General features: G+C 72.0%; 50 protein-coding genes and 1 tRNA gene (1 of these 51 only partly in view). 18 read left to right on the forward strand and 33 right to left on the reverse strand.

Features of this window, described 5'->3' with window-relative positions:
- Window positions 1-97: 97 nt before the first annotated feature.
- The 3 genes from ACZ61C_RS40420 to ACZ61C_RS40430 all read right to left on the reverse strand — a co-directional run bounded on the left by ACZ61C_RS40420 (window position 98) and on the right by ACZ61C_RS40430 (window position 3,368).
- Complete coding sequence (locus tag ACZ61C_RS40420) at window positions 98-1,669, reverse strand: carbohydrate-binding protein (RefSeq protein ID WP_465313225.1); 1,572 nt, start codon at window positions 1,667-1,669, stop codon at window positions 98-100.
- Window positions 1,670-2,037: 368 nt separating this feature from the next.
- Complete coding sequence (locus ACZ61C_RS40425; protein ID WP_465313226.1) at window positions 2,038-2,487, reverse strand: nuclear transport factor 2 family protein; 450 nt, start codon at window positions 2,485-2,487, stop codon at window positions 2,038-2,040.
- Between the two features lie 5 nt (window positions 2,488-2,492).
- Window positions 2,493-3,368 carry an LLM class F420-dependent oxidoreductase gene (locus tag ACZ61C_RS40430; protein WP_465313227.1) on the reverse strand — a complete coding sequence of 292 codons (876 nt, stop codon included), beginning with the start codon at window positions 3,366-3,368 and terminating at the stop codon, window positions 2,493-2,495.
- A gap of 148 nt (window positions 3,369-3,516) precedes the next feature.
- Between ACZ61C_RS40430 and ACZ61C_RS40435 the strand changes: the two genes are divergently transcribed.
- Window positions 3,517-4,335 (forward strand): hypothetical protein, encoded by an 819-nt coding sequence (locus ACZ61C_RS40435; protein ID WP_465313228.1) that lies wholly within the window; start codon window positions 3,517-3,519, stop codon window positions 4,333-4,335.
- 277 nt (window positions 4,336-4,612) lie between these two features.
- Here the strand turns inward: ACZ61C_RS40435 and ACZ61C_RS40440 are convergent, their stop codons facing one another.
- Both ACZ61C_RS40440 and ACZ61C_RS40445 read right to left on the reverse strand, forming a co-directional pair.
- Window positions 4,613-5,419 (reverse strand): Fpg/Nei family DNA glycosylase, encoded by an 807-nt coding sequence (locus tag ACZ61C_RS40440; protein WP_465313229.1) that lies wholly within the window; start codon window positions 5,417-5,419, stop codon window positions 4,613-4,615.
- Window positions 5,419-5,892, reverse strand: a complete 474-nt coding sequence (locus tag ACZ61C_RS40445) for a ribose-5-phosphate isomerase (protein WP_465313230.1) — start codon at window positions 5,890-5,892, stop codon at window positions 5,419-5,421. The genes ACZ61C_RS40440 and ACZ61C_RS40445 overlap by 1 nt, the downstream gene beginning before the upstream one ends.
- Before the next feature lie 45 nt (window positions 5,893-5,937).
- Between ACZ61C_RS40445 and ACZ61C_RS40450 the strand changes: the two genes are divergently transcribed.
- A complete protein-coding gene (locus tag ACZ61C_RS40450; protein WP_465313231.1) occupies window positions 5,938-6,660 on the forward strand; it encodes a 2-phosphosulfolactate phosphatase in 723 nt (240 codons plus the stop codon).
- Window positions 6,657-7,466, forward strand: a complete 810-nt coding sequence (locus ACZ61C_RS40455) for an MBL fold metallo-hydrolase (RefSeq protein ID WP_465313232.1) — start codon at window positions 6,657-6,659, stop codon at window positions 7,464-7,466. The genes ACZ61C_RS40450 and ACZ61C_RS40455 overlap by 4 nt, the downstream gene beginning before the upstream one ends.
- 7 nt (window positions 7,467-7,473) lie before the next feature.
- Here the strand turns inward: ACZ61C_RS40455 and ACZ61C_RS40460 are convergent, their stop codons facing one another.
- A complete protein-coding gene (locus ACZ61C_RS40460) occupies window positions 7,474-8,094 on the reverse strand; it encodes a mycothiol-dependent nitroreductase Rv2466c family protein (protein ID WP_465313233.1) in 621 nt (206 codons plus the stop codon).
- 160 nt (window positions 8,095-8,254) lie between these two features.
- Here ACZ61C_RS40460 and pepN point away from each other — a divergent pair, with 160 nt between their 5' ends.
- Window positions 8,255-10,822, forward strand: a complete 2,568-nt coding sequence (gene pepN, locus ACZ61C_RS40465; RefSeq protein WP_465313234.1) for an aminopeptidase N — start codon at window positions 8,255-8,257, stop codon at window positions 10,820-10,822.
- Between the two features lie 156 nt (window positions 10,823-10,978).
- On the opposite strand, the gene ACZ61C_RS40470 is transcribed toward pepN, so the two are convergent.
- Window positions 10,979-11,467, reverse strand: a complete 489-nt coding sequence (locus ACZ61C_RS40470) for a DUF5130 family protein (protein ID WP_465313235.1) — start codon at window positions 11,465-11,467, stop codon at window positions 10,979-10,981.
- Window positions 11,454-11,708 carry an aa3-type cytochrome oxidase subunit CtaJ gene (gene ctaJ, locus ACZ61C_RS40475; protein WP_465313236.1) on the reverse strand — a complete coding sequence of 85 codons (255 nt, stop codon included), beginning with the start codon at window positions 11,706-11,708 and terminating at the stop codon, window positions 11,454-11,456. The genes ACZ61C_RS40470 and ctaJ overlap by 14 nt, the downstream gene beginning before the upstream one ends.
- Before the next feature lie 278 nt (window positions 11,709-11,986).
- On the opposite strand from ctaJ, the gene ACZ61C_RS40480 reads away from it, so the two are divergent.
- Window positions 11,987-12,358, forward strand: a complete 372-nt coding sequence (locus tag ACZ61C_RS40480) for a hypothetical protein (protein ID WP_465313237.1) — start codon at window positions 11,987-11,989, stop codon at window positions 12,356-12,358.
- Window positions 12,359-12,522: 164 nt separating this feature from the next.
- On the opposite strand, the gene ACZ61C_RS40485 is transcribed toward ACZ61C_RS40480, so the two are convergent.
- Entirely contained in the window at window positions 12,523-13,020 is a 498-nt protein-coding gene (locus tag ACZ61C_RS40485; protein ID WP_395926704.1) for an HNH endonuclease, read from the reverse strand.
- Window positions 13,021-13,379: 359 nt separating this feature from the next.
- Between ACZ61C_RS40485 and ACZ61C_RS40490 the strand changes: the two genes are divergently transcribed.
- Entirely contained in the window at window positions 13,380-14,372 is a 993-nt protein-coding gene (locus ACZ61C_RS40490; RefSeq protein ID WP_465313238.1) for a mechanosensitive ion channel family protein, read from the forward strand.
- 2 nt (window positions 14,373-14,374) lie between these two features.
- Here the strand turns inward: ACZ61C_RS40490 and ACZ61C_RS40495 are convergent, their stop codons facing one another.
- Window positions 14,375-14,887 (reverse strand): hypothetical protein, encoded by a 513-nt coding sequence (locus ACZ61C_RS40495; RefSeq protein ID WP_465313239.1) that lies wholly within the window; start codon window positions 14,885-14,887, stop codon window positions 14,375-14,377.
- A gap of 120 nt (window positions 14,888-15,007) precedes the next feature.
- On the opposite strand from ACZ61C_RS40495, the gene ACZ61C_RS40500 reads away from it, so the two are divergent.
- A complete protein-coding gene (locus tag ACZ61C_RS40500) occupies window positions 15,008-15,391 on the forward strand; it encodes a globin (RefSeq protein WP_326960134.1) in 384 nt (127 codons plus the stop codon).
- Window positions 15,391-16,953: a glycoside hydrolase family 13 protein gene (locus ACZ61C_RS40505; protein WP_465313240.1), complete on the forward strand. Its 1,563-nt coding sequence runs from the start codon at window positions 15,391-15,393 to the stop codon at window positions 16,951-16,953. The genes ACZ61C_RS40500 and ACZ61C_RS40505 overlap by 1 nt, the downstream gene beginning before the upstream one ends.
- On the opposite strand, the gene ACZ61C_RS40510 is transcribed toward ACZ61C_RS40505, so the two are convergent.
- The 8 genes from ACZ61C_RS40510 to ACZ61C_RS40545 form a co-directional block, all read right to left on the reverse strand.
- Window positions 16,950-17,387 (reverse strand): hypothetical protein, encoded by a 438-nt coding sequence (locus tag ACZ61C_RS40510; protein WP_465313241.1) that lies wholly within the window; start codon window positions 17,385-17,387, stop codon window positions 16,950-16,952. The two genes, ACZ61C_RS40505 and ACZ61C_RS40510, sit on opposite strands and share 4 nt — an antisense overlap.
- Window positions 17,388-17,441: 54 nt before the next feature.
- Window positions 17,442-17,696 (reverse strand): hypothetical protein, encoded by a 255-nt coding sequence (locus ACZ61C_RS40515; protein ID WP_465313242.1) that lies wholly within the window; start codon window positions 17,694-17,696, stop codon window positions 17,442-17,444.
- Between the two features lie 55 nt (window positions 17,697-17,751).
- Window positions 17,752-18,387 carry a DUF8010 domain-containing protein gene (locus ACZ61C_RS40520; protein ID WP_465313243.1) on the reverse strand — a complete coding sequence of 212 codons (636 nt, stop codon included), beginning with the start codon at window positions 18,385-18,387 and terminating at the stop codon, window positions 17,752-17,754.
- Window positions 18,380-18,799 (reverse strand): acyl-CoA thioesterase, encoded by a 420-nt coding sequence (locus tag ACZ61C_RS40525; protein WP_465313244.1) that lies wholly within the window; start codon window positions 18,797-18,799, stop codon window positions 18,380-18,382. The genes ACZ61C_RS40520 and ACZ61C_RS40525 overlap by 8 nt, the downstream gene beginning before the upstream one ends.
- Window positions 18,796-23,781 (reverse strand): NAD-glutamate dehydrogenase, encoded by a 4,986-nt coding sequence (locus tag ACZ61C_RS40530; RefSeq protein ID WP_465313245.1) that lies wholly within the window; start codon window positions 23,779-23,781, stop codon window positions 18,796-18,798. Before ACZ61C_RS40530 ends, ACZ61C_RS40525 begins: the two co-directional genes overlap by 4 nt.
- Before the next feature lie 528 nt (window positions 23,782-24,309).
- Window positions 24,310-26,856: a hypothetical protein gene (locus ACZ61C_RS40535; protein ID WP_465313246.1), complete on the reverse strand. Its 2,547-nt coding sequence runs from the start codon at window positions 26,854-26,856 to the stop codon at window positions 24,310-24,312.
- A gap of 16 nt (window positions 26,857-26,872) precedes the next feature.
- Window positions 26,873-28,549, reverse strand: coding sequence for an energy-dependent translational throttle protein EttA (gene ettA, locus ACZ61C_RS40540; RefSeq protein WP_465313247.1), 1,677 nt, complete (start codon window positions 28,547-28,549; stop codon window positions 26,873-26,875).
- Window positions 28,550-28,697: 148 nt separating this feature from the next.
- Window positions 28,698-30,716, reverse strand: a complete 2,019-nt coding sequence (locus ACZ61C_RS40545; protein ID WP_465313248.1) for a bifunctional copper resistance protein CopD/cytochrome c oxidase assembly protein — start codon at window positions 30,714-30,716, stop codon at window positions 28,698-28,700.
- 56 nt (window positions 30,717-30,772) lie between these two features.
- Between ACZ61C_RS40545 and ACZ61C_RS40550 the strand changes: the two genes are divergently transcribed.
- Window positions 30,773-31,411, forward strand: coding sequence for a phosphoglycerate mutase family protein (locus tag ACZ61C_RS40550; protein ID WP_465313249.1), 639 nt, complete (start codon window positions 30,773-30,775; stop codon window positions 31,409-31,411).
- Here the strand turns inward: ACZ61C_RS40550 and ACZ61C_RS40555 are convergent.
- Both ACZ61C_RS40555 and ACZ61C_RS40560 read right to left on the reverse strand, forming a co-directional pair.
- Window positions 31,385-32,545 (reverse strand): sensor histidine kinase, encoded by a 1,161-nt coding sequence (locus tag ACZ61C_RS40555; RefSeq protein ID WP_465313303.1) that lies wholly within the window; start codon window positions 32,543-32,545, stop codon window positions 31,385-31,387. The genes ACZ61C_RS40550 and ACZ61C_RS40555 overlap by 27 nt on opposite strands.
- Before the next feature lie 197 nt (window positions 32,546-32,742).
- Window positions 32,743-33,915 carry an MFS transporter gene (locus ACZ61C_RS40560; protein ID WP_465313250.1) on the reverse strand — a complete coding sequence of 391 codons (1,173 nt, stop codon included), beginning with the start codon at window positions 33,913-33,915 and terminating at the stop codon, window positions 32,743-32,745.
- Between the two features lie 242 nt (window positions 33,916-34,157).
- Here ACZ61C_RS40560 and ACZ61C_RS40565 point away from each other — a divergent pair, with 242 nt between their 5' ends.
- Complete coding sequence (locus tag ACZ61C_RS40565; protein ID WP_465313251.1) at window positions 34,158-34,541, forward strand: peptidase inhibitor family I36 protein; 384 nt, start codon at window positions 34,158-34,160, stop codon at window positions 34,539-34,541.
- 610 nt (window positions 34,542-35,151) lie between these two features.
- Here ACZ61C_RS40565 and ACZ61C_RS40570 read toward each other — a convergent pair.
- Window positions 35,152-35,310: a hypothetical protein gene (locus tag ACZ61C_RS40570; protein ID WP_465313252.1), complete on the reverse strand. Its 159-nt coding sequence runs from the start codon at window positions 35,308-35,310 to the stop codon at window positions 35,152-35,154.
- 620 nt (window positions 35,311-35,930) lie between these two features.
- Between ACZ61C_RS40570 and ACZ61C_RS40575 the strand changes: the two genes are divergently transcribed.
- The 3 genes from ACZ61C_RS40575 (at window position 35,931) to ACZ61C_RS40585 (ending at window position 37,805) form a co-directional block, all read left to right on the forward strand.
- Window positions 35,931-36,007: transfer RNA gene (locus ACZ61C_RS40575), tRNA-Arg, on the forward strand.
- Between the two features lie 248 nt (window positions 36,008-36,255).
- The gene (locus tag ACZ61C_RS40580; protein ID WP_465313253.1) at window positions 36,256-36,639 is read left to right on the forward strand and encodes a hypothetical protein; all 384 of its coding nucleotides are present in this window, start codon (window positions 36,256-36,258) and stop codon (window positions 36,637-36,639) included.
- Between the two features lie 74 nt (window positions 36,640-36,713).
- A complete protein-coding gene (locus tag ACZ61C_RS40585) occupies window positions 36,714-37,805 on the forward strand; it encodes a nucleotide disphospho-sugar-binding domain-containing protein (RefSeq protein WP_465313254.1) in 1,092 nt (363 codons plus the stop codon).
- 111 nt (window positions 37,806-37,916) lie between these two features.
- On the opposite strand, the gene ACZ61C_RS40590 is transcribed toward ACZ61C_RS40585, so the two are convergent.
- Window positions 37,917-38,108: a hypothetical protein gene (locus ACZ61C_RS40590; protein WP_465313255.1), complete on the reverse strand. Its 192-nt coding sequence runs from the start codon at window positions 38,106-38,108 to the stop codon at window positions 37,917-37,919.
- A 393-nt stretch (window positions 38,109-38,501) separates the two neighbouring features.
- Here ACZ61C_RS40590 and ACZ61C_RS40595 point away from each other — a divergent pair, with 393 nt between their 5' ends.
- The 5 genes from ACZ61C_RS40595 (at window position 38,502) to ACZ61C_RS40615 (ending at window position 42,304) form a co-directional block, all read left to right on the forward strand.
- Window positions 38,502-38,831 carry a DUF6235 family protein gene (locus tag ACZ61C_RS40595; RefSeq protein WP_465313256.1) on the forward strand — a complete coding sequence of 110 codons (330 nt, stop codon included), beginning with the start codon at window positions 38,502-38,504 and terminating at the stop codon, window positions 38,829-38,831.
- 244 nt (window positions 38,832-39,075) lie between these two features.
- On the forward strand, window positions 39,076-39,561 hold the full coding sequence (locus tag ACZ61C_RS40600; RefSeq protein ID WP_465313304.1) for a DUF6423 family protein: 486 nt from the start codon (window positions 39,076-39,078) through the stop codon (window positions 39,559-39,561).
- Complete coding sequence (locus ACZ61C_RS40605; protein ID WP_465313257.1) at window positions 39,558-40,925, forward strand: FAD-dependent oxidoreductase; 1,368 nt, start codon at window positions 39,558-39,560, stop codon at window positions 40,923-40,925. Before ACZ61C_RS40600 ends, ACZ61C_RS40605 begins: the two co-directional genes overlap by 4 nt.
- 415 nt (window positions 40,926-41,340) lie before the next feature.
- Window positions 41,341-41,787 (forward strand): DUF6187 family protein, encoded by a 447-nt coding sequence (locus tag ACZ61C_RS40610; RefSeq protein ID WP_465313258.1) that lies wholly within the window; start codon window positions 41,341-41,343, stop codon window positions 41,785-41,787.
- Window positions 41,759-42,304, forward strand: a complete 546-nt coding sequence (locus ACZ61C_RS40615; RefSeq protein ID WP_465313259.1) for a carboxymuconolactone decarboxylase family protein — start codon at window positions 41,759-41,761, stop codon at window positions 42,302-42,304. Before ACZ61C_RS40610 ends, ACZ61C_RS40615 begins: the two co-directional genes overlap by 29 nt.
- A gap of 24 nt (window positions 42,305-42,328) precedes the next feature.
- On the opposite strand, the gene ACZ61C_RS40620 is transcribed toward ACZ61C_RS40615, so the two are convergent.
- From ACZ61C_RS40620 to ACZ61C_RS40670, 11 genes are all read right to left on the reverse strand, one after another.
- Complete coding sequence (locus ACZ61C_RS40620) at window positions 42,329-42,511, reverse strand: acyl-CoA carboxylase epsilon subunit (protein ID WP_465313260.1); 183 nt, start codon at window positions 42,509-42,511, stop codon at window positions 42,329-42,331.
- Window positions 42,512-42,524: 13 nt separating this feature from the next.
- Window positions 42,525-44,237: an acyl-CoA carboxylase subunit beta gene (locus ACZ61C_RS40625; protein WP_465313261.1), complete on the reverse strand. Its 1,713-nt coding sequence runs from the start codon at window positions 44,235-44,237 to the stop codon at window positions 42,525-42,527.
- Window positions 44,234-44,431 carry a DUF6222 family protein gene (locus ACZ61C_RS40630; RefSeq protein WP_465313262.1) on the reverse strand — a complete coding sequence of 66 codons (198 nt, stop codon included), beginning with the start codon at window positions 44,429-44,431 and terminating at the stop codon, window positions 44,234-44,236. Before ACZ61C_RS40630 ends, ACZ61C_RS40625 begins: the two co-directional genes overlap by 4 nt.
- A complete protein-coding gene (locus ACZ61C_RS40635) occupies window positions 44,428-45,528 on the reverse strand; it encodes an SDR family NAD(P)-dependent oxidoreductase (protein WP_465313263.1) in 1,101 nt (366 codons plus the stop codon). Before ACZ61C_RS40635 ends, ACZ61C_RS40630 begins: the two co-directional genes overlap by 4 nt.
- 14 nt (window positions 45,529-45,542) lie before the next feature.
- On the reverse strand, window positions 45,543-46,082 hold the full coding sequence (locus ACZ61C_RS40640; RefSeq protein WP_465313305.1) for a flavin reductase family protein: 540 nt from the start codon (window positions 46,080-46,082) through the stop codon (window positions 45,543-45,545).
- Window positions 46,083-46,120: 38 nt separating this feature from the next.
- Window positions 46,121-46,573 (reverse strand): acyl-CoA thioesterase, encoded by a 453-nt coding sequence (locus ACZ61C_RS40645; RefSeq protein ID WP_465313264.1) that lies wholly within the window; start codon window positions 46,571-46,573, stop codon window positions 46,121-46,123.
- A gap of 1 nt (window position 46,574) precedes the next feature.
- Window positions 46,575-52,397 carry a type I polyketide synthase gene (locus tag ACZ61C_RS40650; RefSeq protein WP_465313265.1) on the reverse strand — a complete coding sequence of 1,941 codons (5,823 nt, stop codon included), beginning with the start codon at window positions 52,395-52,397 and terminating at the stop codon, window positions 46,575-46,577.
- Window positions 52,398-52,629: 232 nt separating this feature from the next.
- Complete coding sequence (locus ACZ61C_RS40655) at window positions 52,630-53,424, reverse strand: TIGR03084 family metal-binding protein (protein WP_465313266.1); 795 nt, start codon at window positions 53,422-53,424, stop codon at window positions 52,630-52,632.
- A 223-nt stretch (window positions 53,425-53,647) separates the two neighbouring features.
- Window positions 53,648-54,679, reverse strand: coding sequence for a carboxymuconolactone decarboxylase family protein (locus tag ACZ61C_RS40660; protein WP_465313267.1), 1,032 nt, complete (start codon window positions 54,677-54,679; stop codon window positions 53,648-53,650).
- A 68-nt stretch (window positions 54,680-54,747) separates the two neighbouring features.
- Window positions 54,748-56,400 (reverse strand): GMC family oxidoreductase N-terminal domain-containing protein, encoded by a 1,653-nt coding sequence (locus ACZ61C_RS40665; RefSeq protein WP_465313268.1) that lies wholly within the window; start codon window positions 56,398-56,400, stop codon window positions 54,748-54,750.
- Window positions 56,397-56,669: the 3' end of a DUF5987 family protein gene (locus tag ACZ61C_RS40670; RefSeq protein WP_465313269.1), read on the reverse strand. The gene runs 297 nt beyond the window's last position; the window shows 273 of its 570 coding nt (coding positions 298-570); the start codon falls outside the window, past its right edge; it ends in the stop codon at window positions 56,397-56,399. The genes ACZ61C_RS40665 and ACZ61C_RS40670 overlap by 4 nt, the downstream gene beginning before the upstream one ends.

A 56,669-nucleotide genomic window follows, 5' to 3' on the forward strand; every position in this document is an offset into this window, starting at 1 on the left:
TAAAGAAACGAGAAGCACCCCCCCCCCACCCCCCCCCCTCCCCCCCCCCCCCCCCCCCCCCCCCCCCCCCCCCCCCCCCCCCCCCCCCCCCAGGGCCCTAGGGTGAAACGTCCAGGTAGTCCAGGTTCGCCGGGCCGTCGGCCGTGGTCGCGGTGACGCGGATCGTGTGGGGACCCGCGCCGAGGCCGAGCGTGCGGGTCACCGTGCTCCACGTCGTCCACGCGCCCGTCGGCGGGAACGGCACCGCCGCGGCGACCACCGTGCCGTCGACCGTGATGTCCACCGGGCGCGCCGCCGCCGTGCCGTTCGCGTAGCCGAACGTCACCGCCGACGCCGGTCCCGGCACCTGCCACTCGACGTAGCTGCCGGAAGCGTTGGCGCCGTTCGCGAAGCCCGTCCCGGAGAAGCCCGCGTGGTTCGAGTCGATCGTGCCGCCCGCCGAGAGCGTCGCGGACTCGGCTTCGTAGCGCGTCGAGGAGCCGGCGCCGCGGGACACGCGGTACAGCACGGTCGCGTGCGACGGCACCGAAGCGCTGATCGGACCCGAAGTCGTCCGGGTTGCCTTGCTCCACAAGTCTTTCAGCGAGTACGACGACGCGCTGCCGATGCCGGTCGCGGCCGCCGTCGTGCTGATCGTAGCCGTCGAGCCGGTTTCGTTGGACAGCGCCACCGCGCGGTCGCCGTCGGCCAGCACCTTGCTGTAGACGACGAAGCCGCCGCCGGCGCTCAGCACGGTCGCCTGCTTGCCCAGCGCGTCCTGGTCGAGCGCGATCACGTCGGTGTTCTTCAGGATCGAGAAGCTGTCGTCGGACACCTTCCGCAGGTCACTGCCGATCAGCAGCGGCGCCGCCATCATCGCCCAGAGGCTGAAGTGCGTGCGGTACTCGGCCGCCGTCATGCCGCCGTTGCCGACCTCCAGCATGTCCGGGTCGTTCCAGTGGCCGGGGCCGGCGTACTGCGCGAGGCCGCGGTTCGTCTGGGCCTTGCCGATCATGCTCGACCACTTGTCGGAGATGTCCCCGGTGGTGCGCCACAGGTTCCCGACCGGCGCGGCCCACGTCCACGGCTTGTTCTGGCCCCACTCGCAGATCGAGTACGCGATCGGCCGGCCGGACTTCGCGAGCGCGTCCCGCATCGCCTTGTACCGCTGCTGCGCGTCGACACCCTGGTTGTTGCAGTTGTCGTACTTCAGGTAGTCGACACCCCAGCTCGCGAAGAGGTTCGCGTCGGCCTGCTCGTGGCCGAGCCCGCCGGGGAAGCCCGCGGTGTTGCAGGTCTTCGTGCCGGCGCTGGTGTAGATGCCGAACTTCAGGCCCTTCCCGTGGACGTAGTCGGCGAGCGCCTTGATGCCGTGCGGGAAGCGCGCCGGGTCGGGGACGAGGTTGCCCTTCGAGTCCCGGCTCGGCAGCGCCCAGCAGTCGTCGATGTTGACGTAGGTGTATCCGACGTCTTTGAGCCCCTTGCTCACGAAGATGTCCGCGATGCCCTTGATCATCGTTTCGGTGAAGTCGGCCTTGCACTGCGTGGAGTTCCAGTTGTTGAACCCCATCGGCGGGGTGCGCAGCAGCCCGTTTTCCAGGGCGGACGCCGGGGTCTGGGTCAGGACGGTGCCGCTGGCCGCGAGCGCGAGCGCGGCGGCCGCGACCGCCGTTCGCCGGAGAAAGGACATGCTGGCTCCCTGGTGAAGACATCAGAGGTCTACACCAGTTAGTAAAGAGACCTGCCTAACCCGGAGTCAAGAGATCATGTATCAGATATGAGATTGGGTTTCCGCTGGCCGGGACCCACCGGAAGGCTCCCCCGGTGTCACGGGGCGGGGCGGAGTGGCGGGAAGCGGGAGGCGCAGCGTGTCAGAGCGGAGCGGGGCGGGGTGGGCGGCGAGATGGCGAGCAGCGGAGTGGCGGGCGGCGCAGCCTGACAGGGCGGCGCAGCGACGGAGCGGGGCGGGTGGGGCGGGGCGGCGGCGGAGCGGGGCTGCGGGCGTGGCGGCGGAGTGGCGAGCCGCGCAGGAACCCGACCGCGCGAGCGGCCGGGACGTCACTCCTCCTCGACCTGCCGCGCCGTCGCCATCGCGCGCTCGGTCTCCCAGAACGCCCGCATCGACCGGATCAGCCCGTCCTCGCCGACGCGGTAGACGAACACCCCGTCGGTGTCGACGCGGTAGCCACCCGGCAGGTACGTCGTGATCGTGCCGACGTTGGCGCACTCGTCCCCCGCCGCGTGGGAGTCGCGGATGGTGAACTCGAAGCGCTCGACGTTGCCGATCGTCATGTCCCAGAACGCGCTGATGCCGTCCGGGCCGTGGTGGCCCTTGCCCTCGGCGTCGAACATCGACGGCCCGACCGGGTCCTCGACGACGGCGTCCGGCGCGAACAGCGCCAGCCAGGCGTCCTTGTCCCCCGCCGTCACCGCGGTCATCGACGCGAACGCCGCCCGCCGCGCCGCCGGCTGCTCCCGCTCGGTGTCCCAGCTGACCTGCACACCCATGCCCGTCACTCCTCGAACTTCGCGATGATCTCGGCCCCGAACTTGTGGATCGCTTCGAGCTTGGGCTCGACCGGCGCGTCGAACCCGACGCCGTCGAACACCCACGGCATGGTGATGACGTCCGTGACGCCGGCCTCGGCCTGCTCGCGGTAGCCGTCGAGGCCGAACTTGTCGATGCAGACGGCCTGGTACTCGAACGGGTCGTCCGCGCGGCCGCGCTCGGCCAGCAGCTCCTTGATCCGGGCGATGGTGGCGCGCAGCTCCTCGAGCTTCATCATCGCCGACGACCAGCCGTCGGCAACCCGGGCCGCGCGCTTCAGCGCGACTTCGGTGTGGCCGCCGATGTAGAACGGGACGCGCGAAGGCGGCGCCGGGCTCATCTGGATCTTGTCGAAGTCGTAGAACTCGCCGTGGTACTCGACCATGCCGCCGTCGAGGATCAGCCGGAGGACGTCGATGGCCTCGTCGACGCGCTTGCCGCGCCGCTCGAACGGGACACCGCAGTACTCGAACTCCTGCGGCAGCCAGCCGACGCCGAGCCCGAGGCCGAACCGGCCGCCGGTGAGCACCGACGCCGAGCCGACCTGGCGCGCCAGCAGCACGGGGTTGCGCGAGCCGAGCTTCAGCACGGACGTGTAGAACTCGATGCGGCTGGTGACCGCGCCCATCGCGGCGGTCGCCACGAGCGGGTCCACCCAGGGGGTGTCCGCGGTCCAGAACCGGCTGCCGTCGGGGGTGTACGGGTAGTCCGTGTCCACCGTCTCGGCGTAGAAGAGCGAGTCCGGCAGGGCGATGGAGGCGAAACCGGCCTCTTCGGCGGCCCGGGCGAGCTCGCCCAGCTGATCGAGGGGGTTCATCGCGATCGACAGGGTGAACTTCATAGCGTTGAACTATAACGTGTTCTAGTTTCCTCGGCCAGGTGGAACGGTGTGCCGGATCACTCGCCGGGAACCCTCCGCGTAACGTCCGCGTTGTCCGAATCAAAGGTGACTTCCGGTCACCGAGGCCCGAACTTCTGGGAGTTGGTCCATGGGCACCGCGATCTTCCTGATCGTGCTCGTCGTCGTGATCGTCGGTGGCGGCCTCTACTTCTCGCGGCAGCGCGCCGCGGCCCGGCAGCGGGAGCTCGACGACGCCAAGGCCGACGCGCGCCGGCTCGTCGAGCGGCTCGGCGGTCAGGTCCTCAACATCAGCGGCAACGACACCGCCTCGCAGCAGGCGATGGCCGACGCGGCCGAGCGCTACAACGCGGCCGGCTCGCAGATGGAGCAGGCCCGCACGATCGAGCAGGCCCGGCTGGTCAAGGACACCGCCGTCGAGGGCCTCTACTACGTCCGCGCCGCGCGGGTCGCGATGGGCATGGACCCCGGCCCGCAGCTGCCGGAGGAGGCCGAGCGCGAGCGCGCCGGCAAGGTGACCGAGCGCCGCGACGTCGACGTCGAGGGCCAGCACTACGCCGCTTCGCCCGACGCCGGCCAGGACACGCCGTACTACTACCCCGGCGGCCGTGTGGCCGGGCGGCCGGTGCCGCAGGGCTGGTACAGCGAGCCGTGGTGGAAGCCCGCGCTCGTCGCCGGCGCCTGGGGCCTCGGGTCGATGTTCCTGTTCAGCGCGATGTTCTCCGGCATGGGCGGCATCGCCAGCGCGTCGGCCTGGGAGTCGGGCTACGACGCGGGCCAGCAGGACGCGCTCGAGTCCGGTGACGCGGGCGGCGACGGTGGTGACGGCGGAGGCGACTTCGGCGGCGACGGCGGCGGAGACATGGGCGGCAGCGACTGGGGCGGCGGCGGTTTCGACGGCGGCGGCTTCGATGGTGGCGGTTTCGACGGCGGCGGTTTCGACTTCTGACCGCCGGCCGGGGCCTCGACCCGTGAGGTCGCGTGCCGGGCCTGGTCGTGATCGGGCGGACCCTCGCTGCGCGCTGCGTCGACCCGGATGCCGGACGCTCGGTCCTGCACGGCCGCACGACGACGGGCCCTGACCTGGCAGCTGGAGCGCAGCCCGAGGGCTACGTATCGGTGCAGCACGCGCGCGCTGGCCCGGCCGCGCTCCGGCTCGACGACGCACCCCGGACGCAATGAATGGGTCATTCATGTCGCCAGACGACATGAATGACCCATTCATGTCAGTTCTGACAGGTCGGGCACCAGTAGAGGTTCCGGCCCACCAGTTCCGACGTCAGCACCGGCGTCCCGCAGACCAGGCACGGCTCGCCGGCGCGGCGGTAGACGTACACCTCGCCGCCGTGGCGGTCGACGCGCGCCGCGCGCCCCATCACCTCCGGGAGGTGCTCCGGGCGGACCGTGTCGATGCGGCCGACGCGGACGCCGTCGCGCATCAGCGTCACCAGGTCGGCCCACATGTCGTCCCACAGCGCCCGGTCGAGCGCGCGGCCCGGCGTCATCGGGGCGACACCGTGGCGGAACAGCACCTCGGCGCGGTAGACGTTGCCCACCCCGGCCAGCACGGCCTGGTCCATCAGCAACGCGGCGACCGAGACCTTCGACTTCGAGATCCGCGCCCACGCCTTTTCCGGCTTGGCGTCGCGGCGCAGCGGGTCGGGGCCGAGGCGGCCCTTGATCGCGTCGGCCTGGGCCGGGTCGAGCAGCTCGCACGTGTTGGGCCCGCGCAGGTCCGTCCACTGTGTCCGGCCGACGAGCCGCATCCGGACCGCGCCCACCGGCGGCGGCGCCGGAACCTTGCCCTCGCCGAAGATCCCGATCAGGCCGAGGTGGATGTGGACGATCCCGTGCGGGCCGTAGTCGTGGAAGAGGTGCTTGCCGTACGCCTCGGCGCCGACGAGCACCTGACCGTCCAAACGGGACGCTTCGGCGGCGAACCGGCCCTGCGGGCTGCTCACCTCGACCGGCGCGCCGGCGAACCGGCGCTTGTGCAGCCGCGCGAGCCGGTGGAGCGTGTGCCCCTCGGGCATCAGGCCTCCGGCAGCGCCGGCGGCGTCCCGGTGCGCTCGTAGTCCAGCAGCTGCTGGACGCGGCGGGCGTGGCGCTCCTCCGGCGAGACGTCGGTCGCCAGGAACGCCTCGACGATCTCGGTGGCCTGCTCGACGGTGTGCATCCGGGCGCCGACCCCGATCAGCTGGGCGTGGTTGTGCTCGCGGCACAGCTTGGCCGTCTCGACGCTCCAGGCCAGGCCGGCCCGCGCGCCGGGCACCTTGTTCGCCGCGATCTGCTCGCCGTTGCCCGAGCCGCCGACGACGATGCCGAGGCTGCCTTCGTCGGCCACCACGCGCAACGCCGTCTCGACGCAGAACGCCGGGTAGTCGTCGGCCGCGTCGTAGACCCGCGGACCGATGTCGGTGACCTCGTGGCCCTGCTTCTCCAGGTGAGCCACCAGGTGGTTCTTCAGCTCGAAACCGGCATGGTCGGATCCCAAGTAGACACGCACGGCTGGGAGTCTGCCACCCCGTCCGGTTTCGGGCATGCTCCGGGGGTGGGCATCTGGGAGCAGTCCGGCTACGACGTCCGGCTCGACTGGGGCGGCGAAGGCGTCGCCGCGCTCGGCCGGGAGTGCGCCGTGCTGGTGGTCGTCGACGTCCTTTCCTTCAGCACCACGACGGATCTCGTGGTCGGCCGCGGCGGCCGGGTGCTGCCGGTGCGGTGGCGCGACGAGCGCGGTGTGGCGCAGGCGCGGGCGGCCGGCGCGGTGGTCGCGGGAGAAGGCGCGTTCACCCTCAGGCCGTCTTCTGTGACGGAAATCCCGCCGGGGACGCTGCTCGCGCTCCCCTCGCCCAACGGCGCGACGCTCTGCGAAGCCGCCGCGACGACCGGCGCTCACGTGCTGACAGGCTGCCTGCGCAACGCTTCCGCCGTCGCCGCGAAAGCACGGGAACTGGGCGGCCCGATTGGCCTGGTCGCCGCCGGGGAACGCTGGGGCGTGAACATCTTCGGCGACGGCGACACGTTCGGGCCGCTGCGCCCGTGCGTCGAAGACCAGGTCGGCGCGGGCGCGATCGCCGCCGCGCTGGCCGGGCACGGCCTCTCGCTGTCCCCCGAAGCCGCGCTCGCCGCCCGATCGGTGGACGTCGGCGCGCTGGCGGTCTGCGTCTCCGGCCGGGAGCTGACCGAATCGGGGCACGGCGCCGACGTCACGCTGGCCGCGCGGCTCGACGTGAGCGATGCTGCACCCGTCCTGAGCGAAGGAGTACTGGCATGAGCGGGCACTGGATCGAGGTCGCCGACGGGGTGCACGCGCGCCGGTACGAGGAGCTGGACCTCACCGTCGGGCTGGTGGTGGGCGCCGAGCGCTGCCTGGTCGTCGACACGCGCGGTGACCTCGAGCAGGGCGCCGAGCTGGCCACGGCGGTCCGCGAGCTGACCTCGCTGCCGTGGTCGGTGGTGTACACGCACGCCCACTTCGACCACACCTGGGGCACCGAGCGGTTCACGCCCTGCCCGGTCTGGGCGCACGAAGGCTGCGGCGCCGAGCTGACCGAGTACGCGGAAGACGCGCGCGCGAAGTGGATCGCCTACTACCGGCAAGAGGGCAAGGCGGCGACCGCCGACGCCATCGCGCGCACCACGTTCGTCGTGCCCGACCACCTGTTCACCGACCGGACCGAGCTCGACCTGGGCGGCCGGACCGCCGTCCTGCTGCACCCCGGCCGCGCCCACACCGACCACGACGTCGTGGTGCACGTGCCCGACGTCGACGTGCTCTTCGCCGGCGACGTCGTCGAGAACGCCGAACACGGCTTCAGCGCGTTCTCCTTCAGCACCGAATCCGACCTGACCGCCTGGCCGGACACGCTCGACACGCTCCTCGAGCTGAAGCCGCGGGTGATCGTGCCCGGCCACGGCGAGCCCGTCGACGCCGACTTCGTCCGCTACCACCGCCACGGCCTGCACGAGCTGATCGCGCTCAAGGCCGGCGTCGGGCGCGGCGAGACGACCGAGGAGGCCGCCGTGGCAGCTTCGCGCTACCCCGGCGACGTCACCTTGGCCGCCCTCGGGACGCCTTGAAGGCGTCTCAGCCGAAGTTGAGCTCGCCCGAGCGGGTGCGCTTGAGCTCGAAGAAGTCCGGGTAGCTCGCCAGCGCGACGGCGCCGTCGAACACCTTCAGCGCGTCCTCGCCCCGCGGGATCGAGCTGAGCACCGGGCCGAAGAACGCCACGCCGTCGATGTGGATGGTCGGGGTGCCGACGTCCATGCCGACCGGGTCCATGCCCTCGTGGTGGCTCTTCTTCAGGGCCTCGTCGAACTCGGTCTTGTCGGCCGCCTCGTAGAGCTCCGCCGGCGCGCCGATGGCGGCCAGGGCCTCCTTGATGACGGCGTCGCGGTCCTTGTTGCCCTCGTTGTGGTAGCGGGTGCCGAACTCGGTGTAGTAGTCCCGCAGCGCCTTCTCGCCGTTGAGCTGCGACAGCGCGACCGCCACGCGCACCGGGCCCCAGCCCTGCGACAGCAGCTTCTTGTACTCCTCGGGCAGCTCGTCCCGACCTTCGTTCAGGACCGAAAGGCTCATGATCCGGAAGTTCAGGTCGAGGTTGCGGTGCTTCTCGACCTCGAGGATCCAGCGCGACGTGATCCAGGCGAACGGGCAGATCGGGTCGAAGTAGAAATCGACCTTCGTGGGCTGCTGGGCAGCGGTCATCAGGTACTCCTGTGCGAATCAGGTCCGGTCTGGGTGCGGGCACACCCCCACACAGCGGGCCAACACCTCGGGACGCAGGCTTGTTCCCTTATCGCCCGCCACCCCGTCCCCATGATTGGATGCGGGGAGTTGAAAACCGATCCCACGACCAGAGGTGCCTGTGCCCGCCCCCAACCTGACCCGCGACCAAGCCAAGCTGCGCGCGGATCTGCTCGACGTCACCCGCTACGACATCGAGCTCGATCTGACCGACGGCCACGGCGGACCCGGGGAGAAGACCTTCGCGTCGACGACGACCGTCCACTTCTCCAGCGCCAAGGCCGGGCTGGAGACCTGGGTCGACCTCGTCGCCGACCGCGTGCACTCGGCCACCCTGAACGGCGCGGACGTCGACGTCAGCGCGTACGTCGAAGACCGCGGCCTCACGCTGGCCGGCCTGGCCGAGGCGAACGAGCTCACGGTGCGCGCCGACTGCCGGTACATGAACACCGGCGAAGGCCTGCACCGGTTCGTCGACCCGGTCGACGACAGCGTCTACCTGTACACGCAGTTCGAGACGGCCGACGCCAAGCGGATGTTCGCCTGCTTCGACCAGCCCGACCTCAAGTCGGTCTACCGGCTGACCGTCGTCGCGCCGGCGGACTGGAAGGTCGTCTCGAACACGATGGCCGAGTCCACCTCCGAGACGCCGGAAGGCGCGGTCCGGACGGTGTTCAAGGAGTCCGAGCGGCTCTCGACCTACCTGGTCGCGCTGATCGCCGGGCCGTACGCCGAGTGGCGCGACGAGTACACCGACGCGCACAAGACGATCCCGCTGGGCATCTACTGCCGCGCGTCGCTGGCGGAGCACATGGACGCCGACCGGCTGTTCACCGAGACCAAGCAGGGCTTCGGCTTCTACCACGAGAAGTTCGGCACGCCCTACCCGTTCTCCAAGTACGACCAGCTCTTCGTGCCGGAGTTCAACGCGGGCGCGATGGAGAACGCCGGCGCGGTGACCTTCCTCGAGGACTACGTCTTCCGCAGCCGCGTCACCCGCTACGCCTACGAGCGGCGCGCCGAAACGCTGCTGCACGAGATGGCGCACATGTGGTTCGGCGACCTGGTCACCATGCGCTGGTGGGACGACCTGTGGCTGAACGAGTCGTTCGCCACCTTCGCGAGCGTGCTGGCCCAGGCCGAGGCGACCGAGTACACGAACGCGTGGACCAGCTTCGCGAACATCGAGAAGTCGTGGGCCTACCGCCAGGACCAGCTGCCTTCGACGCACCCGATCGCCGCGGACATCGTCGACCTGCACGCGGTCGAGGTGAACTTCGACGGCATCACCTACGCCAAGGGCGCGAGCGTGCTCAAGCAGCTCGTCTCCTACGTCGGGCTCGACCACTTCCTCGACGGCCTGAAGGTGTACTTCGGCAAGCACGCGTGGGGCAACGCCACCCTCGCCGACCTGCTGGGCGCGCTGGAAGAGGCGTCCGGACGCGACCTGTCGTGGTGGAGCGCGCAGTGGCTGGAGACCACCGGGCTGAACTCGCTGAGCCCGCGCTACGAGGTCGGCGCGGACGGGAAGTTCACGTCGTTCGCCGTCGTGCAGTCCGGGGCGAAGCCGGGCGCCGGTGAGCTGCGCACGCACCGCGTCGCCGTGGGCATCTACGACGAGGACGGCGGCGGCAAGATCGTCCGGACCCACCGCGTCGAGCTGGACGTCGACGGCGAGCGCACCGAGGTCCCGGACCTCGTCGGCCAGGCCGCGGGCAAGCTCGTGCTGGTCAACGACGACGACCTGACCTACTGCACGATGCGCCTCGACCCGACGTCGCTCACGACGCTGATCGACCGCGTCGCGGACATCACCGAGTCGCTGCCGCGGACGCTGTGCTGGTCGGCGGCGTGGGAGATGACCCGCGAGGCCGAGCTGAAGGCCCGCGACTTCGTCACGCTGGTGCAGCGCGGCATCCACACCGAGAGCGAGGTCGGCGTCGTCCAGCGGCTGCTGCTGCAGGCGCAGACCGCGCTGAACTCCTACGCCGAGCAGGAGTGGGCGGCCTCGACCGGCTGGCCGGCGTTCACCGCACGGCTGCTGGAGCTCGTCCGCGGCGCCGAGCCGGGCTCGGACCACCAGCTGGCGTTCGTCAACTCCCTGGCGGGCTCGGTGCTGGACGAGGCTGCGTTGTCGGTGCTGGCCGGCTGGTTCGACGGCTCGTCGCCGCTTCCCGGTCTCACGGTGGACACGGACCTGCGCTGGCGCCTGCTTCACGCGCTGGTGGCGCACGGCAAGGCGGACGCGACGGAGATCGACGCCGAGCTGGCCCGCGACAACACGGCAACGGGCCGCCGCCAGGCCGAGCGGGCGCGGGCCCTGCGCCCGACGGCGGAGGCCAAGGCCGACGCGTGGCAGCGCGCAGTCCACGACGACGAGCTGCCCAACGCGGTCAGCGACTCGCTCATCTCGGGCTTCTCGCACCCCGGCCAGAAGGCGCTGCTGGGCTCGTACGTGGCGAAGTACTTCGAGGTGATCGACGAGGTGTGGCAGCGCCGTTCCAGCGAGCGCGCGCAGCCGATGGCGATCGGGCTGTACCCGTCGTGGGCGGTGGCCCCGGCCACGGTGACGGCCTCCGACGAGTGGCTGGCGGGCGACCACCCGCAGGCCTTGCGGCGGCTGGTGTCGGAGGGGCGCGCGGGGATCGTCCGGGCGCTCGCGGCCCGGGACTTCGACGCCCAGGCCTGATTTCGAGCACCCCAAGGCGGCCTTGGGTGCGTCTCACGCACCGAAGGCCGCCTTGGGTGCGTCTGACGCACCGAAGGCCACATTGGGGCGCTCGGAACCGGCGCCGCACGTGAAAGAGCCCCGCACCGGCTGGTGCGGGGCTCTTCGGTGGCTGCGTCAGCGGGGCGCGGGACCCGCCTGGTCGGACAGCATGCGCAGCGCGTTCACCAGGCCGTTGACGAGCCCGCGAACCAGATCGCCCTCCTTGAAGGACGCCACCATGCTGGCCACCGCCAGCTTGGCGCCGCGGTCGGGCAGGCGCTGGTACGCGAGCCGGCCCGTGACGATCTCGATCTTGCGCTCGCCGGGCGAGACCGCGATCAGGACCGCGTTGGCCGGGTCGGCCGTTGTCGCGTGCAGCTTCTCCGCCTCCGCGCGGCTGTCCTCGCCGAGCTCGCCGAGGTACACGCTGAAGTCCAGGCCGGTCTCGCGGCTCGCGAACGTCAGCGCCTCGTCCAGGCGGGCCAGCTGCCGGGTGTTGAACGGGCCGGACGGCACCTCGGGCTCGTACATCTTGGCCGCGGACCGGCGGCCGCTGCCGGTGATCGCCTCGCCGTAGGCCAGCTCGGTCTCGTCGACCGGCTTGACCAGCTCACCAGTTGCCACGAGCGCCTCCCGCCGCGGTCGGGGCGCCCGCGGGCGCGCTGTTCTCGGCGCCGGCGTGCCGGTGCCCGTCGCCCACCCCGTCGGGGTTGGCGCTCCACCACATGGCCGGAAACTCCCACGCCTGGCCGGACCGGAACCGCGCTGCGCCGCCGGACCTGCGCCGGAGCGTCAGCAGCCCGGCGAGGCCGTAGATGGCCAGCGGGATCACGGCGAAGACCACGATCGTCTCGACAACGTTCACGGCGCTGAGCGTATCGGATGACCTCCACGACCACCGCGCGCGCCGCACTCGACCGTTCGTCGTAAGCCGGGTGCCGTCCGCCGCTTGGCTCGCGGCCGATGGAACGTTGGGGCGAAGACCGTCGGGCCGAAAGGTTGCAACTCAACGTACAGGCGGCCGCACCCGCCGCTGTCGTCTTGTTGTTGCCTTGAAATCCTCGTAGCTTTTTCACCTGTACGGGCCTTGCGCCCCGCTCCCCAGCCCCAGCAGGTAACGCACCGGTCCCAGGAGGCCTTGCCATGAACAGCGTCGACACCCCCGCACAGGCGATCACCGAGACCACCACGTCACTCAGCGGCACCGAATTTGTGCCCGGAACGCGTGTGACGGCGGGCACAAGGGTTACCCGGGGTACACGCGTCACTCGCGGTACACGGGTCACGGCGGGAACGCGCGTCACCATGGGCACCCGGGTGACGGCCGGCACGCGGGTCACTCGAGGCACGCGAGTCACCCGGGGCACGCGAGTCACGATGGGCACGCGGGTGACGGCCGGAACGCGCGTCACCTGTGGCACCCGCGTCACGCGGGGCACGCGCGTCACCCGGGGCACGCGCGTCACGATGGGCACCCGCGTCACCTGCCAGAGCGACTACGCGCTCGCTGCCTGACCCCGCACCCCAGGGCCGCACGCACTACCTGAACACGCGCAAGCACCCGGCTCGCCCCGGCCGCCGCAAGGCAGCCGGGGCGCCGTTATGTCCGGGGCTCTGTTACCCGGGGCTGCGCCCCGAGCCGGGGGCTCCGCCACCCGGACCCCCGCAAAGCCGGGAGGTCAAGCCGCAGAGCCGAGATAAGGCCGCCACAGCGGATCGGCCTCTTTGGAATGCGCGAGCAGCCGCCAGTGCGGGCCGTGAGGGGCCCGCGGGACGACGCGCAGCCGCCAGTTGATCTCCGAGAGCAGCCGGTCCGCTTTGCGGTGGTTGCACTTGGCGCAGCAGGCGACGCAGTTGGTCCAGCTGTGAGGTCCGCCACGGCTGCGCGGGATGACGTGGTCGATCGTCTCGGCCCGCCCTCCGCAGTAGGCGCAGCGGTACCGGTCGCGGTGCATCAGCCCGGCGCGGGTCAGCGGCACCTGGGCCCGGTACGGCACCCGCACGTACGTGCTGAGGCGGATCACCGAGGGCACCGGCAGCGACACCGTCGCGGCGTGCAGCTCGATGCCGCCGGGGTCGCCGTGCACCACTTCGGCCTTGCCACACATCACCAGCACGACCGCGCGGCGCAGAGGCAGCGCGGTCAGCGGCTCGAAAGTGGCGTTGAGCAGGAGCACCCGGCGCCGGCCCCAGGCCGGGGCCGCCGGATCCCGGCCTCTACTACGCTGTCCGGGCGGGCGGGTAGCTCCCCCTGGGCGGCTTCCCGGCCCGGCCGGGACGGCGCCGCCGGATGCGGATCCCCCCGGGTAGGCGCGCAGAACCACCTCTGACGTCTCTTCGGCCATGGCTTGGCCGGAGACGCCGCGGGGGCTGGGTTGTCGGTCTGGCACTCGACCACCTCCAGGGGCGTAGGCATAGTCGACCACAGAACTGGCCCCCAGCGCACGTGTGTTACAAGACGTGTCACATCCGCGCGACCCAACATCCACTCGAAGTTGGGAAAACCGACCTGATCGGAAAGGATGATCGAACTCCCGTGTCCCCCCTGCTCACCGCGGCCGGCAACCAGACGCCTTGCATCACGGACGCCAGCACCCTCTGTTACCAGGTGTTCAAGGCCACGAACAACGAGTGGCTGGCCGGCTCGACCAACTGGCTGCTGACCAAGCCGCTGAAGATCCTGATGATCGTCGTGATCGCGTTCGTCGTGCGGCTGATGATCAGACGGCTGATCAACCGGGTCACGACGCTGCCCCGCTCCGGTGGCAAGCTCCCCGCGCTGCTGCGGCCCCTGCGTGAGCGCGCCCCCGAGGTGCTCGGCTCCGCCGTGATCGAACGCCGCCGCCAGCGCGCCCAGACCATCGGCTCGGTGCTGAAGTCGATGGCGACGTTCCTGGTCTACGGTCTCGCCTTCATCCTCGTGCTGGGCGAGCTGGGCCTGAACCTCGGCCCGATCATCGCTTCGGCCGGCATCATCGGCGTCGCGATCGGGTTCGGCGCGCAGAACCTGGTGAAGGACTTCCTGTCCGGCATCTTCATGATGGTCGAGGACCAGTACGGCGTCGGCGACGTCGTCGACATCGGCGAGGCCACCGGCACCGTCGAGGCCGTGGGCCTGCGGATCACCACGCTGCGCGACCTCAAGGGCACGGTCTGGTACGTCCGCAACGGCGAGGTGCTGCGCGTCGGCAACTCGAGCCAGGGCTTCGCGGTCGCGGTGGTCGACGTCCCGCTCGGCTACACCGCCGACGTCGAGCGCGCGTCCACTGTGCTCATGGCCGCCGCCTCGGCGGCCACCGAGAGCGAGACGCTGCAGGCGAACGTCCTCGAGCCGCCGGAGATGCTCGGCGTGGAGAGCGTCACGCCGGAAGGCATCCAGCTGCGCCTGACGGTGAAGGTGCGCCCGGGCAAGCAGTGGGCGGTCCAGCGGGCCCTGCGCGGCCAGCTGCTGGCCGCGCTCGAGGAAGCCGGCTTCGAACCGCCGCTGGGCCGGCTGTTCCCGAACTCCGCCACCGCCTTGGAGAAGTGACGTCAGCCTGAGAAGTACTCGCGGCGCCCCGCGAGCCGGGCGGGCCGGTCCCGCTCGGCGTCCGGGTCCTCCGCCAGGTGCTCCCGGAAGTACTCCAGCACCTCGTCCCGGTCGGCGCGGTCACTGCGCTCGACGTGCTCGAGCGTCGCGGCCACTCCGGCGGGGAACAGCAGGAAGGCGTCGACGCCGGAAAACGTGTCGAAGCTCGTGGTCTTCGCTTCCCAGATGAGCCAGACGTCTTCGGCGTGGCCGCACTCGCCGAGCAGCAGGACCGCCAGGCCGAGGCTGTCGTCGAAGCCCCAGCCGTCCTCGTGGAAGCGGATCTCCTGCTCCAAGAGGTACCGGAGGAACCCGGCGTCGGAATCACGGCGGTCCCGCAGCAGCAGGTGGAGCACGGCTTCCCGCGCCGCGTGGTGGGCGTCGCCGGGCAGGCCGTCCTCGTCGAGGGTCCCGGCGAAGGCGAGCTCGCTCCACCGTTGCGAGTCGGCGCGCCAGTCGTCGAGTCCGGTGGTCACGGTCCGAGACCCTAGCCCCGCGCCGTTACGCTGGGAAACGGGTTTGCGACCATCCGGAAACGTTCGGTCCCCGGCGTCGGAACCCCGCACCCGAAGGGCAAAATGGAAGGCGTGTCTGCAGTGAGCGAACCGGCGAACCTCTACGAAGCGGTGGGCGGCGAACCCACCTTCCGCCGGATCGTCGGGCGGTTCTACGAGGAGGTGGCGCGGGACGAGATCCTGCGCCCGCTCTACCCCGAGGAGGACCTCGGCCCGGCCGAGGAGCGGTTCCGGCTGTTCCTCATGCAGTACTGGGGCGGCCCCCACACCTACTCCGACCAGCGCGGGCACCCGCGGCTGCGGATGCGGCACGCGCCGTTCAAGATCGGGCCGATCGAGCGGGACGCCTGGCTGCGCTGCATCCGGATCGCCGTCGACGAAGAGAACCTCGACGAGCCCTACCGGCAGCAGCTGTGGGCGTACCTCGAGATGGCCGCCCACAGCATGATGAACAGCTTCGTCTGATGAGACCGGAGCCGGGAGAACCTGCCTGGTGGCAGGATGCGGTGTTCTACCAGGTCTACGTGCGTTCGTTCGCCGACTCGGACGGCGACGGCGTCGGAGACCTGGAAGGCATCCACTCCCGGCTCGGTTACCTGGAGCTGCTGGGCGTCGACGCACTGTGGCTGACGCCGTTCTACCGCTCCCCGATGGCCGACCACGGCTACGACATCGCCGACCCGCGCGACGTCGACCCGATGTTCGGCACCCTCGGCGACTTCGACGTGCTGCTGACCGAGGCGCACAAGCGCGGCATCAAGGTCACCGTGGACGTCGTCCCCAACCACACCAGCAACCAGCACGCCTGGTTCAAGTCGGCGATGGCCGCCGCGCCGGGCAGCCGGGAGCGCGAGCGGTACGTCTTCCGCGACGGCGTCGGGCCGAAGGGCGAGGACCCGCCCAACAACTGGGTCAGCGCCTTCGGCGGCCCGGCCTGGACCCGGGTGCCGGACGGCCAGTGGTACCTGCACCTGTTCGCCCCGCAGCAGCCGGACCTGAACTGGGCCAACCCCGAGGTCGCGGCCGACCTCGAGCGAACGCTGCGGTTCTGGCTCGAACGCGGGGTCGACGGCTTCCGGATCGACGTCGCGCACGGCATGGCCAAGCCGCCCGGCCTGCCGGACATGGACCCGCGCGCGAACGCGCTGGGCCCGAGCCACTACTACGACCCGCGGTGGGACCACGACGGCGTCCACGAAATCCACCAGATGATCCGCAAGGTGCTCGACGAGTTCCCGGACGCGATGGCGGTCGGCGAGATCTGGGTGACCGACGAGGAGCGGCTCTCCCGCTACCTGCGGCCCGACGAGCTGCACCTGGCGTTCAACTTCCGGCTGGTGCTGACCCACTTCGACGCCGACGCCATGCGCACGGCCATCGAGCGGTCCCTGGCGGTGCCGGCTCGCACCGGGGCGCCCGCGACCTGGACGCTGGGCAACCACGACGTCTGGCGCCAGGTGAGCCGCTACGGCGGGGGCCCCGTGGGCGTACGCCGCGCGCGGGCGATGGCGCTGGTCGAGCTGGCCCTGCCCGGCGCGGTCTACCTGTTCAACGGCGAAGAGCTCGGCCTGGCCAACGTGGACATCCCGGTCGCGGAGATGGCCGACCCGCGCGCGAAGACGAGCGGCGCCGAGTTCGGCCGCGACGTCTCCCGCGTCCCGCTGCCCTGGGAGGGCGACCTGCCCCCGTTCGGCTTCTCCCGCAACCCGCGCACCTGGCTGCCGATGCCGGCCGAGTGGGCCGGGCTGACGGTGGAGAAGCAGATCGAGGACGAGGACTCGACGCTTTCGCTGTACCGCCAGGCCATCGAGCTGCGCAAGACGCATCCGGCGTTCGGCGGGGAAGAGCTGGAGTGGTACGGCGCGCCGGCGGGGTGTTTCGCGTTCCGCCGCAAGGGCGGCGGGCTCGTGTGCGCGCTGAACACGTCGGCGAGCCCGATCGCGCTGCCGCCGGGCGAGGTGCTGCTCGCCAGCAGCCCGCTGGTGAACGGCAAGCTCCCGGCCGACGCGGCGGTCTGGCTGGTCTAGAGCGGGACCCACCGGCCGGGCTTGACGACTTCGGCCGCCTCCGGCGCCGTGCCGCGCGCGATCTGGTTGACCCGCTGGTGCGACAGGCCGACCAGGTCGGCGATCGCCCGCTGCGGGATCTGGCCGTTCAGCGTGGCGACCAGGCGGGCGCGGACGCCTTCACGCCACCGCGTCACCTCTTCGGCGAGCCGGTCCGCCTCCTGGTACTGCAGGACGAGGTCGGTCGCGTCCGCGTCGTCGAACTCGTAGCGCCAGCGGAGGTGGAACCGCTCGGCCGGGAGACCCGTCAGGTTCGCGACCGTCTTCCGCATGCCGGGCTCGACGTCGGCGAACTGCTTGAACTCACCCTCGGCACCGTCCAGGCCGTCGGTCACCTTCGCCGTCCACAGACCGGCTTCGCGGGTCACGGCCACGGTGAACGCCGGGAACCTCATCAACTGGCTCACCTCCGGGAAGGCGCGGACCGTAACCAATCGGTCCCGAAGCTGTCAACCGCCCTGGTCGCCCGAGCCCGAGCCGTCATCGAAGGCGCCACTCGCCAGCCACGCCACGAGGGCCGCGGCCTGGAGGTAGGGCGCCGCTTGGGCGGCCGCCCGGCCCGCCGCTCGCGTGCGGCCCCACCTCTCAGGTCTTCCGGCGCGCTCCGGCGCCTGCTCACCCGGTGGGCGGTCACGCCGCCACGGCGTCTCCGAGGTGCGGACCTCGTCGAGGAAGTCCGCGGTCGGGTCGTCGTCCGGGGTCATGCCTCCAGCGTGCCACCGACCACCGGCGCACGCCCGGGACACAAGGATTCCGTAATCAGAACAGGAGCGGCAGCAGCGCGTGGCGGCGCCGGACGATCGCGCCGTAGCGGGCGTCCAGGCGCATCCACGAGTCCGTCGCCGTCACGCGGACGACGTCCCCTTCGACGTCCGAATCCACAAACCCCATGCCGGACATCGCGAAGAGGCAGCGCATCTGGACCTTGATCTCGACCGAACCGCCGGTCACCGTCAGCACCGCCTGGTCCATCAGCGACGCCGGCGGGGTGCCGTGCGGGCCGGCGTTGTCCCTGGCCAGCGTCACGCCGCGGTCGGCGAGGTCCGCGACGACCGCCGCAGGGAGCTCGTCGACCAGCTGCCAGCGGCCGGGCGCCGGCAGCTCGCCGTGCCACAGCAGGTCGCGCGCCGGGCCCGGGTCCATCCGCGGGCCGCCCGCCACCGTCAGCGCGGCGAGCAGCTCGTTGCCGGACACCGTGACGTCGCCGGGGGTGACGTCCCCGGCCACCGCGCGGGTGGCCAGGCACTCGAACGGCGTCGCCGTCCAGGCCTCGACCACACCGTCACCGCGCCGGCGCAGCCGGACGGCCGTATTGCCGTCCAGCCGGACCGCGCGGGCGACGAACGCACCGAGGGTCTCCCGGTCCGCCGCGTCCGGCACGAACAACTCAGGCATCCGCGAACCCCTGCTTCAGAAACTCCGACTCGGGCGGGCTGAGCCTACGCGGCCGCAGCGCGACCGTGTCGTACGGCGCCAGCACCGTCTCCGCCGTCACCGCCACCGGATCCGCGGCGTCCGGCCCGGTGTGCACGCGGTAGGACAGCGTGAAGCTCGCCGCCCGCAGCTCGGTCAGGTCGATGTCGACGCGCAGCTGCTGCCCGGTCACCACGATCGGCGCCTTGTAGCCCACCGCCAGCCGGACCACGACGATGCCCTTCGGCAGCTGCTCGACGCCGGCCTTCACGGCCCCCTCGAACAGCAGCGGGATCCGCGCCTCTTCGAGCAGCGTCACCATCTTCGCGTGGTTGATGTGGCCGTAGACGTCCATGTCCGTCCAGCGCGGACGGACCAGCGAAACGTAGGTCACCGCACCGTGCTCCGGATCTGGCGCGCGGCCACCGAGAGCGTCGCCAGGTCGAGCCGGCCGGACTTGTGGATCTCGTCCAGCGCGACGCGCGCCCGCTGCAGCCGCGAGGAGTTCGTCTTCTCCCACTGGGCGATCTTGGCGTCGCCGGACGTCCCGGGATCGCTGTGCCGCAACGCGTCCAGCGTGATCGCGCGCAGCGAGCCGTAGACGTCGTCGCGCAGCGAAAGCCGGGCGAGCGCGTGCCAGCGGTTGCCGCGTTCGAGCGCGCTGATCTCGGTCAGCATCTTGTCGACGTCCAGGTGGTCCGAAAGCGCGTAGTACAGCTCCGCGGTTTCGGCCGGGCTGTGCGTCGCGTCCACGCCGATCTGCTGCTCGGCGAGCTCGGCCACCTCGGTGACGTCGAGCAGGCCGTAGGTGTGCAGCAGCAAGGAAACGCGGCGGGCGAGCCCCGGCGGGACGTTGCCCGCGATCAGCTCGTCGACGTGCGTCTGCACCGACTCCGCCTCGCGGCCGCGCAGCAGGTCGCCGATCTTCGGGACGAGCTCGCCGAGCACCCGGCCGAAGCGGTTGATCTCCGCCAGCGGCGCGAGCGGCTGCGGCCGGTTGGTGAGGAACCAGCGCGCGGCCCGGTCGAGCAGCCGCCGTGTCTCCAGCACCATCTCGTCGGCGACGTCGGTGTGCACGACGTTGTCCAGCGCGTCGATCTCCGCCCACAGCGCGGGCAGGTCGAACACGCGCGTCACCACCGCGTACGCGCGCACCGCGTCGGTCGCGGTCGCGTTCATCTCCTCCATCAGCCGGTAGACGAAGGAGATGCCCCCGCCGTCGACGACCTCGTTGGCGATGAGCGTGGTGATGATCTGGCGGCGCAGCGGGTGCTCGCCGATCGCGGGGGCGAACCGTTCGCGCAGCGGCTTCGGGAAGTACTCGGGCAGCCGGCCGGCGAACACCTGCGAGTCGGGCAGGTCGCTGGCCAGCAGCTCGTCCTTCAGCTCCAGCTTGACGTGCGCGAGCAGGGTCGCGAGCTCCGGCGAGGTCAGGCCCTTGCCCGCCTTCTCCAGCTCGCGGAACTCCGAGTTGCTCGGCAGCGCCTCCAGCTTGCGGTCGAACGCGCCCGCGGACACCAGCGCCTGGACCTGCCGCGCGTGCACCGACAGCATCGGCGCGGCGTGCGCCCGGCTGACGCCGAGCACCGCGTTCTGCCGGTAGTTGTCGTCGAGCACGAGCGCGCCGACCTCGTCGGTCATCTCCACCAGCAGCTCGTTGCGCTGGGCCTCCTCGAGCTTCCCGGTCTGCACCAGGTGGTCGAGCAGGATCTTGATGTTGACCTCGTGGTCGGAGCAGTCGACGCCGGCCGAGTTGTCGAGCGCGTCGGTGTTGATCTTGCCGCCGGCGCGCGCGAACTCGATCCGGCCCAGCTGGGTCAGGCCGAGGTTGCCGCCCTCGCCGAACACCTTGACGCGCAGCTGCTTGCCGTCGACGCGGATGGCGTCGTTGGCCTTGTCCCCCGCCGCCGCGTGGGTCTCGGGCTCCGCCTTGACGTAGGTGCCGATGCCGCCGTTCCAGAGCAGTTCCACCGGCGCCAGCAGGATCGCCTGGATGAGGTCCATCGGCGCGAGGGCGGTGACGCCTTCCTCGAGGCCGAGGGCCGCGTGGACCTGCGGGCTGATCGGGATCGACTTCGCCGACCGCGGGTAGATCCCGCCGCCTTCGCTGATCAGCGAGCGGTCGTAGTCGTCCCACGAGCTGCGCGGCAGGTCGAACAGCCGGCGGCGCTCGGCGAACGTCGAGGCGGCATCCGGGTTCGGGTCGAGGAAGACGTGCATGTGGTTGAACGCCGCGACCAGCCGGATGTGCTCGGACAGCAGCATGCCGTTCCCGAAAACATCACCCATCATGTCGCCGATGCCGACGACGGTGAAGTCCTCGGTCTGGGTGTCCTTGCCCAGCTCGCGGAAGTGCCGCTTGACGCTCTCCCAGGCGCCCTTCGCCGTGATGCCCATGGCCTTGTGGTCGTAGCCGACCGAGCCACCGGAGGCGAAGGCGTCCCCGAGCCAGAAGCCGTACTTCGCCGACATCTCGTTGGCGATGTCGGAGAACTTCGCGGTGCCCTTGTCCGCCGCGACGACCAGGTACGAGTCGTCCGCGTCGTGCCGGACGACACCCGGCGCGGGCACGGTCTTGCCCTCGATCCGGTTGTCGGTCAGGTCGAGCAGGCCGGAGATGAACATGCGGTAGCAGGCGATGCCCTCGTTCAGCTGGGCGTCGCGGTCGATGCTCGCGTCCCCCGTCGCGACCGGCGGGCGCTTCACGACGAAGCCGCCCTTCGCGCCGACCGGCACGATCACCGCGTTCTTCACCGCCTGCGCCTTGACCAGGCCGAGGATCTCGGTGCGGAAGTCCTCCCGCCGGTCCGACCAGCGCAGACCACCGCGCGCGACCTCGCCGAAGCGCAGGTGCACACCCTCGACGCGCGGCGAGTAGACGAAGATCTCGAACCGCGGCCGCGGCTCGGGCAGGTCGGGCACCCCGGCCGGGTCGAGCTTGATGGCCAGGTAGCTCCGCGGGTTCCCGTCGAAGTCGGTGACGTGGTAGTTCGTCCGCAGCGTGGCCCGGATGACGGCCATCAGCCGGCGCAGGATGCGGTCTTCGTCGAGGCTGGTGACCTCGTCGATCATCGCGCTCAGCTCGCTCGCCAGGGCTTCGGTGGCGGCCTCGCGGTCGGTCTCGCCCAGCTGCGGGTCGAAGCGGGCCTCGAACAGCCGCAGCAGCTTCGTCGCGACCTGCGTGTGGTTCAGCAGCGTGTTCTGGATGTAGTCCTGGGAGAAGGCGCTCCCGGCCTGGCGCAGGTACCGCGAGTACGCGCGCAGCACCGCGGCCTGGCGCCAGGTGAGCCCGGCCCGCAGGACCAGGCCGTTGAGGCCGTCGACCTCGGCGTCGCCCCGCCAGGCGGCCTGGAACGCGTCCTGGAAGCGGTCGCGCAGCTCGCTGACCGCGGCCACGCTCGCCTCGCCGAGCATCTTCTGGTTGATGCGCAGACCGAAGTCGTAGATCCAGCACGGGCCGCCGTCTTCGCGGTGCAGCTCGTACGGCCGCTCGTCGACCACCTCGACGCCCATCGCCTGCAGCACCGGGAGCACCTTCGACAGCGTCACGCCCTCACCGCGGAGGTAGAGCTTGAACCGCCGCTCGCCGGGCTCGGCGTCGGCGGGCAGGTAGAACGACAACGCGAGGTCGCCCTCGTCGGTCAGCGAGTCGAGCGCGCGGAGGTCGGCGAGTGCCTCTTCGGCGGAGAAGTCCTCCTTGTAGCCCTCGGGGAAGACGCTCGCGTAGCGCTGCCCCTGCTCGGTCGCCGACTCCTCGCCGAGGACACCGACGGCCACCCCGCCGTCCGAGCGCTCCCGGCGTTCGTCGAGGACCGCCTCGACCATCCGGTCGTCCCAGCTGCGCACGGCGTTGTTCAGCCGCTCCTGGATCCGCTGCGTGTCCGGCTCGAGCCGGCGCGCGGGATCGGTGTGGACCATGAAGTGCACCTGCGCCAGGACGGTCTCGCCGATCCGCGCGCTGTACTCGAGCTGGGTGCCTTCGAGCTCTTCGAGCAGGACCTCCTGCATCGCCAGCCGCGACCGCGTCGTGTAGCGGTCCTGCGGGAGGTAGACGAGGCAGGAGTAGAAGCGGCCGTACGGGTCGCGGCGCAGGAACAGCCGCAGCCGGCGGCGGTCCGAGAGCGTGATCGCGCCGGTCGTCGTCGAGTACAGCGAGTCGGTGTCGGCGGAGAACAGGTCGGCGCGCGGCCAGTTCTGCAGGACCTCGAGCATCCGCTGGCCGGAGAAGGACTCCATCGGGAACCCGGCGCGGTGGATGACCTCGCGGACCCGCTTGCACACCACCGGGATGTCGAGCACGTTCTCGTGCAGCGCGGTGGTGGTGAACATGCCGAGGAAGCGGTGTTCGCCGGTGACGGTGCCTTCGGCGTCGAAGGTCTTCACCCCGACGTAGTAGGGGTAAACCGGCCGGTGCACGGTCGACGGCGCGCTCGCCTGGGTCAGCACCAGCAGCGTCGGCGAGAGCGCGGAGGCGGCGGTGTCCGGGCCCGCGGTGAGGCCGCGGGCGGCGAGGCTGTCCTGGCGCAGGACGCCGAGGCCGGAGGCCAGGACCGCGCGCAACGCGGGGTCGTCGGCGTCCGGGTGCGGGTTGTCGATCAGCTCGTAACGGCGGTAGCCGAGGAAGGTGAAGTGCCCGTCGGCCAGCCAGCGCAGCAGCCGGGCGCCCTCGGCGACCTCGGCCTGCGGCAGCTGCGGCGGGTCCGACTCCAGCTCTTCGGCCAGCTGGCAGGCCGTCTGGGCCATCTTGTCGGCGTCTTCGACGACCTCGCGGACGTCGCCCAGCACGCTCGAGAGCCGGTTGTCGAGTTCGCGGGCGCGGTTCGGGTCGGTGACGAAGTCGATCTCGATGTACATCCACGACTCGGCGGCCGAGTTCGCCGGCGGCGCGGCCGGGTCGGCGTCCGGGTGGACTTCCTGCAGCTCACCGGTGAGATCGCGGGTGACCACGACGATCGGGTGGACGATCCGCTGCACCTGCACGCCGTCCCGGGCGAACTCGGCGGCGATCGAGTCGACCAGGTAGGGCATGTCGTCGGTGACCACCTGCACGACGGTGGCTTCGCGCGCCCAGCCGTCTTCGGCGACGGTGGGGTTCAGCAGCCGCACGGCCGGGCGGCCGGGCATCCGGTGCTTGGCGAGCTGCAGCTGCGAGCGGACGGCGCCGACCAGGTTGACGGGCTCGTCGCCGACGATCTCTTCGGCCGGGATGTGCCGGTAGTAGAGCCGGATGAGCTCCCCGATCTCCGGCGCCAGGCCGGCGGCGGCGTCGATCAGGTCGTCCCTGATCTGCTCCGGGCTGGCCGGGGAGCGCTGGCCGAACTCGGGTTCGGTTGCGGCTCCGGTTCCGGGTAGGGACGAGACTCCGGTCGAGCTCATTTGAGGCAACTCTCCAGTATGCGTGAGGTGGCACCGTGCCGGTTCGGCTCTGAACCGGACCACCCCACACTAATGCGCCGCGCCCACTGATCACACGAAGACCCGGGGGGTTGGTTCGGAGGGAAAACCCCTACCCGGCCTGCGGATTCGCGTGATCGGTCAAGCTACTGACGGGTTGTGTTCGGCCCGGGCGCGCGGCGCTGACCAGCCGCGCTCAAGGGCCGTCACCGGCCACGGAGCCATCATGATCGGTTCAGCTGGGGGTGTTGCGGAGAGCCCGACGCCGTTCGGCGAACGGTGACGGCCGGTCGGCGACCCCGCAAGTGCGACCGATCCCACTGCGACGCGCCCGGGGTGATTCGGCGACGGGCTGGGGTGGTTCGGCGACGGAGAGGGGTGCGGCGGGGGTGAACCCCGGCAAAACCGGCGACTCGGTGCGAGACCGCCGTCGCGACGAACCCACCCCGTCGCCACGCAAAACCGGCACCACGCCAGTCTTCGCGAACCGCAGCAGCGCAGTCCGCCGGATCAGTCGCCGGAGCCGTGGCGGCGGGAGTCGGAGACCTCCGCGCCGTGACCGTTGCGGCCGTGGCCGTTGCGGCGGCCCGTGTCCTGCGAACCCAGCTTCTTGACGAGCGCGGCCGCACTGGCCGTGCCCGCCTGGTGCTCGGCGAGGGCGCGGGCGAGGAGGTCGGCGAGCCCGGCGTCCGGCGGCGGCTCGTCCTCCGCGATGGCGCGGGCGTAGCTCTCCGGGAACGGCGCGGTCGCCGGCGTCCAGTGGCCGAAGTCCTCCATCGGCTCCAGCGACGGCGGCATCCGCAGCCGCGGCAGCCAGGGCTCGACCTCGTCGCGGTAGTCCGGCACCGACGGCGGCTCGTCCTCGGGCCGCGGCGGCGGGGCGAGCTCCGGCTCGGGCCGCGACGGCTCCTCGGCACGCGCTTCGGCATCCTCCGCCCGCCGGCGACCGCCCCCGGCACCGCCACCCGAGGAGGAGATGCCGAGCCGGTCGAGCACCGACCGCGCGGCTTCGGAGCCGTGCTCGGCATCGTGCCGCGTCGACGGCTGCGGCTCCCGACGTCCACCGGGCTCCCACGGCTCCCGCTCGGCGGCCGGCTCGGGCGCGAGCGGCAAGGCGGGCGTGACGCGCGTGGGCGCCGACTCCCGTTCGGCTTCGGTCTCCTTCAGCCGCGCCTGGGCGAGGGCGGCCCAGGAGAACTTGGTCTTCCCGCCGTCGACGGGCGCGACCGCCTCGGGGGTGCGTTCCGAACGCACCTCGACCGGCTCGGACCGGAAGTCCGGCTCCGGCGACGCGGGCCGCACCTCGACCGGTTCCGCCGAAAAGTCCGGCTTCGCACGCCGCCCCGGCGTCGCGGGCCGCGACTCGGCCGGCTCTTCCGACCTGGCGGCGCGCACCGGCTCCGTCTGGAACTCCGGTTCCCGACGCCGCCCCGGCGATGCCTCATACCCCGATCCGGCGGACCGCACCTCGGGCTCCGGCTCGGCACGCTTCCCAGCCGACGCAGACCGCACCGGCTCCGGCGCGGGTCGCACCTCGACCGGCTTGGGCCGGAACTCCGGCTCCGCCCGCCCCACCGGCCCGGACCGCACCTCGATCGGCTCCGGACGAGCCGCCGGGCGCTCCGGACGTCGCTCGACGACCACCGGTTCCGGCCGCACCCGCGGTTCGGGCCGCCGGGCCGGCGCGGGTTCGTCGCGCACCGCGGGCATCAGCGTCGTCTCGGCCGCGTCCGCGGTCACCTTGGGCCGCTCGAACGACCACGCGGGCGCCGGCTGCCGGGGCGCCGGGTTCTCCTCGCGGCCGAACGACCAAGCGGGCGTCCGCGGCTCGGCGGGCTGCGGCGCGGCAGGAGCGGCCGGCGGCGAAACCGGCTCGGCCGCGACCACCGGCACCGCCCGTGACGGGACCGCCTTCAGCACCTCGTCGAGATCGACCGAAGCGGGCTCACCCGAGCCGAACTCGCCGGCCAGGACGTTGCACGCCTGCCGCCGGGCTCGCGCGTGCAGCTGCTCGGCCGCCCGCGAGCGGTACAGGCACGCGATGGCTTCCTCGGGCTGGCCGAACCGTTCCTGCAGCTGCGCCAGCTCCAGCCACAACCGGGCGGTGACGGCGGACATGCCGTGCCGGTCGGTGCTCGCCACGGCTTCACGGACGAGCTCGATCGCCGCCTCGCCGGCCCCGGCGGGCAGCATGATCCGCGTCGCGACGGCCAGCCGCAGCCAGCCCGCCGGCGCGATGCCCGCCGCTCGCACGGGTTCGGCCAGCACCGGCTCGGCGATCTCGTACGCCATTTCGGTGTCACCGCGGTCGAGCAGCGTGCTCACCAGCAGCAGCACGAGCCGGATCCGGACGAGCCCGCCGTCGTCGGCCGGGTTGTCGAGCTTCTCCAGGAAGCCGAGCCCGGTCCGCGCCGCGTCGGCCGCCGCCGTCAGGTCGCCGTGGCGACGCCGATGGGCCGCCGTGCCGACGCGCAGCAGCGCCCGCACCAGCAGCTGGGTGTCGGCGCCGAGGGACTCGTCACCGAGGACCAGCTTGTCCGCCTCGACGAGCGCCCGGTCCAGTTCGGTTTTCCGGCCCAGCAGACCGAGGCAGCCGACCAGGTGGGTCAGCGCCGCGGCGCGGTGGACCGGCGACACGACCGGGTCGGTCAGCACCGGCCGCAGCGCGGCGAGCCCGGTCAGCGGCACGCCCAGGCCGCGGGCGCAGACGGCGAGGTCGATGCGCAGGCGGGCGGCGATGTCGCCGTACCCGGCGTGCTCGGCCGCGCGCAACGCCGCTACCGCGCGCCCGACCGTGCCCGGCCGGTCGCCGAGCCGGACGCGCGCGGAAACGACCAGGCTCTCGGCCCGGATCCACTGCTCGTCGGCGCCGGCGGCCTCGGACAGCGCGGCGGCGCGCTCCCCGAGCACGAGCGCGAGCTCGGGCGCCCGCAGGTGCAGGGCGTCCGCCCGCTCGATCAGCCGGCCGACTGCGGAGAGGGTTCCCCCGGCATTGGCGGAGCGCCCGCTCTCCTCCCGGGAGAACGGGCCCGTCCGGTGCGCTTTGCTGGCTTCCACGGGGAAACCCGCCCCCTCAGTCGCGGGTCAGCTTGCGGTGGGTGACACGGTGCGGGCGGGCGGCCTCGGCGCCCATCCGCTCCACCTTGTTCTTCTCGTACCCTTCGAAGTTGCCCTCGAACCAGAACCACTGCGCGGGGTTCTCGTCGGTGCCTTCCCAGGCCAGGATGTGCGTCGCGACCCGGTCGAGGAACCACCGGTCGTGGGAGATCACGACGGCGCAGCCGGGGAACTGCTCCAGCGCGTTCTCCAGCGAGCCCAGCGTCTCGACGTCCAGGTCGTTCGTCGGCTCGTCGAGCAGGATCAGGTTCCCGCCCAGCTTGAGCGTCAGCGCCAGGTTGAGCCGGTTGCGCTCACCACCGGAGAGCACGCCCGCCGGCTTCTGCTGGTCCGGGCCCTTGAAGCCGAACGCGCTGACGTACGCGCGCGACGGCATTTCGGTCTGCCCGACGTGGATGTAGTCCAGCTCGTCGGAGACGACCTGCCAGACCGTCTTCTTCGGGTCGATCCCGCCGCGGTTCTGGTCCACATAGGACAGTTTGACCGTCTCGCCGATCTTGACGACGCCGTCGTCCGGCTCCTCGAGCCCGACGATCGTCTTGAACAGCGTGGTCTTGCCGACGCCGTTCGGGCCGATGACGCCGACGATGCCGTTGCGCGGCAGGTCGAACGACAGGCCGTCGATGAGGACGCGGTCGTCGAAGCCCTTCTTGAGCTTCTCGACCTCGACCACGACGTTGCCCAGCCGCGGGCCCGGCGGGATCTGGATCTCTTCGAAGTCGAGCTTGCGGTGCTTGTCCGCCTCCGCCGCCATCTCCTCGTAGCGGTCGAGCCGCGACCGGGACTTGGTCTGACGCGCCTTGGCGTTGGACCGCACCCACTCGAGCTCGGTCTTCAGGCGCTTGGCGAGCTTCGCGTCCTTCTTGCCCTGGACCTCGAGGCGCTCGCGCTTCTTCTCCAGGTACGTCGAGTAGTTGCCCTCGTAGCCGACGACGCGGCCGCGGTCCAGCTCCATGATCCACTGGGCCACGTTGTCGAGGAAGTACCGGTCGTGGGTCACGGCCAGGACGGCGCCGGCGTAGCGGGAGAGGAACTGCTCCAGCCACAGGACACTCTCGGCGTCCAGGTGGTTGGTGGGCTCGTCGAGCAGCAGCAGGTCCGGCGCGGACAGCAGCAGCTTGCACAGCGCGACGCGGCGGCGCTCACCACCGGAGAGGTGCGAGACGCCCTCCTCGGGCGGCGGGCAGCGCAGCGCGTCCATCGCCTGCTCGACGGTCGAGTCGAGCTCCCAGGCGTCGGCGTGGTCCAGCTCCTCCTGGAGCTGGCCCATCTCCTCCATCAGCGCGTCGCTGTAGTCGGTCGCCATCAGCTCGGCGATCTCGTTGTAGCGGTCGAGCTTGGTCTTGATCTCGCCGAGGCCCTCCTCGACGTTCCCCCGGACCGTCTTCTCCTCGTTGAGCTCCGGCTCCTGCATGAGGATGCCGACGCTCGCGCCCGGCTGGAGGAACGCTTCGCCGTTGCTGGCCGTCTCGATCCCCGCCATGATCTTGAGAACGGTGGACTTACCGGCACCGTTCGGCCCCACCACGCCGATCTTGGCGCCGGGGTAGAACGCGGTGCTGACGTCGTCGAGGATGACCTTGTCCCCGACGGTCTTGCGCACCTTCTTCATGGTGTAGATGAACTCGGCCATACGCACGATCGTAGAGCGCACGTGATCGCGACCTGACGCCGGTCACCGTCGGACTACCGAAAGTCAGCCCGGGATCACCGGGAGAACACCGAAACCGCCGTTTTGCCCCGCTCCGGACCCAGGCTCAAGCTCAACCAGAAGTCGAGACTCAGTCGGCGCGCTTGCCTTCGGCGAGGTTCTTCAGCATCGCGTTGTAGGCGTTCAGCTCTTCGTCGCCGGTCGCCGCTTCGCGCCGGTCACGCCGCTTCGCCTCGCGCTCGTCCTGACGCGACCACTGCACCAGCAGCGCGATCAGCACCAGCAGCACCGGCAGCTCGCCGGACGCCCAGGCGATGCCGCCGCCGAGCCGCTGGTCGGTGAGCAGGTCCGGCACCCACGGCAGGTGCAGCTGGCTGTAGAACGCCTGCCCGATCACGGTCTGCTTGCTCATCAGGATGACGCCGAAGAACGCGTGGAACGGCATCGCGGCGAACATCATCCCGAGCCGGCCGAGGTACGGGATCCGCCGCGGCGCCGGGTCGACGCCGATCACCGGCCAGTAGAAGACGTAGCCCGCGAGCAGGAAGTGCGCGTTCATCGCCAGGTGCGCCCAGTGGTAGTTCAGCGCGTTGTCGAACAGCCCCGAGAAGTACAGCGCGTAGAACGAGCCGACGAACAGCAGCAGCGCGACCACCGGGTGGGTGAGGAACCGCGACACCGGGGAGTGCACCGCCGCGACGAGCCACTCGCGCGGGCCCGGCGGGGCGTCCTTGCCCGCGGCCGGCAGGGCGCGCAGCGCGAGCGTTACCGGCCCGCCGAGCACGAACAGCACCGGCGCCACCATCGACAGCAGCATGTGGTTGCCCATGTGCACGCTGAACATCGCGGGCGCGTACCGGCCGATGCCCGACGACGTCGCGACCAGCAGGACGACGCAGCCGGCGATCCAGGAGACCGTGCGGCCCACCGGCCAGGTGTCCCCGCGGCGGAGCAGCCGCCGGACCCCGGCGAGGTACAGGCCGCCGACGACCAGCGCGAGCGTGCCGTAGACCAGGTCGAACCGGGTGTCGAAGAGCAGCCGCCACACCGTCGGCGGGCCGTCGAGGTTGTAGCCGATCAGCAGCTCGGTGGTGGACGGCTGGGTGACCGCGTCCGCCGGTGGCGGCGTCCGGGCCAGCCCGGCGGCGATGCCGATCGTGACGAACATGATCAGGACCTCGACCGCGGCCAGCCGCATCAGCTGGCCGCCGCCCTTGCCGTCGACGAGGTCCGCGACGCCCTTCCGCCGTTGCTGGTGGCCGAAGACCCCGAGCAGCAGCAGCGCGACCGTCTTCGCGACGACCAGGAGGCCGTAGTCGGTGGTGAACAGGTCGTTCAGGCCGATCCGGACCAGCGCGTTGACCACGCCGGAGATCGCCATCACGATCCAGCAGACCAGCGCCAGCCGCGAGAACCGCTGCGCGGCCAGGCTCAGGTGGTTCCCGCGCCGGTAGCCGAGCGCGAGCAGCGCGACCAGTCCGCCGACCCACAACGACGCGGCGACCAGGTGGAACAGCAGGCTGTTCGTGGCGACGTCGTGCGAGCCGCCCGACGCCGAGTGCCCGGTGACGGCGACCGGGACCAGCCCGCCGACGGCCAGGAAGAACAGCACCGCCGTCCAGCCCCACGAAAGCGCGAGCCGGCAGCCGAGCGCGACCAGGACCGCGATCAGCGCCGTCCACAGCCAGGCCTTCGGCTGCTCGATGGCGCCGACGAGGTCGAGCAGCGTCTGCGGGTCCAGGACGTCGCCGAACGGCTTCCCGGCGGTGTCGGCGGCGGTGAAGGCGACCGAGAGCAGCGCCGCGGCGAACCACACCCAGGCGGCGATCCCGGCCGCGCGCAGGGCGCCGTACCCCTCGGCGCCGAGCGTGCCGGACTTCTGCGGCGGCACCAGGAACGCGGCCAGCAGCAGCGACCCGACGCAGATCACCGACGCGGCTTCCGACAGCACGCGCATGACGGTGATGCCGTACTTGGTCACCAGGCCCGGATCCGGCAGGCCGGCGATGACGTACCCGGCCCCGCCGGTGAGCGCGATCAGCCCGATCGCGACGACCGCGGCCAGCAGCACGCCGACCGAAACGAGGGGTAGCACGCTGGCCCGGCGCTGCGAAGGGACGTCGGTTTTCGTCACGGACTGCTCGGACACGCCCCTGAGCGTATGCCCCGGCCGGGTCATGCCCGCGTAACGGGCAGGATGGAAGCGTGAAGATGATCCTCCTGCGGCACGCCGAGTCGCTCGGCAACGTCGACGAGCTCGCCTACACGCGGATCCCGGACCACGCCCTGCCGCTGACCGACGCGGGCCGCAAGGAGGCCGCCGCGGTGGCCCCGGAGATCGTCCGGCTGCTCGGCGGCGCGCGTCCCGCCGTGTACGTCAGCCCGTACCTGCGCACCCGGGAAACGTTGCGGCTGCTGGACATCGAGGCCGCGTGCGAGCGGCTGCTGCAGGAGCCGCGGCTGCGCGAACAGGACTGGGGCAACCTCCAGGACCCGGCCGAGCAGGAGCTCCAGAAGGCGCGGCGCAACGAGTTCGGGCACTTCTTCTACCGGCTGCCGTTCGGCGAGTCGGGCGCGGACGTCGACGACCGCGTCGCCGCGTTCCTGTCCGACCTGCGGCAACGCGACGAAACTCACCCCGAGACCGTGCTGGTCGTCTCGCACGGGCTCACGCTGCGGCTGCTGTGCCGCCGGCTCTTCGGCTGGAGCATCGAGCTGTTCGAGTCGCTGTCCAACCCGGCGACCTGCGAATACCGCGTCCTGGAGGAGCACGCCGGCAAGTGGACGCTGGACCGCCCGTTCGCCCAGTGGCGCGACTCACCCGACGGGGAAACGCAGCTCTAGCGGGGCGGTCAGCACGACCCGGGTGCCCTGGCCCGGTGCGGAGTCGATCCGGGCGCCGCCGCCGATCTCGGCCATCCGGGCGTGGATCGAGTTCTCGATGCCGAACCCGGTGCGGTGGGCGCCGGTGTCGAAGCCGGTGCCGTGGTCGCGCACGGACACCGTGACGACGTTTTCGCGCGCTTCGAGGCACACGACGGCTGTGTAGGTTTTCGCGTGCTTCAACGTGTTTCGCAGCGCTTCGCGGGCCGCGTCGTGCAGCGCGTTGACAACTGCTTCGGGCACGTCGGACGGCTTCGCGAGCGTGACGAGGTCGACGCGCAGGCCGTCCGCCGTCATCTCGACCGCGAGCGCGCCCAAGCGGTGTTCGAGGCCACCCGGCTCCGCGGGCACGGCGCCATCCAGGCTCAGCCGCAGGCGCAGGGCGTGCGCGCGGGCGGTCCGGCGGACCTGGTCGAGGCTGCCGACCGGGTCGAGTGCGTCCCGGGGCGCCGGCAGCGCCAGCGACTCCATCACCTGCAGCACGGTGTCGTGCACGTCCCGGCGGTGCCGTTCCCGCTCGGCGGCCCGGCCGCGCTGCTCGCCCAGCCCGAGCGCGAACCGCATCGACCCGGCGACCAGCAGCACGATCGCCAGCGCCGTCAGGGCGGCCGCGACCAGGGCGAGCAGGATCCACGTCGCGGGCGCGGGCGTGCCCGAGAGCTCGGCCATGCCGTAGCGCAGCAGCACGGCGCCGAGGATCGCCACCGCGCCGGCCGGCGCCCCGCGCAGCAGCGTCCACACCATGACCGTGCCCATGATGTTCGGCCAGGTCAGCGTGAGCAGGTCGGGTGAGTGCGCCGCGAACACGGCCGCGGCCAGGCTCGTGACGAGCGTGTACGCGGTGTCGGCGGCCAGCACCGGTTTGATGCCGGCGGCCCGCTGGAAGACCCAGGCCACCTCGAGCAGGTTCGGCACCAGGTAGAGCGCGACGGCGAGCCAGAGCACCGGCGCGCTCAGCGGGCCGCCGGCCCAGACCGCCTGCAGGAACAACGCGAGCCGGAACGCGACCGGCACGAGCACCAGCCGCGGCACGGCGCCCTGCACCAACGGAAATCCTGCCCCTCCGGCGAGCGCCCCCGCTCCGCCGAGCAGCACAGTTCTCACGACGTCCTCCCCGGATCAAGGCCCCTACCCTGACCAGCCCACCTGAAACCGTAACGTCGGTGTATTCATTTCAGCTTACGACGCGATCAGCTTGCCCCGCGCGCTTCCGCGCTGTCAACGGGGGTGGGGACCGTAGGGTCTGTCCGGGAAGAGACGCGGCCCGGGAGCGCCCGGCTCCCGGGTTTTTGTCACGATTCGACCGTCAGCGCGTCTTCCCGCCGCCGGGCCCCGCGGGCACCGAGCGCGGCGGGCAGGATCAGGGCGGCGACCGCGGCGACGAACCCGAACGCCACGCCGTAGTTCGTCACCTGCGCGATGCCGCCGACGATCGGCGGCCCGCCCAGGAAGCCCGTGTAGGCGATGGCGGTGACGAAGCCGATCTCGCGCTCGCCGCCGGTGCCGTCACCGCGTTTCCCGGCGTCCCCGGCGAGGCTGAGCGCGAGCGGGAACGACGCGGCGAGACCCGCGCCGGCCAGCGCGAACCCGGCGTACCCGACGGCCGCGACCGGGACGGTGGCCGTGGCGAGCAGCCCGGCGGCCGCCACCGCGGCGCCCACGGCGAGGCAGCGGGTCGGGCCGAACCGCCGCTGGGTCCACGGGCCTGCCAGCCGGACCAGCGCCATGACCAGCTGCAACCCGGCGAACGCCAGGGCCGCCGCACCCTGGCCGACACCGCGTTCGGCCGTCATCAGCAGCGCGGACCAGTCCGAAGCCGCGCCTTCGGCGATGGCCGAGCACAACGCGACCGCGGCGAGCAGCCACAGCACCGGACGGCGGATCGGCGCGCGGCTGCGGGTGACGACGGGTGCTTCGGCGTGCTCGGGGTGGATGCCCGGCACCGCGCGGACCACGAGCAGCAGCACCACGACCGCGACGACGGCGGCCACGGTGAGGTGGCGAGCCGGCGACCAGCCGTGGCCGGCGGCGAGGCCCGCGGCCAGTGAGCCGGCGAGCGCGCCGAAGCTGAACCCGGCGTGGAACACCGCCATGACCGGCTTGCCGGCCCGGCGTTCGACGGCCACGGCGGCGACGTTCATCGCGACGTCGAGCATCCCGACGCTCACGCCGATCACGAGCAGCGCGCCGGCCAGCAACGGCACGTTCGGCGCGTAGCCGATCAGCACCAGCGCTACGGCGGCCAGCGTCGTGCTCCCGGCGACGACCGCGCGGGCCCCGGCCCGTTCGATGAGCCGTCCCGACACCGAGGCGGCGGCGAGCATGCCGACGCTGGCGCCGAGCAGGGCGAGGCCGAAGATCCCCGGGGAGGCGTGCACCTGCGCGGCCAGCGCGGGCGTGCGCGACGCCCACGAGCCGAGCGCGAGCCCGTTGAGGGCGAACACGGTGAACACCGCGGTCCGCATGGCTGCCCCTTCCCTTGTGCGATTCGGGGAGTGTCTCTCAGGCCGGCTGCACATAACATCGCCTCCCCCTCCCCGCAAGACCTTCCGCGAAGTTGTGGACAACCATTCCCCCACCGGGTGACCGGCGCCCACTTGTCCACAGAATCGAATTTGCGGGCTGACAAATCCCCGCCCGCCCGCCAATCTGGAATCACACGTTCACCGCGGCCCCCAGAGCCGCGACTCCCGAGGGGAAACCATCCATGTCTTCACTGCGCCTTCGTGCCCGCGTCCCGCACCTGCTGATCATGGCCGCGCTCAGCCTGCTGACCTGCACCGGAGCGGCCCAGGCCGCCTCCGCCGCGGAGGATCCGGGCTGCCAGAAGGGCGAGTTCTGCCTGTGGTCGTCGAACGTCTACGAAGGGGACACGCAGCGTTTCGACCTGCGCACCGCGAATCCCGGGGAATGCATTCCGCTGCCGGCAGGATTCGCCGGCTGGTCGTTCGCGAATCTGATGAGCCGCGATGTCACGGTGTACCAGAGCGAGGAATGCTCGACGGAGGGCGATTTCACGACGTACCCGGGCGGCGGCACGTACGTCCCGGACGCGCCGTTCGTGGTCCGCGGCATCCAGATCTGGGAGTGACCGGGTGACCCGGGCCCGAGCCCGCCGCCCGCTCCAGGGGGAGCCGGCTCGCGGCGGCGGCCGGGCCCGCCCGGGGCCGCTCCCCCCGAACAGCGGCCCCACCCGTGGGCGCACCACTGCGGCGTGGCGCGCCCACGGGCCCCCAACCAGCGGCTCGCCGCCTGTGACTGCCCACAGCGCCGGGCCTCACACCTGGTTCCGAGCGGCGACTGCCCGCAGGACCGGAGCCCACGCCTGGTTCCGAGCGGCGGCTGCCCGCAGGAGCTGGCTCATCACGACCGGTTCCGCCCGGCGGACGTTCCCCCGCCGCGGCGAGCGCACCTGGCACGGGTTCAAGCCCGGGGCGCCTCTCCATCTGCGGTTTGGTGTCCGGCTGGCCCGCCTCCGGCTCCCGTCCGGCGGGGCATCTCTCCGGGCAGTTGCGAACGGCCCAGCGCCGATTCGCAGGCGAGCAGGCGCCTCCGGCGGCTGTGACCTGGCGTCCAGGACCGGTCAAGGCTGAGCAGGCACCTCTCCGCAGCATCAGCGGCTGGGTGTCCAGCACCGGCCAGGCTCACCACCCCAGCTGCAGCCCGGCACCCAGAACGAGTCGAGACCCAAGCAAGCACCCTCACCACCGCAGTTGCAGCCCGGCAATCAGGAACCAGGCCAGGTCCAGCAGACGGCCCATCACCGCACTGCAGTCCTGCACCCAAGACCAGTCGAGACCCAAGCAAGCACCCCACCACTGCAGCTGCGGCCCGGCACTCAGAACCAGCCAGGCCAGCAACACCCCACCACCGCAGCTGCAGCCCGACATTCCAGCTGGCCCACTACCGATTCCGCTCCGCCGGGCGTCCTCCACCGCAGCTGCAACCCGGCGTCCAGCACTTGCCCCGTCCTGCCCCGGCCGGGGCCGCTCCCCGCCCCGAGCCACCGCAACCGCGGCAGCCCTTCCCCAGCTGGGCGCGCCGTTTCCACCAGCGGCGCGGCCAACCCAACCGCCACAGCTCTGCAACCGCGCCCAGCCTCGATGTCGAACCGACCGTCCCACACCTCGGAAAGCTCTGAGGCCCACCGCCTCCACCACCACTGAAGTCCCACCCACCGCAGTTCGCCCCACGCCACCAGGACACCCACGAACCCACCCGGGAAAGCCCATGCCACCGATCACCCTCACCGACCGGCTTCACCCGACCGGGCGTCACCCGCCCACCACGCCCGGGTGGCATTGGTCCGTACAACCACCGCCGGTGGTTCGCCCCCGCGCGACATCACTCCCGCCGCGCCCCGAAATTACGTCGAACGAGACCTGAAACGATTCGCCGGTGTCGAACGATCGAGAGAGTGGCGACGACTAAGCTGCGGATGCCGGGCGACCGGCGAGACCGGCACAGGTCGTCGGCGCTGGCCCTCGTAGCTCAGCTGGACAGAGCAAGAGCCTTCTAATCTCTAGGTCGCAGGTTCGAGTCCTGCCGGGGGCGCCACCAGGGAAGACGCCGTGCGCGGGGCGCGCACGGCTTCCCCTTCGACCAGTGACCGGCCCCACATCGGCGGGCACCCACTGTGGACGGTCAGCGTCCCGGCGCCGCGACCGGACGTCGCACCGCGCGAGCGGCCAAGTGGCCCAACCGCTCCCTACCGAGCTCCACTCGAGACAAGCTTGTTATCTGGGCGGCAATTCACCATTCCTGCGCGCCGCAATCGAACGATCACATTGAGCGATAGGACCGACATGACCGACCACCCCTCCGCCGGCCGGCACCGGCGCCGCCGGGCCAACCGGGTCGCCCGGGCACAACTGGACGCGGCGCGGCAAGCCGGGCTCGTCCAGCGGCACCTCAGGAAACTGCGGCACCTCGGCGAGCGCGGCACCCCCGAGACGGCGTTGCTCCCCGACTCGCCGCACGTCATCGGCACCACCATCGCCGGCCGGACGCACAGCCCCAGCACCCCGCCCCTCACCACCGAGCCGCTGTCGCTCCACCTCGCGCCCGGCGAGACACCCGGACCCGGGATTCCGCCCTCCACCGCAGGTCGAACACACAAACCCGGCTCCCCCACGAAAACGCCGCTGTCCGGCCCCGGCGTCCCACCCTCCACAGCGGATGCCGCCTGAGCCAATCGAGAAGAAGGCGCTTGCCGGATCGACGCTAGTTTGAACCCAACCGAATCGGCGAGCCAGGAGTGGCCGTGCGCATCTTGTTCACCACCGTCGGTCTCCCGGGCCACCTCTTCCCGCTGGTTCCGCTCGCCTGGGCCTGCCGCGCGCGCGGGCACGAGGTTTTGGTTGCCACCACGGAAGATTTCCGGCCGACCGCCGTCCGCACGGGCCTGCCGGTCGTGGCGTGGAGCAGTTCCGGTGGCGTCGCCGATGTCGCGGCGACGGATCAGGCCACCGAAGACGAGCGGTTCGCACACGGCCTCGCGTTCGCGAAAATCGCGCGGCGCAGCCTTTCCGGCGCGGACGAGGTCATCCGGGACTGGCGGCCCGATCTGGTCGTGAGCGAAAAGGCCGAGCTGGCCGGGCCGGTCGTCGCGGCCGAGCGCGGGCTGCCGCGCGTCGAACTGCACTGGGGCGCCGCCCACCTGGCGGAGTACCGGGCCGCGTGGGAAGCCGAGTCGGGCAGTCCCGCGCCCGAGGCCGACGTCCTGCTGAACCCGTGGCCGCCGAGCCTGCGGGCCGCCTACGCCGAGGCCCACCAGAGCATCCGGCACGTCGCCCACAGCGGGGACGCGTCGCTGCCCCGCTGGCTGATCGGCGCCCGGCGTTCACCGCGCGTCTGCCTGACGTTCGGCACCCTGCTGCCGCACCTCGGCTCGCGTGACGTCGGCGGGTTCATGGTGCCGCTGCTGCGGCGGCTCAGCTCACTGGACGTCGAACTGGTGGTCGCGATCGACGACCAGGTCGCCGCGTCGTGGCCGGCCTTGCCCGAGCAGGTGCGCCACGCCGGCCGGCTGCCGCTCGCCGAGGTGCTGCCCACCTGTTCGGCGGTGATCCACCACGGTGGGCAGGGCACCACGCTGACCGCGTTCGCCGCCGCCTGCCCGCAGGTGGTGATCCCGCAGTTCGACGACGCCTTCGACAACGCGGAGGCCGCGGTCAAGGCCGGCACGGGAATCATGCTGCTCCCGGCGGAGGCGACGATCGAGGCCGTGCACCGCGCTTGCCGCGAGCTCCTCGAGTCGCCCGACCACCGGACGGCGGCGGAGCGGGTGGCGGCGGAGATCGCCACCCAGCCGAGCCCGGCCGACATCGCCGCACAGCTGGAAGACCGGACCTGACACCGTGGGGCTCTTCACGCCGGAGCCGGGAAACCGCGACGACGTCTCATCACCAGGCGAGCACCGGCGGGGAATCTCCCGCTGTGCTCCCCAAAGCCGGTCCCGTGACGGTCAAGCCGCCTGGCGGCCCGATCCCGGGGCGCTTTCTTCCCCGGCTGCGGACGCCGGGAACGTGCTGTGTCCCGGATGCACGGCCACGTACCGGACTTCGCCGTCCAGCAGGACTTCGACGTCCGTGCGTTCGCCCGGAACGAACGCTCCGCCGCAGACGGCGCACGTCTGCTGGCGTTCGGCCGCGCTCATCGGGCTTCCTCACGCGGGGAGTATGCAGAAAGCCCGGGGATCCGCTGGGGTTCAACGCTTTCGGTCATCATGCACCTCGAAGGGGTTGCGCAGTGGATATTTCACACCCGTCCAGCTCACCGCACTTCACGGCCGCAGGGCTTCTCGTCCGTTGCGCACCGGTCCGGCGCGGCGGTTTCCCGCAAGGTGGCGGTACCGGCGGTAGTCATCCCGGCCACGGTGGGCAATCTCGGAGATGCCGGGGCGTTTCCCCCACCGACAGACTTGAGTGGATATCACCACGGGGGAGGAACCCGGTCTGAGGCCGGACCTTCGGCGGGCCGTCTCGCGCACGTCCGAGCCCGCTCTTCCCGCCCCTCGGCGTGCGCTCGTTGGGAGGCCAGCGGGATGGCTATGCGCCTCCAGCTCATCGCGGGTTTCGAGGTGCTCGAGGAATGGTCGGCCAAGGCGACGCAGGCCGAGCGAAACATCGTCTACGAGGCATTGTTCGCAATCGGAGACGGCTCGGTTTTCCTCATCTACGACGTCTTCGGCGACCCCGAGCACATTTACCATTTCGTCATTCTGGTGAAAGCCGACCTGACCCTCAAGGTCGCCATCAACCGGAATGAGTCGACGTTCGAAATCCGGTACGTCGGCACGCTCGACGACGACGCCGCGGCCGCGGCCGGTGCGGCCCTCGTCGCCGAGGTCGAGGCGGATGTGGACATCGACGAGCCTTGACCCGTTCGCGAACGGGCACTACTCCGAACGTCGCAGTCCCCAGGTGATCCGCGCCGCCGCTCGCGCGGATCACCCCGGTGATCGTGTATCCGTCATCTTGCGATGCTTCCGTCGCTCTGGAATCCTCGGCCTTGTTGGCTCATCGGGGGTTCTCGGGGGAAATAACTAGGAGGCCACGCAAATGTCTTCACCTGAATTCGCCGGACTGGACGTTTCCGGCCGGGTGCGCGCGCGGGACATCCAAATGGCGGGTGTCGCCGACGTCCGCCGCCGGGTCATGATGATTTCGGGCGCCATCGACACGACCGACCACGACGTCTCGGTGACGGTGAACCTCCCGGAGCCGGGGCGCTGGCAGATCATCAAGTCCGAGACGAACCTCACCGACCAGACCTGGGTCGCGATGCAGGTCGTGATGGACGACGAGTCGACCTTCGTGAACGACCCCGAGACCCTGGTGATGTCGCGGCAGTTCTCCAAGTCGTTCATGACCCCGGACCAGCGCCGCCTGACCTTCTACGGTGGCGAGGTGCGACCCGGCGAAGCGGTCATCAAGGTGTACGAAATGGAGACCAGCGCCCGGAAGCCCGCCTACTCGTACTCGCGCTACAGCCCCATCGCCACCGACAGCCTCGAGCAGTCCGAGCAGACGCTCGAAGAGATGGTGACCAACGGCATGCCGCGGCGGCCGATGGTGGAGATCGTCGTCCCCGTCACCGTGATCGGATGACCACCGCGCCCGGGCCCTTGACGAGCTCGTTCATCCCGGAGCCGCACCTGCTCGGTTCGCCACGGGGCCGGGCGTGGCCACGGCTGCCGTTCCCGCCCGTCCCGCCACGCGACGAGCTGCCGGCCCGAGCCGACGTCGTCGTCGTGGGGGCCGGTCCGGCCGGGCTCGCGGTGACCTCGGCGCTGTGGCACCACGGGGTGCGCGACGTGGGCGTCCTGGACCGGGGCGGCCGGGCCTGCGGCCGGTTCTTCGGCCGGATCGACCTGCTCGGCCAGCGGGTGCTGCGGTCGCCGTACGAACACCATCCCGGGGTCGAGGGGTACCGCGACTGCGAGCTGCTGGACTTCGCGCGGCTGCACTGGGGGCGGCTGACGCCGACCGAACGGCGCGAGGTGCGGATGTCGCAGGCCGGGCACCGCTCGGTGGTGCCGGTGGACGTCTTCGAGGCCTACTGCGAACACCTCGTCGCCACGCACGAAGTCGCGGAAAAGACCTGGCGGGCCAGTGTCCAGCAGGTGAGCCCGGAGGCGGACGAGGTCGTCGTGCGCACCGACCGGGGCACCGTGACCGCACGCCACGTCGTGCTGTGCCCCGGCGAGGAACGCCGCGAGGCGCCGGACAGCTGGTGGGGCGGCGGGGCCGCGCCACCCGGGGTGACGTACTGGGACGAGCGGCTGCCGTCGGGCATCACGGGCCGTCAGGTGGTGGTCGGCGCCGGGCTGAGCTCGGCCCACCTGATCACCGCGGCGCTCGAGGCCGGGCGCGAGGTGCACTGGGTGGTCCGCGCGACCGGTGAGCACTACCAGTGCGCCGACGTGAACTCGAAGTTCTTCCGGCCGGAGGGCCGCGCCCGCATCGGCGGGGTCCAGTGGAAGGACCGGCTCGGGCTGTTCGCGCAGTACCGGCGCGCGTCGGTGATGTTCGAGTTCCGGCCGGCGCTGGAGCGGGCCGAAGCCGAGGGCCGGCTGGTCGTGCACCGCGGCGAGGAGATCACCGGGCTCTCGGCCGGGATGGGCGGGACCGCGGTCCTGCGCCTCGCGGGCGGCCGACGGGTGAGCGGCGACCACGCCGTGCTCGCGCTGGGCACCACACCGGAGACCGGCCGCGGGTTGCTGCCGGCGTTCGCCGTCGGCGAGCGCGACGGCTGGCCTGACCTGGACGAACGCACCCTGGCCTACACGCACGCCCCCCGGGTGTCGGTGGTCGGCGCGGCGGCGGGGATGGTCCTGGGCCCGGCGGCCCGCAACATCGACGGCCACCGGGTGGCGACGGCCCGGGTGGCGGACGCGGTGGCCCAGAGCCTCCGCCACGACGACGCAACGGCGGCCCTCCCCCGCCGCAACAGGGTGGGGGCCGGTGTCTGACGCCCCCACCGCACACCCGGCGGCTGCCTCGCACAGCGGCCGACCGGGGCTGGTCCCCGCGAGACCGGCGCCAGTAGCCGCCGCCACGAGACCACCGGCACCGGCGGCCCGCCCGCACAGGCACGATCCCACCGGACACCCGGCGGCGGCTGCCGCCTCGCACAGCGGCCGACCGGGGCTCGCCCCCATGAGACCGGCGCCAGTGGCCGCCGCCTCGCACGGCGGCCTGCCCGGGCTCGCCCTCGGGCGGCGGGCGGCGCCGCAGCTCCACCCGGCCTCCGCGCGCTCCGATGTGGCCTTGGTTGCGCCCAACGCACCGAACACCACATCGGGGCGCACCGGCCGACGCATCCCGGCTCCCCAAGCCCCCGCTTCCGCAACCCCGCTCCCGACTCCCCCGCGGAGGTGACCCTCAGTGCCTGACTCCCGCTTCGACCTCCCCGACCTCGACGCCTCACCGGACGAGGAAGCCGGGGTGATCCTGCTCGGCCTCGACCCCGACCGGCTGCTCGCCGGACTCGGGTTCGCCGGGCTGGCCGACGATCCCGGGCTTGTCACGCAGGTGGTCGACCGGGCGCGGCACGGGCTTTTCAGCGCCGGGCACGCCGAACTCGTCACCAGCGGGGTGCGGCAATGGCGGCGGCTGCGGCCCGCCGTCGAAGCCGTGCCCGGGAAAACGCCGTCCGGGGGCATGCGGCGGGAATGGCGGGACACTGCCAGGCGGGTCGAGCGGGCCGTTCCCGGTGCCGGGACGGCGTCGCGGAGCTATCTGACCGCCTGCTGGATCCGCCGCGACGAAATCGAGCGGCTCTGCGACCGAGAGGAACTCCACAATGTCCTACCTGAAGTCCCTGCCGGCTGAAACGACCCTGCTGCAGGTCTTCCGGGCCCACCCCGAACCGGCGAAACACCTGCTCGCCTTCCACGAAACGCTGTTGCGCGGGGATTCGCCGTTCACCACCGGGGAACGCGAAATGATCGCCGCCTACGTTTCGGGGCTGAACAGCTGCGACTACTGCCACGGGATCCACACCGTGACCGCGGAAGCCTTCGGGGTTCCGGCGGGTGTGCTCACCGCCGCGGTCGCCGATCTCGACAGCGCGCCCGTTTCCGAGAAGCTCAAGCCCGTGCTGGCCTACGTCGGCAAGCTGACGCGGACGCCCGCGCGGATGACCGAGGCCGACGCCGAGGCCGTCTTCGCCGCCGGGTGGGACGAGGACGCGCTGCACGACGCCGTGCTCGTCTGTGCGCTCTTCAACTTCATGAACCGGATGGTCGAAGGCATCGGCATCAAGGCGGACCCGGCCTACGCCACCGAATCCGGCGAGCGGCTCGCCGAGGTCGGGTACGCCGGTCTGGCGCGGTTCCTCGACGAGTGACCGGAAACCAGTGACCGGAAAGACTCAGCCGGGCAGGCCGGAGCGACGCCACGCAGCCGGTGACGTCGCCCAGCCGGCCCGGCGGCCCCACGACGACCGGCGGGGCTCCGGCGCCCGCCGGCGGGCGCGCAGCGCCGCGTGCACCGCCACCAGGGCGGCCAGCTCGTAGTCGTCCGGGTTGCCGCGCACCACCTTCAGCTCGTCCATCGTGGTAAACCCCTCAGATGGGCTGGTTGCCGTGTTTCCTGGCCGGGCCCGGCTTCCGCTTGTCCGCCAGCATGGCCAGGCCCCGCGCGAGCGCCGCGCGGGTCTCGGCCGGGTCGATGATGTCGTCCACCAGCCCGCGTTCCGCGGCGTAGCTCGGGTTCAGGTACTCGCGGGTGTACTCGTCGACGAGCTTCGCGCGCAACGCCTCGGGGTGGTCGGACGCCGCCAGCTCGCGCCGGTGCAGGATGTTCACCGCGCCTTCCGCGCCCAGCACCGCGATCTGGTTCGTCGGCCAGGCCAGTGAGAGGTCGCAGCCGATCGACCGAGAGTCCATCACGATGTACGCGCCGCCATAGGCCTTGCGCACGATCACCTGGATCCGCGGCACGGTCGCTTCGCAGTAGGCGTGCAGCAGCTGCGCGCCCTGCCGGATGATCCCGCCGCGCTCCTGCTCGACGCCGGGCAGGAAGCCGGGCACGTCGACGAAGCTGACCAGCGGGATGCTGAACGCGTCGCAGAACCGCACGAACCGCGCCGCCTTCTGCGACGCCGGGCCGTCGAGGACGCCCGCGAACACCGCCGGCTGGTTGCCGACGAAGCCCACCACGCGCCCGTCGAGGCGGGCCAGCGCGCACAGCACGTTGCGGGCCCAGCCTTCGTGCAGCTCGAAGAACTCGCCGTCGTCGGCGACCTCGGCGAACAGCTCCCGCATGTCGTAGGGCTGGCTGTGCTGCACCGGGACGAGCTCGGCCAGCCGCGGCCGGTAGTCGTCCTTCGCGCCGGTTTCCGCGACGATCGGCGGGGCGTCGAGGTAGTTCGACGGCAGCAGCGAGACGAGGTACCGGACGTCGGCCAGGCAGCTCTCCTCGTCGTCGTGCACCACCGTCGCCACGCCGGACATCGAGCCGTGCACGTCCGCGCCGCCGAGCTCGTCGTGGGTGACGCGGCGGCCGGTCACCGCCTCGACGACGTCCGGGCCGGTGAGGTACATCCGCGCGGTGTCCCGCACCATGAACGTGAAGTCCGCCAGCGCCGGGGAGTACGCGGCGCCGCCGGCGCACGGCCCGAGGATCACGCTGATCTGCGGGATCACGCCGGACGCCTCGACCTGGCGCCGGAAGATGCCGCCGTACCCGTCGAGGGCGAGCACACCCTCCTGGATGCGGGCGCCGCCGCTGTCGTTGAGCCCGATCACCGGGGCGCCGTTCGCGATCGCGAGGTCGAGGACCTTATGGATCTTCTTCGCGTGCGCTTCCCCCAGCGAGCCGCCGAAAACGGTGAAGTCCTGGGCGTAGACGAACACCCGACGGCCGTCGATCGTGCCCGAGCCCGCGACGACACCGTCGGTGTACGGCCGGTTCCCGGTGAGCCCGGGCCCGCTCGCGCGGTGCCGCCGGTACGGCTCGACCTCGACGAACGAGTCCTCGTCCAGCAGCAGGTCGAGCCGCTCGCGGGCGGTGAGCTTGCCCAGCGAGTGCTGGCGCCGGACCGCCTCGAGCTTGCCCTCGACGATGTGGGCGCGCAGCTCCTCCCGCTGCTGCCGCAGCAGGGGCATCTCCGCCGGCTCCGGCGGGACCGGCTCGGCCGTCCTGGCCAGCGCGATCACCTGAGCCTCGCCGTCGTCGACCCGGCTCAGCCGGCGACGGCCCTGCTGCAGCGCTTCCGGAACCGGCACCACCTCGGTGTCGTCGGCGCGTTGCGCCCCGGACTCGTGCCGACCGCTCACGCGGCGTCCCGCATCCCGGTGTCACGGGCGGCGTTGTCACGCGCGATCTCCGCGACGATGTCGGACCACACGATGCCGCGGCCCAGCCGGGGCATCGGCCGGACCGGCCACTCGGCGGGCACGTCCGCGGCCGCGACGGCCGGTGCGGGCGCGGGGGCGATGCGGATGGGCTCGGTGGCGTCGCTGGCGGTCATGACAGTGCCTCCTCGATCTCTGCGGCTCCGGGCGCGCCGGAGCCGTCGTCCGATGTGGACGATGTGGACGCTGGGCCCGGCCCGGCCGCGATGCCGGCCTGCCGGTCGGTCAGCCGCCCGGTCGTGTGCAACCAGGCCACCGTGTCGTGCACCGTTTCGAGCGCCGGCCGCGCCGGGACGTCCGCGCGCGGCGCGGCCGCGTCGACGGGCACGGCGGTGGCGCAGACGTAGATCGCGCCGTACTCGGCCGGGATGTGCCACGGCCAGACGTGCTGGAGCAGGTCGGCGGCGCGGCCGACCGGGTACATCGAGCGCGGCGGCAGGAACACCGCGGGCAGCCGGCGCCCGGTCGCGGCGCGGACCGTCGCGAGGTACTCGCGGGTGGCCAGGAAGTGCCCCGGCCCGAAGAACGCGTCGCCGGCCGGCGCCGTCCCGTCGAGCAGCCGCGCGTGCAGCTCCGCCGAGTCGCGGACGTCGCCGATCGGCAGCCCGCGTGCCGGCCAGATCGGCATCAGGCCGCGCAGCAGGTCCCGCAGCCGCGCGTTCTGGTCGCCCAGGTGCGGGTCGTGCGGGCCGAGCAGCGCCGGCGGGTAGGTGACGACCACCGGCGCGCCGGCCTCGCGGTGCCCGCGGGCGATCCGCTCGGCCGCGGCCTTCGACGCGAGGTAGGCCTCCCGCGGCTCGCCGACCGGGCTGGCCGGGCCGATCGACGGCTCCCGCGTCGGGTAGAGGGCCCCGACGGTGGAGACGTGCACGATCCGCCCGGTGCCGGCCCGGCGCGCGGCGTCGAGCACGACCTCGGTGCCGTGCACGTTCACCCGGTCCAGCTCGGCGCGACGCCGGCTGTCGAAGGTGTAGACGCCCGCCGCGTGCAGCAGCGCGTCCGCCCCGGCGACCAGCCGGCCCACGGCTTCGGGCGCCGTGACGTCACCGGCGACGACGTCCACAGTGGACGGATCGACGCCGAGCGGCCCGAGCGCACCGGCCACGCGGGCCGGGTCACGGGCGAGCAGGCGCACCCGGTGGCCCCGCCGCAGCAGCGCCGCGACGGTGTGCGCACCGAGGAACCCGGTGCCGCCCGTGACCGCGATCAGCATGACCTCGTCCCTTCTCAAGCCGCGCGGGCGCGCCCGTCGACTTCGTGGTACTGGCCGCCGTAGAAGACCAGCGCGTCCTCGCCGGTGCCCCGGCTGGTGGCGACCACCCGGCCCAGGAAGATCGAGTGGTCACCCCCGTCGAGCACCTGGGCCAGCTCGCATTCCAGCCAGGCCAGCGTTCCGTCGAGCAGCGGCGCCCCGGTCTTGGCGCCTGCCGTCCAGCCCACCGCGTCGAACTGGGCCATCCCGTCGGGACGGCGCCAGTCGGCGAAGTACTTCGACAGCTCCTGCTGCTCGGCGGCGAGGATGTTCACCGCGAACGAGTCCGCGGCCACGATCGACGTGTGCATCCGCGCCGCCTTCGACACGCAACACAGCACCAGCGGCGGCTCCAGCGAGACCGACGAGAACGCGTTGGCCGTCATCCCGTGCGCGTCCTCACCGCCCGCCGTCAGCACCGTGACCCCGGTCGCGAACTGGGACATCACCTGGCGCAGGCCGGGCTGGGCCGAGAGCCCGCGCCGCGCCGCTGATGTCGGCAGCCGCTTGAGCACACCCCGCTCCGGCGGCCGATCTGTCTCGGTCGACACGATCAGACTCCCTTGCCGTTGACCGAACCCGCCGCGTGGTACGGCGCCAGCGCCTCGCGCAGCTGTTCCGGCACCCGCGACGGCACGGTCGCCGTGTTGGGGCCGCGCATGCAGGCGATGCGCTGGCGACCGCGGGCGACGAGCCGCTCGCCGTCCGGGTGCAGGTGGACGTAGTCGAAGGTGAACTGGATCTGGGTCTGCGTCAGCTCTTCCAGGCGCAGCCGGATGGACAGCTCGTCGAAGGCGGTGATCTCGGCGAAGAACTCGCAGTCCACCTTGAGGGTGAACAGCTTGAGGTCGTGGCGGACCTCCTCGAGCACGGCCGGGGCCTTCTCCTTCAGGAACATCTCGCGGCACCGGCCCTGCCAGCGCACGTAGTTCACGTAGTAGACGTTGCCCACCAGGTTGGTCTCTTCGAAGCCGACCGTGTGGCGGATCTCGTAGTAGTCGGTCATCTCAGTTCCCCTCTGCGTGGAGCACCGCGAACACGATCGGGTCGGTCCGGTCGTTGACGGTGGTCGACCAGGTCGCGATCCGCGCCTCGCCGTTGGCGAGCAGGGCCCACCCGTCCGGGTCGACCTGGCGCACGGTCAGGGCCTGGGTCATCGCGCCGCTCTTGCGGACGCACTCGATCGCGCTCCAGACCCGCGTGTTGGCCACGCTGATCGGTTCCCCGGTGTCGGCCGCGAGCAGCCGGCCCAGGGCGAGGAGCTCTTCGCCGAGCAGCCCGGCCCAGTCCTCGTCGGTGCGTTCGATCGCGGTCTCGATGTCGACCGCCAGCTGCGCCGGGCCGGCCGCCACGAGCGTGAGCTGTGACGTGTGCGAAGCCGTGACGTTGCCGTCGTCGAACTCCGGCTTGCCGTCGGGGCGGTACCGGATCTCGACCTGGCGGTCGACCGCTCGGCCCGCCGCGAGCGCGGTCTGCGCCCGCCGCTCGGCGGTGGCCTCCGCCGGCTGGCCGGCGGGGTCGGGCTCGAGCACGACCGACCGCGTCCCGCCGAGCAGGCGCTCGCACGCACGCTCCACATAGGACCCGAGCATCGACGGGACCCAGGGGCCCGCGCCGTCGCGCTTGCGGACCGCCCGCAGCTTCAGCCCTTCCCAGCGCTCGACCAGCGTCCCGTCCGGGTTGCGCACGTCGAGGTCGTAGACGTAGCTGTCGCCGTCCTGGAAGCGTTCCTTCGCGTCCAGCAGCACGTACTCCTCGTGCTGGACACCGGGCTCGGCCAGGTAGAGCTTCTCGATGCTCTGCGGCAGCAGCGTCGCGTCCGGGACGCAGCACTGGATCGCGTGCATCATCGCGTCCCGCGTGCCCGGGTCGGCCAGGAGCCGGTCCTGCGGCAGGAAGGGCGCGAACCAGGAGAAGTCCGCGGTGGTCGCGATCTCGGCGACCGCGTGCCGGGCGCTCGCCCGCCGGTAGCCGAGGACACGCTGGAACCGCTTGCCCTGGAACAGGACCGAGCCGTACAGCTCGCTGATCGGCTCCACCGGGACCGGCGGCAGCGCGACTTCGCGAGGTGCCCGCTCGCCGAGCTCCGCCGGCCGTGCGAAGCTCAGCCGCGCCCGGAAGTGGTCGGCGCTGAAGCCGGTCTCGTCACTGCGGATCACGACGTCGACGGTGTCGGCGTCGCGGGCCAGCGTGGCCAGCCGGATCGTGGTCGACCCGCCCGGCGCGACGATGATCGGCCGGAGGAACTCGACGTCGGAGAGCACCGGCGCGCCGACGCGGTCCAGCGTCGCCGCCGCGGCCTGCGTCATCGCCTCCATGCCGAGCACCGCCGGGAACAGCAGCTGCCCGTCGAGCAGGTGGTCGGTCAGGTACGGGTCGCTGCCGTCGGACAGGTCGGCCTCGGTGATGAGCTCGACACCCGGGTAGTGCACGACCGCGCGGTCGACGAACCGGGTCAGCGGCAGCTCGCGCTTCTGGATCGGCAGCGTGGCCAGGCCCGACGTGCGGCCGCACACCACCAGCACCGGCGGCGCGGCCGGGTCGGCCAGCACCTGGCGGAGGATGGTGATGCCCTCCTCCAGCGGGATCGGCGTGATGCCGTCGCGCATCAGCGCGCTGACCACACCGAGCTTCTCGCCCATGCCGGCGCCCGACCAGACCGACCACTCCAGCGCGATCGCCCGCGCCTGCGGGTGCTCCTGGCCGAAGCGCAGGGTCAGCTCGGTCATCCAGTCGTTCGCCGTGGCGTAGTGCGCTTCCCCGCGCAGGCCCGCCCGGCCGATGATGCTGCCGAACGTGACCAGGAGCTTGATCCGGTCCTGGTCGACCGCCGAGAGCACCGCGTTGAGCCCGCCGATCTTCGGGGCGAGGGTCTTGCGGAAGCTGTCCTCGGTGAGGCTGAACAGGGCGGCCGGCTCGTTGCGGCCGGCGCCGTGCAGGACCGCGGTGACCATGCCGAGCTCGGCCTGGATCCGGCCGACCGCCTCGGCGACCTGGCTCACGTTGGTGACGTCGGCGCGCTCGTACCGGTAGCGGATGCCCGCGGCCTCCAGCCGGTCGAGGTTCTCCGCCAGCTCGGTGTCGGTCTCCGGGTCGCTGCGCCCGAGCAGGGCGAGCTTGGCCCCGGAGTCCTTCGCCAGCGCCAGCGCGCTTTCCGCCGTGATGCCCTTGCCACCACCGGTGACGAGCAGGACGTCGGTCTGGTCCAGCGACTCGCGGATCGGGCCGGTCGGGGCGGCCGGCAGCGCGGACAGCCGCGGCACCGTGCGCCCACCGTCGGCGCCGTAGCGGACCTCGGTGAAGTCCGTCGTCCCGGCGACCTCGGCCACCACGGACTGGACGGCCGCGGTGATCTCGTCGGCGCCCGACGGCGTCGGGTCGGCGAGGTCGATGATGGTCGTCTTGGCCGAGGGGTCCTCGAGCCGCAGGGTCCGGGCCAGGCCGGCGGCGCCGTAGCCGTGGTGCACGACCACGAAGCGCGTGCCGGTGGGGGCGGCCATGACCGCGCGGCCGGCGTCGAGGAACAGCCCGACGTGGCTGGAGTCGCAGTCCGCCGGCAGGCAGAGCACGACACCGTCGCCGGCGCCGGCCGCGGCGAGCGCGGCCTTCAGCGGCTCGGCGAGCGGGTGCCGCGGGGTCGCGAAGACCTGCCACTGGGCGTTGCCGATCCCCGGGGTGAGGTCGGCGACCGGGCGCGGCGCGGGCACGTACTCGACCGCGAACGGCCGGACCCACGGACCGACGCCGGTGGCCTCGGCCTGGCCCGCGTCGGCGGGCTTCGCCGTCTGCGCCAGCTCGTCGATCATCTCGGCGAGCTCACCGAGGCACACGGTCGCGAAGTTCGGCATGCCCTCCAGGGCGGGCCGGCCCAGCGCCCGGGTGACGTCGTTGACCAGCTGCCCGACCGTGATCGACGACAGGTGCAGGTCGTCGAGCGGGTGGGTGTCGGCCGTGACGGTCTCCAGCGGCAGCTCGACGCGGTCGGCGGCGAGCTTGCGCAGCAGGTCGAGAGTGGAGCTGCCGGAGTTGTCGGCCGTGGCGTCGGCCTCGGCGGCCTGCGCCTTCTCCGCGGCCAGCTCGGCGGCCAGCTCGCCGTCGATGGCGGGCGCGGCCTCGCACGGGCTGGCGAGGAAGGAGAACTGGCCGTCGATCGGCAGCGGCCGGACGACCCGGCCCTCGAACAGCGTGTCCAGCGTGAGGTTAGCGCCGAGCGCGAAGGCCGCGCCGACAACCCGCAGCAGACCCGCGAGCGACGCGTTGTCCGAGTCGACCGCCAGCACCGGGGTGTCCGGCGCGATCTCCTCGAACAGCCCGGTCAGCACCCGGCCGGGGCCGACCTCGACCACCAGGTCGCTGCGCTCGGCCACCTTGGTGGCGGCCTCGCGGAAGCGGACCGGCAGCACGATCTGCTCGCGCAGCAGCTCCGGCAGGTTCTCCGCCGCGTGCAGCACGTCGCCGCTGACGGTCGAAACCACCGGCCGCTCGAGCCGCGAGAAGCCGAACTCGCTCAGCCGGCCGGTCATCTCGACCGCGGCCGGCTCGACCAGCGGCGAGTGGAAGGCGTGCGAGACCTTGATCCGGGTCGCGCTGACGCCCTGGGCCTTGGCCCGGGCCACGATCCGGTCGATCGACTCGGCCGGCCCGGAGAGCACGGTCTGCTCGGGGGCGTTGTAGCCGGCGATGACGACGTCGGACCCGAGGCCGAGCTCTTCCACCCGGCTCGGCGAGGCGGCGATGCCGGCCATCGCGCCGGTGCCGTCCCCGCTGGTCGTGGCCATCACCTTGCCGCGGACCTTCGCCAGGTCCAGCAGCGCCCGCTCGTCGAGCGCGCCGCCCCAGTGCAGGGCGGTCAGCTCGCCGAGGCTGTGGCCGGTGGCCGTGACCGCTTCGACGCCGAACGAGCGCAGGACGCGCAGCGCGGCGAGCGAGCCGGTGACGATCCGCGGCTGGGCCACCTCGGTGGCGACCTGGTCACCGGTCACCGGCAGGCCGGCGGCGCGGTGGATCTCCTCGGCCGCGCTGAACCGGCGGCGCAGCGCGCTGTCCCCGCCGCGGCCGGAGCCCTGGCCGGGGAACAGGTAGCCGATCTTCGGCTCGGTGGTGCGGTTGCTCGCGAAGACGCCGTCGGCGGCGTCGAACACGGAACTCGTCTCTTCGAGCTTCTCGAGCAGCTTGGTCAGCTTCCGCTCGGCCTGCTCCGGGTTGCCCGCGACGACCGCCGCGCGCACCGCACGGCCGGCCAGTTCCCCGGCGAGCGAGCCCGCGAGGTCGGTCAGCTCGGCGAAGGACAGCTTCGGCACGACCTCCAGCGCCGCGGCGATGTTCCCGCGCAGCGTGGCGACGTCGTCGGCGTCGAACAGCAGCAGCTCGGCGTCCTGGCGCCCGGCGACCAGCGCGCGGGCCCGCTCGTCGACCTCGCGCCGCCGCGGCGCGGTCGGCGCCTCGGTGACCGTGACGTGCGAGTTGATGCCGCCGAAGCCCATCGCCGAGACACCGGCGCGCACCGGCTGGTCGGCCGGCCACAGCGCCGCCTCGCTCGGCACGTACATGCGTGCCGAGGAGCCGGTCAGCGACTCGTGCGGCTCGTAGTGCCCGGTGGCCGGCGGGATGACCTGGTGGTACACCGCCAGCGTCGCCTTGATCAGGCCCGCGACACCCGCCGCGGCCTTCGTGTGGCCGATGTTGCCCTTGATCGTCGACAGCGCGGCCTGCTTGGCCAGCGGGTCGGCGTCGCGGCGGGCGGTGGACAGCGCCTCGATCTCGGTGGCGTCGCCCAGCGCGGTGCCGGTGCCGTGGCCCTCGAAGTAGGACACGGTCTCGACGCCGTAGCCGGCCCGGGTGTAGGCACGCTGGAGGGCGAGCCGGTGCCCGGCGGCCTCGGGCCGCGTGATGCCGCCCTTGCCGTCGGAGGAAACGCCCCAGCCGCCGATCGACGCGTAGATGCGCTTGCCCTGCTCCAGCGCGTCGCTCTCGCGCATCAGGACGAGCATGCCCGAGCCCTCGCCGGGCCAGAAGCCGTTGGAGTCGGCGTCGTAGACCTTCATCTCGCGCTTGGCCAGCGCGCCGGTCTTGGCGAAGCCGATGACCTCGAAGGGGTCGATCGAGAGGTCGACACCGCCGGCGATGGCGAGGTCGAGGTCGCCCTGCACCAGCGCGTTCGCCGCGGTCACGACCGACAGCAGCGACGAGGAGCAGGCGCCGTCGACGGTGAACCCGCCGCCGGCGAAGTCGAAGTGGTTGCAGACGCGGCCGGCGATCGTGTTCGCCAGGCCGCCGGCGAGGCTGTCCTCGTTGATCTCCGGGAACGGCTCCTTGTACTGGACCTCGAGGTCCCGCAGGAAGGTCGCGGTCTCCTCGTCGTCCCAGCCGCGTGAGCTCAGCGCGGCGGCGACCGTGCGGCGCACGTACGGCCAGCGCAGCCGCATGATGTTGGCCCGCGAGAACTCACCGGTCAGGCTGTTGCCGATGACCACGCCGGTGCTCGTCTTCGGCGCGCCTTCGCCTTCGGCGAACCCGGCGTCCGCCAGCGCCTGCTCGGCCACGTCCAGCGCCAGCCAGTGCGTGGTGTCGGTGGCCCGGAACGTGCTGCCGGCCACCTTGTGCGAAACGCGGTCGAACTCGTAGTCCCGCAGCACCGCCGCCTTCTGTGCGTAAAAACGGTCTGGTGCCTTGGGATCGGGCGAATAGTAGTCCGCCCGGTTCATCCGCTCGTCGGGGAGCCTGCGGAACGCCCGGCGACCGGCCAGCACGTTTTCCCAGAGCTCCTCCGGAGAACTCGCGTCGGGGTATCGGAGGCCGATACCGACGATCGAAATCCGCTCAACGCTCATGCCACCGCACTCCCACTGGCTCTCGAGCCCAGTCTCACCGGGTCCGTCAGGTCCCGCTGTCGTCCGTACCCGGGACCGCGTCCCGTTTCCGGCCTGCCCGTCCGTCCCGGCCCGCCCGTCCGGCCGGGGTCCAGCATCTCCCGGACGGCGCGGACCGTCTTCTTTCTTCCTGCCCGTGGCCTGCACCTCAGCACGCTCGGACAAGGACGTCTAACCGTCCACAATGGATCTTCTAGTCGCGGAACTGCCCCGGCCGGCGGCCGTCGCCGGCCGGGCCCCGGTACGCCTGGGCGATGTCCAGCCACTGGTCGGCCAAGGTGCCCTTGGCCCGCACGTCGAGGTCGAAGCGGTGCCGCCGCCGGGTCACCAGCAGGCAGAAGTCCGCCGCGCTGCCGGTGATGCGCTGCGTCGCGTCCTCCGGCCCGAACGTCCAGAGCGCGCCCGAGGGCGCGGTCAGCTCGAACCGGAACTCTTCGGCCGGCGGCGTCAGGTTGCGCGCCTCGTACCCGAAGTCCCGGACCCGCACGGCGAACCCGACCAGGTGCTTGATGCGGTCGGTGCGCTCGCGGCGCACGCCGAGCGCGTCGGCGACGTCCTGGCCGTGGCCGAACAGCTCCATCATCCCGGCGCACGCCAGCACGTACGGCGGCAGCGGGTTGACCAGCCACGGCACCAGCTGGTCGCCGGGCACGGCCGCGAGGGCCTTGATGCCCGCGTCCCGCTCGGCCCGCCAGCGCGTCAGCAGCGCCTCGGCGGGGTCGTGGATGTACTCCTCCAGGGCGGCGTTCACCGCCACCTCCAGGCCACCGGAAAGGGAGCTCGTCAGCTGGACGAACGTCTCCGGCTGCGCGGCCGAGAGGCCGGCGAGCCGGAAGATGAACGCCAGGTGCCCGATCTGGTGCCGGACGGCCCACCCGGGGGCCGGCGTGGGGGTGTCCCACTCCCGTTCGGTGAGACCGGCGACGAGCGCGTCGACTTCGGCGCCCTCGGCGGTCAGGTCGGCGATCACGCCCGTGGTGTCAGTCACCTTGATTTCCTCTCACCGTATGACTTGGTGTTCGTGCGCCGGCGGCCGCCCGCGCAGTGGCTGGGGAGCCACCGTCGCGAGCGGCCGCCGGTCGCCGGATCGGCTGCCGCGCGGGGGCGGCGACGCGAACCGGGAGGGGCTTCGGTGTGCCCCGGTGCTGCGCGCCCCGGCGGTGGATCCGACCCTTCGATCATCACCCGGCGGGCCGGCCAGGGTCTTCTCTTCACGCGCCCAGCGGAAAGCGGTCGCCGAACTCCACGGCCGCGGCGAGACTTGCCCACGAGACCAGCTCGACCAGGCCACGATCGCCGGGCACCCAGTCAGCCACGTCGGCGGTGTCGACCTGGTACGGAGCCTTGGCCACGAGGAGCGCGACCCGCCCGGCGCCCCGCTCTTCGGGCGGCAGCTCCGCGACGACCTCCTTCGTCCACGCGCGGCTCAGCCCGGGCGGTTTCCCGTCCCACGCCTTCAGCTCACGGCGCACGAGGTCGCGCACCCGCGTCGGCACCGAGCGTTCCCCGGCGGCCTCGATGGCCGCCGCGGCCCGTGCGAAGGCGTCCGAGAGGGTTCCGCCCGCGGGCGCCCAGTCCGGCCCGCTGACGGCGACCGCGGGCAGCAGTCCGAGTGCGTCCCCCGGCGGCGGCGGGGTGCCCGGCTTGAGCAGGAACCCCAGCACGACCTTGGCTTTCGCCCGCGCGGCCGGCGGCACCGCCTCGGGCAGCGGGGACGGCCCGAGGAAGACGCTCACCACCCGGTTGAGGTAGTGGAACGCCACGGCCACCGCGACGAACTCCGCCGCCGTGGCGGCCGGGACGTCCGGGGGCAGCGGGCCGGCGCCGCGCGCCCAGGCCGCGAGCGCCCGCGTGTCGCGGTCGGGGATCTCCGTGACCGCGCCGGAAGCGATCGCCGCCGCCGCGGCCGGGTCGCCCAGGGAGCCGATGGCCATCCCGTGCACCTCGACGCAGTACGGGCACGAGTTCGCCGCCGACACCGCGGCCGCGACGACCTCCTTGTCCGCCCGGCTCGCCGACCCGCCCGCCACCAGCGACTCCCGCAGCATCAGCCACGCCGCGGCGAGCACCTCCGGCGCGGGCGAATGCAGCGCCATCGGCGGGGCGAGCATCCCGAAGTCCCGTTCCACCTGGCGGTAGACGTCCCGGACGAGGCCGCGCGCGTGCCGCGGTCGCACCGCCCGGACGTACTTCACGTCCCGCAGCGTGCTCCGCAGCGCAAGCCGCACGAGCACCGGAGCCATGGTTCCTCCTCGAAAACGGCCGCGCTCGTGCCGCCGGGAAGCCGGCGGCACGAGCGCGTCTCCGTGCATCAGTTTCCGGCCACGAGGTCCAGTTTGGACACCGCGCGACGACCGGTGATCGAGCCGTCGGGAGCCGGCGCGCCGTACTTGACGTCGACACCGCGCGACTGCAGCTCCCGGACGATGCCCGGGATCGACCGCTCGGCGAGCGCGGCGACGGTCATCGCCGGGTTCACCGTGAGCGCCCCCGGCACCGACGCGCTGTCGGTGACGAAGATGCCCGGGTGGTTGCGCAGCTCGTGGTTCGGGTGCAGCGCGGACGTCGCCGCGTCGTCCCCGATCCGGCACGACGCCAGCGGGTGCACGGTGTACGCGCCGACGACGTCGTTGGTCCACGGCGCGACCTTCGCGAGGCCGTCCTTTTCGATGATCGCCTTGCAGTCGGCGTCCGCGAGCGCCCAGCCGTGCCGGGTGTTCTCGGTCGGGTCGTAGCGCAGCGGGCCGCGGCCGAGCATCTGCTGCGAGATGCGGTAGGCGTTGCCGGTCGGCGGCGGGGTGCCGAAGACGCCTTCGTTGTCGTCCTCGGTCATCAGGAAGATCGTGAGCCAGTTGGCCCACTGCTTCAGCAGCTCCTTCTTCTCCGCGCCGTACCAGCGCGGCTCCTCGCCGCCGGGCACCTGGGCGAGGATGGTGCCCAGGCCCGGCGGGAAGTACAGCTGCTCCAGCGAGTACCGCTCGTACTCCGGCAGCGACCCGTCGAGCTTGTCCCAGTTCGCGACGGTCGGGCCCTTGCCGATGTGGTTGGCCGAGTACACCGGACCGTCCTCACGGGACAGCCCGAGCACCTCGCGGACGCGGTCCTCGTCGATGATCGCGGTGTTGAGCCGCTCGCCGTTGCCGGAGAAGTACCGGCCGACGCCGTGCGGCATCTCGCCGAGCGCCGCCTCCGAGCGCTGCAGGATCACCGGGGTCGCGCCGGCGCCCGCGGCGATGATGACGACCTTCGCCTCGATCACGCCGGTGCCGGTGTGGATCCGGTAGTCCTCTTCGTCGACGATGTCGAAGTAGACCCGGTAGCTGCCGTCCTCGGTGCGCTCCAGCCGCTGGACCTCGTGCAGCGGGCGGATCTGCGCGCCGTGCGCGAGCGCGGCCGGCAGGTAGTTCGTCAGCATCGAGCGCTTCGCGTCGAACTTGCAGCCCGCCATCATGAAGTTGCAGTTGACGCAGGTGTTGTTGTCGACGGCGACCGGCGCCGGGTTGGCCGTGCGGCCGGAGTGGTTGCACGCCGCCGCCCACAGCCCGCCGGCGTAGGAGACGTCGTTCCAGTCCTGTTTGGACACCGGGAGCGACTCGTCGATCCGGTCGTACCACGGCTCGAGCGAGTCGCGGGAGATCACCGACGGCCACATGCGCCGCCCGATGCTGCCGTGGCGTTCGAAGACGAACCGCGGCGCGCGCGGCATCGCGGCGAAGTACACCACGCTGCCGCCGCCGACGCAGTTGCCGCCGAGCACGCTCATGCCGTCGCCGACGACGAAGTCGAACGCCCGGGTGTAGGACGAGCCGAGCAGGTAGTCGTGCTCGAAGTCGTCCGCCGCGAGCCAGGGCCCGCGCTCCAGGACGGTGACCTTGGCCCCGCCCGCGGCGAGGTGGTAGGCCGGGATGGACCCGCCGAAGCCGCTGCCGACGATGACGACGTCGGTCTTGTCGATCGCACTCATGCGGGGCTCCCGGAAGGTGTCGTGTCGGGGTGGATCTCGGCCAGCTTGCGGCCATAGCCGTACTTCGGGAACCGCCAGAACCCGTCGGCGTCCGGCGGGGTGTACCCCAGCGCCAGCAGGCCCGGGTGCCCGTCGCGGATGGCGTCCGCGGTGTGCAGGTGCGGCGCGCTGTCGTAGGCCATGTTGCAGAACAGCGCCAGGCTCACCCAGCCGTCCTTCTCCGGGTGCCCGGGCGTGGTCAGCCGGTGCACCAGCTCGCGGCGGTGCTC

It is taken from the genome of Amycolatopsis sp. NPDC104587 (assembly GCF_055583645.1).

Coding starts and splice junctions, on each gene's coding strand:
- ACZ61C_RS40455 (WP_465313232.1), top strand. CDS start 6,657: ATGAGCGGGCACTGGATCGAGGTCGCCGACGGGGTGCACGCGCGCCGG.
- ACZ61C_RS40510 (WP_465313241.1), bottom strand. CDS start 17,387: ATGAGGTTCCCGGCGTTCACCGTGGCCGTGACCCGCGAAGCCGGTCTG.
- ACZ61C_RS40520 (WP_465313243.1), bottom strand. CDS start 18,387: ATGCCTGAGTTGTTCGTGCCGGACGCGGCGGACCGGGAGACCCTCGGT.
- ACZ61C_RS40530 (WP_465313245.1), bottom strand. CDS start 23,781: ATGAGCTCGACCGGAGTCTCGTCCCTACCCGGAACCGGAGCCGCAACC.
- ACZ61C_RS40480 (WP_465313237.1), top strand. CDS start 11,987: ATGAACAGCGTCGACACCCCCGCACAGGCGATCACCGAGACCACCACG.
- ACZ61C_RS40615 (WP_465313259.1), top strand. CDS start 41,759: ATGTCCTACCTGAAGTCCCTGCCGGCTGAAACGACCCTGCTGCAGGTC.
- ACZ61C_RS40580 (WP_465313253.1), top strand. CDS start 36,256: ATGACCGACCACCCCTCCGCCGGCCGGCACCGGCGCCGCCGGGCCAAC.
- ACZ61C_RS40665 (WP_465313268.1), bottom strand. CDS start 56,400: ATGAGTGCGATCGACAAGACCGACGTCGTCATCGTCGGCAGCGGCTTC.
- ACZ61C_RS40505 (WP_465313240.1), top strand. CDS start 15,391: ATGAGACCGGAGCCGGGAGAACCTGCCTGGTGGCAGGATGCGGTGTTC.
- ACZ61C_RS40515 (WP_465313242.1), bottom strand. CDS start 17,696: ATGACCCCGGACGACGACCCGACCGCGGACTTCCTCGACGAGGTCCGC.
- ACZ61C_RS40565 (WP_465313251.1), top strand. CDS start 34,158: ATGTCTTCACTGCGCCTTCGTGCCCGCGTCCCGCACCTGCTGATCATG.
- ACZ61C_RS40435 (WP_465313228.1), top strand. CDS start 3,517: ATGGGCACCGCGATCTTCCTGATCGTGCTCGTCGTCGTGATCGTCGGT.
- ACZ61C_RS40440 (WP_465313229.1), bottom strand. CDS start 5,419: ATGCCCGAGGGGCACACGCTCCACCGGCTCGCGCGGCTGCACAAGCGC.
- ACZ61C_RS40650 (WP_465313265.1), bottom strand. CDS start 52,397: ATGAGCGTTGAGCGGATTTCGATCGTCGGTATCGGCCTCCGATACCCC.
- ACZ61C_RS40430 (WP_465313227.1), bottom strand. CDS start 3,368: ATGAAGTTCACCCTGTCGATCGCGATGAACCCCCTCGATCAGCTGGGC.
- ACZ61C_RS40425 (WP_465313226.1), bottom strand. CDS start 2,487: ATGGGTGTGCAGGTCAGCTGGGACACCGAGCGGGAGCAGCCGGCGGCG.
- ACZ61C_RS40620 (WP_465313260.1), bottom strand. CDS start 42,511: ATGGACGAGCTGAAGGTGGTGCGCGGCAACCCGGACGACTACGAGCTG.
- ACZ61C_RS40420 (WP_465313225.1), bottom strand. CDS start 1,669: ATGTCCTTTCTCCGGCGAACGGCGGTCGCGGCCGCCGCGCTCGCGCTC.
- ACZ61C_RS40560 (WP_465313250.1), bottom strand. CDS start 33,915: ATGCGGACCGCGGTGTTCACCGTGTTCGCCCTCAACGGGCTCGCGCTC.
- ACZ61C_RS40635 (WP_465313263.1), bottom strand. CDS start 45,528: ATGCTGATCGCGGTCACGGGCGGCACCGGGTTCCTCGGTGCGCACACC.
- ACZ61C_RS40590 (WP_465313255.1), bottom strand. CDS start 38,108: ATGAGCGCGGCCGAACGCCAGCAGACGTGCGCCGTCTGCGGCGGAGCG.
- ACZ61C_RS40660 (WP_465313267.1), bottom strand. CDS start 54,679: ATGGCTCCGGTGCTCGTGCGGCTTGCGCTGCGGAGCACGCTGCGGGAC.
- ACZ61C_RS40645 (WP_465313264.1), bottom strand. CDS start 46,573: ATGACCGACTACTACGAGATCCGCCACACGGTCGGCTTCGAAGAGACC.
- ettA (WP_465313247.1), bottom strand. CDS start 28,549: ATGGCCGAGTTCATCTACACCATGAAGAAGGTGCGCAAGACCGTCGGG.
- ACZ61C_RS40595 (WP_465313256.1), top strand. CDS start 38,502: ATGCGCCTCCAGCTCATCGCGGGTTTCGAGGTGCTCGAGGAATGGTCG.
- ACZ61C_RS40630 (WP_465313262.1), bottom strand. CDS start 44,431: ATGACCGCCAGCGACGCCACCGAGCCCATCCGCATCGCCCCCGCGCCC.
- ACZ61C_RS40600 (WP_465313304.1), top strand. CDS start 39,076: ATGGCGGGTGTCGCCGACGTCCGCCGCCGGGTCATGATGATTTCGGGC.
- ACZ61C_RS40460 (WP_465313233.1), bottom strand. CDS start 8,094: ATGACCGCTGCCCAGCAGCCCACGAAGGTCGATTTCTACTTCGACCCG.
- ACZ61C_RS40605 (WP_465313257.1), top strand. CDS start 39,558: ATGACCACCGCGCCCGGGCCCTTGACGAGCTCGTTCATCCCGGAGCCG.